The sequence below is a fragment of the Streptomyces sp. NPDC005266 genome, from assembly GCF_040607655.1.
GTDB lineage: Bacteria > Actinomycetota > Actinomycetes > Streptomycetales > Streptomycetaceae > Streptomyces.
Genome location: NZ_JBEXHC010000009.1, coordinates 1 through 57,671, shown reverse-complemented (window position 1 = coordinate 57,671; position 57,671 = coordinate 1). Strand labels below are relative to the sequence as shown.

The following is a 57,671-nucleotide window of genomic DNA, read 5'->3' as shown; positions in this document are numbered from 1 at the left end:
GGAAGGGGGCGGGCGATCCGGCGCGGATGACCCGCCCCCTTCGCGTATGCGTCGCTCAGCCGAAGATCACGCAGGACGCCGCCGGCGCCTCGATCGAGCCGCCCCGGGTGGGCACCCCGGTCGAGAGGTCGAGGTCGAACCAGGTGACGTCCCCCGAGCGCTGATTGGACGCGTAGAGGCGGCGGCCCGAGGGGTCGAGGGTCAGATCGCGCGGCCAGTGGCCACCGCACGCGGTGGTGGTGACGAGCTCCATGCGGTCGCCCGGCGTATCCAGGGCGAGCGTCGTGATGCTGTCGTGGCCGCGGTTGGCGGTCCATACGAAGCGGCCGTCAGACGAGACCACCACCTCGGAGGGGAAGGTCTCCACGTCCGTGCCACGCGGCAGGACCGGTGTCTCGCCGATCGGTTCGAGGACGCCGGACGCCGCATCCCAGCGGCACACCGCGAGCGTCGGTTCCAGCTCATTGATGATGTACGCGCGGTCGCCGCGCGGATGGAAGGCGAGATGGCGCGGGCCCGTGCCCGCACGCAGCGGGACCTCGCGGTGCGGACAGGGCCCGGTGGGCTCGTACACCCGGACCGCGTCCGCGCCCAGATCGACGGCCAGGACCCAGCTGCCCGACGGATCGGGCACCACGGCGTGCGCGTGCGGCCCCTCCTGCCGCTCGGTGTGCGGCCCGCTGCCCGCATGCCGTAGTACGGCCGTCGGCTCCCCGAGCCGGCCGTCGGCCGACACCGGGAGCACCGTGACGCTGCCGGAGCCGTAGTTGGCGGTGAACAGCTGCCCGTCGACGAGCGCGAGATGAGTGGGGTCGGCGCCGCGGACGGGCACGGGTTCGCCGAGCAGTGCGGGCGGGGCGTCCGGGTCGGCCACGCGGAGAGCGGCGGCCGAGCCGTCGCCGGTCTCGCTGACGGCGTAGAGGATCTCGCCGCCGGGCGCGAGCGTGAGATACGAGGGGTTGGCGACCGCGTCCGTGGAGTGGCGGACGCGCAACGCGCCCGTGTGGGCGTCGACGTCGGCGACGGTGATTCCGGCACCGCCCTCCGAGGTGAACGACCCGATGTACGCCCGTTGTCCCGTGCCTGTCGTACCCACCGCACTGCCCTTCCGCCGATACCGGTTGCGCGGCGACGGTAGCAGCGGTCTAGACCAAGACGCCGTGGCGACACCCCCTCACCTATGGGTGCCGCCCGGAGGGGCGGGGGTCAGGCGACGCCGGACCGGCGGCGATCAAGTGTCCGCCTCGGTGCGGGAACACCGCGGCCGCGCCGGGGTGGAGGATGTGCAGTGGGAGAGTGGTGACGCTGGTTGCACGCCGCGGGTTTCACACATGGCGGGTCGCTGTCGTCCTCTCCGCACCGGCGGAGGTGAGCCGCCTCATGGCAAGCTCATGCCATACACGTGTTGCGTGCGCGATGATGACCGGGTGCCGCGGCAGCGCTCGACCGTGATCACCATCGCCGAGAGACACCGGTCTCAAGGCCCTACGCGGCCTCGCCCGCGGCCTGGCAACTCCGGGGCTGGACACAGGATAAGAGGATATTTTACCAAAGGGCAGCGAAGTCTTAATCGGAGCTTGCTTCACTCTGGGCTGGGGAGGGCAGGCTTGTGCTTGCGGTCGTCGCGCCGGCGCCCGCACCTTGGACGGGGGACTCCAAGCGGTGTCCGTGCGTACTCGCGTGCGGCCCCTCACGACTACCGTGGTGTTCCCCGGGCTCTCACAGAACGGGACACGCACCATGCGTACACAGGAGCGTAGCACCGCAATGCGAATCACGGGGGGCGTTGCATGGACATCGCGGTTTGCTTAACCCGTATCAACTATGTAGATGAAAGGGGGCTACTCGCCGCAGACAGCGCGGGGCAGGTGCATCTCCTGGATGACAACCTACTGCCGCAGTTATCCTCACCGGCCGTACACGGCGGAGCTCCCATCCGCGGCATGCTGGCGACCGGCAGATGGGTGGTGGGCAAGGACCGCCGGGGCAACCTCACGAAGTGGTCCCTGGACACCCTGCATCCGGTCGGACGACTCAACCTGCAAACGATGTGCGACGGCACATCCGAAACGGTTCCCGACACGGTGGGCGGCGCGGACCTGACCGCGTGGAACGGGCGGATCTATACCACCGACCACCGCGGACACCTGGTCGTGGTGGACATCGAGACGTTCTCCATCGAGACGGTGATTCCCTCGCTCGCCGGCGACAGCGCGAGCCTGCACTGCTGCACGGAGCACCCGAGTGTCCATACGATGGTGGACCGGCTCGGGCGGATCTTCCTGGGCTCTCTGGCCACCCCCGCGTTCCCCGTCGCCGCCACCGTCGAATGCGGACGCGTTCAGCAGATCCGCTACGACGCCCACCACGACCGGTTCTGGGCCGTGGAACGCGTTGGCGAGGAGCGGTCCGGGCTCCGCGGCGGGGTGGTCATCGTGACGCTCGACGGAGCCGTGGAGTGCGAGATCCCGTTCTCCCGCTACGAACTGAGCTTCCTCAAGTTCTCACCTGACTACGCCACGGCGTACGCGGGAGGCCCCGAAGGCGTCATCCACGTCGTCGACAACACCGATCCCACACCGCGACTGGTCAGGAATATCGGCGGGTTCCCGAACCAGCTGACCGATCTCGCCGTGGGGCGGGACGGCAGCCTCTTCCTCCTCACCCTCTCCAACGAGCTCGTCAAGATCGACTCTGCCCTCGACTGCGTCCAGGCACGCGCACCGATGTCGCGCCAGAGTGCCTGGGCCCTCGCCCCGGCCGTGGACGAGCCTCGAAGGCTCTACTGCGGCACCGACGACGGCGTCGCGGTCCTCGACGTCCGGCATGCCCTCGTGGGCGGTCCCACGTTGCTCCCATCGGCACACCACGCGAGCCGTTTCGGAGTCATCCGCCAGCTGGCCGGAACACCCGACGGATATCTCGGAATCGGGCAGAAGAATGTGGTCTTCTGCGCCGACGCCGGCGGCAAGCTGATCTGGCACGCGCCGCTCGACGACACCGGCTTCGAGCTCGCGGTCTCCGCCGACCACGAACGCGTGCTGGTCGCCACCGGCGTCGGTGCCGTGGAGCTGGACGCGGCGACGGGTGAACCACTCGCCTGTCTCTCGCTCGACGGGGTGCCGCTCTCCGCCGCGGCCTACGGACCGGCAGGAGAGCGGATCCTGGGCAACCGGGACGGGGTGGTGTGCGCCTTCGCGGCGAACGCCGCCGACGAACTGTGGTGGATCGATACCAAGGCTCCTCCGGAACGGATCTGGTCCCAGGACGGCGCCGTCTACGTCTCCTGCGCCGCAGGCTTGTTGGAGGTTGCCCCTGGCCAGGACACCGTCTCGCGGCGCTGGGGTGGGCAACCCTGCGCCACGATTGCCGCCGCCTGCGCCAACGGACTGGTCCACCTCGCCTGCGACGAGGGCGAGCTGCACACCTACGACTACGCAACCGGCGATCAGGTCGGCGCGGCAGTTGACCTGCCGGATGTGCCCCGGGCCATGACCGTGGAGCGCTCCCCGGCCAACATGGTGTGTCTGATCATCGGCGGGCGGGGCGGCTACCTGTCCACCTACCGCGTCTCCTCGACCGGCGTCCCGATACGGCTGCGGGAGACCTATCTCCCCCGCCGAGGCGGCAGCTGCTTCCGTCTCCAGCCTCACTAGCAGGGCTGGAAACCGGCGTTGCGCCATCGGCCGGAGGTGGACCGCGCCATCCTCCTCCGGCCGGGGCCGAGTGGTCACACGCCCTGATCACACCAACTGATCACAGCCGAGCAACCACACCGTCGGGCTCAGCGCCGCTTACCGCCGCGCCTCCGTATCCTCAGCGTCCGGGTGTAGCAGCCGCGCCAATAGCCGAGCGGAAAGCGGTCGGGCCTCGCCTCCCCTGCCACGATCCGGCCCAGCACGATGACGTGGTCACCGGCCTCGACAAGCCTGTGGACCGCGCATTCGGCGTGCGCGACGCTGCTGCCGAGCAGGGGCGTCCCCGTCAGCTCGCTCAGGCACCACTCAATCTCGGCGAACTTGTCGGGAACCCGGCCGGCGAACAGGTCGGAGGTGCCGTTGGCCTCGGCGTCCAGGAAGTTGACGGCGAAGCTGCCGCGGTCGGTGATGGCCTCCAGCGTGCTGCTCGGCGTCTGCACGCAGGCCAGCAGCAGAGGCGGTTCCGCGGAGACACTGCATACGGCCGAGCAGGTCATGCCTATCGGGGTGTTGTCCGCACGTGCCGTGGTGAGGATGCTCACGCCGCTCATCAGTGAGCCCATCAGCGTGCGGAACCGGGCGCCGTCGACCGAGGGGAGCGTGGTGGCATCCTGGCTGATGCGCGGCGGTGAGGCATGGGGGGTCACAGTTCGCTCCGTTCTATGGCTGCCACCATGGCGGGGCGGTCCTTCTTTCCGTTGCCGGTGAGCATCAGGGATTTCACGCGATGCACGGCGTCCACGATCATGTAGGTGGGCAGTCGCCCGGCACAGTGGCGCTTGAGGTCGAGCAGCGTCACCTCTGGGCCTCTGGCCGGTACGAGCACGGCGTGCAGCCGCGCCGACAGGCCCGAGCCGACCACGACCACCGCTACATCGGCCACACCGGGTAGGGCGCTGATGGCGGCCTCGATCTCGCCCAGCTCGATCCGGTTGCCGCGCACCTTCACCATGTGATCGCGTCGCCCGACGTAGAGCAGGTTGCCGTCGGTGTCGAGCCTCCCGATGTCACCGGTGCGGTAGGGGCCCCGCTGCGGTGGCCCGCCCCAATAGCCGAGCATCACGGTGGGGCCGCTCACCACGATCTCCCCCTCGCCTCCCGGAGGGTCCAGCCGCACCGTGTCGCCACAGGACGCCTTCCCGATGGGCAGCGAGCCCGTACGGCCGACGTCGGACTCGCCGACTTCGTAGGACGTGCAGACGTTGGTCTCGGTGGGTCCGTACCAGTTGAGCATGCGCACCCCCGGCCAGGCCTTGCGCACCTCCGTGACCTGGCCGGTGGGGAACGGCTCCCCGGCGAAGACGCAGGCACGCAGCGCCATGGGCGGCTCGCCTTCCAGCAGACCGCCCTCGCGCATCATCAGCGTCAGCGCCGAGGGCACCGAGTACCACACCGAGATGTCCCGCTCCCGCAGAAATCGCACCAGTTCCACGGGGGCGTAGGAGAGCTCGGGCGGGATGAGGTGCACCGAGGCTCCCGCCCGGAACGCGGCGTACAGGTCGAACACGGAGAGGTCGAAGTTGAACGGCGCATGGTTGGACAGCCGGTCGGCGGAGGTCATGTGCAGCGTCCGCACGGCCCAGTCCACGAACGCGAGCGCGTTGCGGTGGCTGAGGCAGACGCCCTTGGGGTCACCCGTGGAACCGGAGGTGTAGAGAATGTACGCCAAGTCGTCCGGGCGGTTCTCGTACGGGCCGGCCCGGGGCGACTCCTCACCCTCGTCGAGCAGGTCAAGAAGGCCGAGGGCGGGCACGCCCGGGGTCCGCCGCAGCGTGTCCACCCGGGCCGCGAGCCCCGGGTCGACGGTGGTGAGCGAGGCCGAGCAGTCAGCCGCGATACGGGCCACCCTGGCGGCCGGGCTGGATGCGGCGACCGGCACGTAGACGGCACCAGCGCGCAGTGCGCCCTGCATCGCGGCGACGGCGTGCACGCTCTTGCCGGTCCATATGACGACCCGGTCCCCCGCGCCCACGCCGTTCGCCCGCAGTGCGGAGGCGTACCGGCCGGCCAGCCGGTTGAGCTGGTCGTAGCTGAGCGTTCCGTCGGGTCCGGCCACGGCGAGCGCCCGCGGGGCGATGCGGGCCGAGTCGATCACGAGTTGGTGAAGTCTCACAGACCGAGCTCCTTTGCGATGACGAGCCGCTGGATGTCCGAGGTTCCGGAGAAGATCGTGGTGGGTACCGAGTCGCGCAGCACCGACTCGACACCGCATTCGCGCAGATAGCCGCGCCCGCCGAAGACGGCGACCGCGTCCAGCGCGTTGGCGACCGCGGCCTGCGATACGGCCAGCTTGGACAGGGCGGTGCCGATCGGGGAGGGTCTGCCCTGGTCCATCTGCCAACAGGCGCTGTACATCAGCAGCCGGGCGCCCTCCAGCCGCAGTTTCATGTCCGCGACGCGGTTGGACACCGACTGGTAGGTGCCGATCGGCGCCCCGAACTGCTTCCTGGAGCGGGCGTGTTCCACGGACTGTTCCAGCACCCGGTCGAGCAGGCCGACGTACCCGGCGAACAGGCAGGCGCGCTCCCAGCTCATCGAGTGCTGGAAGATCGCCCCGCCCTGGCCCGGCACCCCGAGCACCTGCTCCTCGGGCACGAAGCAGTCCTCGAACGTCACCGGTCCCGCCGGGACAGACCGCAGGCCCATTTTCGCGTGCGGTCCGCCGACGTACAGGCCCTCGGTCTCCCGCGCCACCACGAACCCGGTGATCCCGAGGTGCCCGAGGCTGGGGTCCGTGGTCGCGTAGGTGATGAAGACGTCGGCCTCCGGCCCGTTGCTGACAAAGCTCTTGGTGCCGTTGAGGATGAAACCGCCGGGCACCTCGGTGGCGGTCGTGGCCAGCCGGGAGACGTCGGAACCCGCCTCCTCCTCCGTCATCGCGTTGCCCGCCACCAGCTCGCCCGAGGCCATGCCGGGCAGGAAGCGCTTCTTGGCGGCCGCGCCGGCGAACCCCACGAGCGGCATGGCGCAGGCGAACAAGTGGGCGCTCGCGGCGAAGACGATCCCGGTGTCCGGGCAGCCGCGGCCGAACGCCTCGACCCGGTGCGCGGTGTCGAGGGCGCCCAGGCCCCCGCCGCCGTACTCGGCCGGGACGCTCAGCCCGAGCAGACCGAGTCCGCCGAGCACCAGCCAGTCCTTGCGGCTGAAGGGGCCATCGCGCACCGGCCCGGGGAACTCCTCGCGCACCGCCGCGAGCATGGCCTCGTACGCCGCCTGCTGCTCGGCGCTCCAGTCGAAGTGCATAAACCCCTCCGTTGATGTCGCGCTGGTGTCGGGCTAGGTGACGTGGGTGCCGCGTGGGTGTCGCGTGGGTGCCATGGGGCTACAGGGAGTCCTTGCGGCCGGCTTCCAGACCTTGCAGCGCCAGCACCTTGTGCTCGCGAAGCTCCTCATCGGCCGTGCGCTCGATCCGTTTCATGGCCGTACGCAGCAGGGGCGGGGCCATGACGGAGGTAAGCACCGCTACCAGGACGACGATGCTGTACATCTCCGTGCTGAGCAGGCCGAGTCTGACCCCGACCATCGCGATGATCACCTCGATCACGCCACGGGCGTTCATCCCCGCGCCGACCGCCAGCGCCTCCCACCGGTTCATCCGACCGGTGAGTGCGCCGGCGAAAGCGCCCACGAACTTGCCGACGACCGCGACCACCACGACCGCGAGCGCCCACGCGGAGATCTGCGGATCGGCGAGCGCGCTGAGGTCCATCCGCAGCCCGGCCGTGGCGAAGAACAGCGGCGCCAAGACCCACAGCACCGTGGTGTTCAACGGCTCCAGCCGCGCCGCCTCGACGTCCTTGCACGTGCCGATGACGATGCCGCAGACGAACGCGCCGAAGACCGCCTCCAGGCCCATCGCATGGGTGCCCGCCGACGACAGGATGATCAGGACGACGGCGGCGGCGAGGGGGCGGCCGCGCTCCCCGGACCGGTGCGCCGCGCGCAGCACCGCGCGTACCACGACCCGGCCGATCGTGGCCGCGAAGAGGATGAGCAGCGCCAGGTACCCCACGGAGAGCAACACCCGGCCGGCCTCCACCCCCGTGGTGGCCATCGCGGCCACCACCGAGACCATGATCCAGCCGAAGGCATCATCGATGCTCCCGGCCACCAGGATCATCTGGCCGACGTTCCGGTGGATGAGCTTCATGTCGATCAGCGTCCGGGCGATCACCGGGATCGCGCTCACGCACATCGCCACGCCGACGAAGAGCGCGAAGACGGTGGAGTCGGCGCCTGGTGCACGCAGCTCGGCGGGCAGCATGAAGCCCAGCCAGATACCGAGCCCGAGCGGCACGAGCAGGCCGGCGGCGCTGACGGTGGCCGCTCTCCTGCCATGCCTGCTGACCAGTTGCAGATCCAGATGCATCCCGGTGAACCCGACCAGGAGCAGTACGCCGATCTGCCCGACGGCATCCAGCAGGTGCATCTGGGCGGCGTCGCGAGGAAAGAGCCAGCCCGACACGCCAGGGGCGACGATGGTGAGCAGCGAGGGGCCGACAAGCACGCCTGCGGACAGCTCCCCCACTATGGCCGGCATGCCCACGCGCTGGGCGAGCCGCCCCAGCGACATCGCCAGCACGAGCAGCAGCCCCACTTGGAGGAGAAAGATCAAAAGGGCGTGCCCTGGGATGGGTTGCACCGGGGTGCCGGCCAGGTTCATCCGGCCACTCCCCCTGTCACAGGCGTCACGGCTTGATCGGCGGGGCTCATGACCGGCCACTCCTTCCCCTGGTCGCGGAACGCACGGGGTGCCGGGGAGGGCGGGTGGTCACCGGGCCGGCCGGCACGGCGGCGGGTGAGGAGGGTGCCGCTTGCCTGCGGCCGGTGACGTTGTCGCGCGTCAGCAACCGCTTGAACTCCGCGGGCGCGAGCGTCTTGACCCACAACAGCATCTGGATCCGGCGCCAGAAGGTGAACGTGTACACCCGGGCCCTCGGGTCGCCGAAGCGGTAGAGCGGGGGGACGAACCGCTCCTTCCTGAGCCAGCCGAAGATGTCGCGCGCCGCGTCGATCGCCGCGGCCTCGTCGGCGCGGACGGCGCCGAGTTTCGTGAAGAGGTACCGCAGCGCACGCCTCAGGCCCTTCGGTGTGCGAAACCACAGCTCGGAGTCAGTCTCTTCCACCGCCGCCCAGGACCCGCCGGGGCCGTCGCCGCACTCCATCCGCGCCCGCTTCAGCGACATGTCGGCGAGGATTTGCCACAGCAGCCAGACCCGCAGAAAGGCGTTGAACAGCTGGAAGTGGCGGCTCGCCGTGCGCAGGGCCAGCTGGAGGTCGTCGTTGTAGTCGATCAGGCGCGCCTGGAACGCGGCGATCCGGGAGAACTCCTCGGCCTCGCGGGCCGGGTCGGCAAGGACACGCAGCAATCCGGCGGCGGTGGCGTGCACGATCTCCATGCCGACGGTCACGTCCCTGGCCAGCACCTCTTCGGCGCGGACGGCCGCCCGGTCGATCGCGAGCCACCCAGGTCCCGAGGTCCGCCCGGTCCGCCGCTGCCAGACCGGTTCACTCACCCACGCGGTGGCGGTGACCGAGGTGGTGAACTGCGCGGCGATGCTCGGATAGCGGGAGATCAGTGCCCGGAAGGCCGCGTCCGGGTCGTCCGGCAGGTCCCTGAACCGCTCGGGACACATGCTGGCGGTGACGCTGCACAGCACGTTCCCGGAGGTGCGGTGGTTGCGGAAGTCGACAATCTGAATCCAGCCTCCGTCGAAGACGTGGTGGAGCGTGCCGTGCGACCACGGGGAGGCTCCCGGATGGCGGTCGGGTGGGACCACCTGCTCGAACGCCCGCACCCCGCTGAAGTGTGCCGAAAGCAGGCGGGAGCGGACCGGCATGGGGCCGGAGCCGTCATGAGCGGCAGCCGTGCGGGCGAGGAAGGGGGAGTCGGGACCGGACGCGTCCACCACGTATCGGGCGGTCACGGTCATGCCCCCGGCGAGCGTGAGGGTGGCGCCCTCCGCGTCCATCGTGGCCCCGGTGAGCACCCGCCGGGACTCGTCGGTGTGCGCACCGTACCGCTCGGCGATCTTCCGGGCGTACTCGTCCACCTGAGGACGGTACAGATGCCACTCGGTGTGCTCTCCGGGGACATTGAACTGGACGGCCTTGCGCGGGTCGTGCTCGAGGCCCTCGTCGTGGTAGATGAAGCCCAAACTCCGCTTGATGCCGCTGGTCCTGCGCACCTCCTCGGGCAGGTCCGTGAAGTGTGCGAACGTCGCGATCTCGGGCACCTTGAACCGCTCCGCCAGCAGCGTGAACACCTCGGACGTGTACGGCACGGTGGTCTCGCCCGTGGGTCCGGCACGGTCGCCCGGCGCATCGACCAGCACCACCCGGGCGCCGTGCCGGGCGAGAATCGCGGCGAGGAGGTCGGCGGTGAGGTGGCTGCCCAGCACGGCCACGTCGTACTGGGGGAATGCCGCCTTCGACTCGCGCTCCTGCGCGCGGTCCCGCGGTTGCGGGGGCTTGTCCGTCATCGCTGTTCCTCCGTCATCACTGAGGTGTGCGCCACCGGTTCGGGCAGGTAGCCGGTGCGCGTCATCCAGCCGAGATACGTGTCGAGCAACCGCTCGTCCAGCGGCGGACAGACGATCCCCGTCCCCGCCAGGGCCGCCCTCGTGTTCTCGTCGTCGTAGTCGACCGCCTCCTCGCCGCCGACGACGAACGCCTCCACGACGTCCATCACGGGATGCAGTTCGTTCTCCCGTTCGCCGTAGGAGGCCCGCAGCGCCTCCCACCACTGGTCGACCGGTACGGTGTGGACCGGATACCTGTGGGACAGCACCTCGGCGAGCGTGGCGAAGGGCAGTGTGCGGCGGTTGACCAGGTGGTAGGTGACGCCGAGCGGCTTCGTGCCGGTGGCGATCGCGACCAGGGCCGAGGCGACGTAGTCGATGGGCGTCATCTCGATGTCGAAGTCCAGTTCCGGGACCAGGCCGAGCTGGACACAGCCCTTGATCACCCGGGTGGTGAAGTGCGTGGTGAGCGCGGCGCCGGTGCGTGAGTCGCCGAGTACCCGGCCCGGGCGGTAGACGTCGATGGGGATACCGCGCTCCCGCCCCAGCCCGACCAGCCGCTCGGCTGCCCACTTGGTCTGCACATAGCCGGTGACCAGCTTCCCGGCACCGGCGATGTCGTCGTCCTCGTGGATCACCCTCCGGCCTTCGGCCGGGACGCCCCAGATGCCGTAGGTGGAGATGTGGTGCACGGGGGTGGGCCGGCCGTGGCAGGACAGGCGCAGGATCTCCTCGGTACCGGCCAGGTTCGCCGCGCGGAGCCGGTCGTAGGTGTGACTGAAGTTGACCCACGCTCCGTTGTGGAAGATACCGTCGAGCAGGTCGCCCAACTCGTCGAAGGTCCGCTGGTCCAGGCCGAGCAGCGGCTCCTCCAGGTCGCCCGGTACGACGATGATTCGTGACGCCGCGCCCTTGGGCAAGGTCAGATACCGCTTGAGGTTCGCCCGGATCCGGTGCAGACCGTCCTTCGCGTCCGTGCAGCGCACCAGGCAGTGCACGGTCGCCCTGGTCCGGCGGAGCAGGGCGTCGAGCAGGTGCGCGCCGACGAAGCCGGTGGCGCCGGTGAGCAGCACATGACGGAGCTCGTCCGGCACCTCGGCGTACCCGTCGGCCGGCCGTATCGACGGGTCGAGCGTGACGTCCGTCCGGATCCAGGCGGGGTCGGTGGGGTCGGCCTCCGGTCCGGCGGTGCCCGACACGTCGGAAGTGCCGGGCTGCTCCTCGCAGATCCCGTGCGTTCGGGTGAACTCGGTGTCCACGAGATCGGTCCACTCGGCGAGGGTGGTGCGCTCGAACAGCTGACTCGCCCGGATGGTCAGCCGCAAGTGCTGCTTGCATCGGCGTACCACGTCCATCACCATCAGCGAGTCCAGGCCAAGGGCCAGGACGTCGGCATCGGTGTCGATGCCCTCCGCCTGGACACCGGCCACCTCCGCCACGGTGTCTCGCAGGAACCCGGTGAGCCGTTCCCGCCGCGGCGGCCGCGCGCCATCCGCGAGCAGCGACTCGACAAGCCCGCTCTCACCGCCCAGGGCGTCCTCGTCGTCCGGCAGTGCGATGGTGCGCAGCATCGGCCGCTCGATCCTGGCCTCCATCACCGGCTTGTACCTCGGCCACGAGACCGCGCAGACCACCTGGTGGGCGCGGTCGGAGCCGAGCAGCCCGCCGAGGAGGCTCAGACACTGCGGACCGGAGAGCGGGAAGAGGCCGGTGGAGGCGAGGAAGGCCGCCACCTCGTCGTCGAAGAGGCCGGAAGCCAGCTCCCACGGTCCCCAGGCCACGGTCAGCGCGGGCAGGCCCAGAGCCCTGCGGTGGTGGGCGAGACCGTCGAGGAACGCGTTGCCGGCCGAGTAGGCGGCCAGATGCTGCGAGCCCCAGGTGGCCGCGATGGAGGAAAAGGCGAGGAAGAAGTCCAGCTCGGCGCTACGGGACAGCTGGTGGACCAGCCATCCGCCCAGCACCTTCGGCCGCCATACCTTGCGGTAGCTCTCGGCGTCCGCGTCCCTGACGTACTGGGGCAGTGAGACACCGGCGGCGTGCACGACACCGCGCAACGGCAACGGACCGTTCTCCAGCTCCTGAAAGACCTTGATCATCGCGCCCTCGTCGGCGACGTCCGCCGTGACGACCGAGACCTGCGCGCCCAGTCGCTCCAGCTCGCGCACCGCCTCCACGCGCGTGCGCGCGGACGGGGGCAGCTCCCCCGACCAGGCAGCCCGGTCCGGGAGGCGAGTGCGGCCGAGCAGCACCAGGCGGCCGGCCCCGGCCCCGGCCAGCCAGCGCGCGAGCGCCAGGCCGATGGCGCCGAAGGCACCGGTGATCAGATAGGTGCCGTCCGGCCGGACCTGCGGGGTGCGCCGCAACTCGCCCGGGTCGGGCTGCCGGGCGACGAGGCGCCCGACATACACGTCGCCGTCGCGCAGCGCCTGCTCGTCCTCCTTGTCCGTGCGGGCCAGCGCCGCGATCAGCCGGTCGGCGTCCTGGTCGCTTCGCCGCGGGTCCAGGTCGATCGAACCGCCCCACCGGTCCGGGTGTTCGAGCGCGATGACCCGGCCCAGGCCCCACAGGGTGTGCGCGGCGGCAGCCCGCACCTCGTCGCCCGCGCGGGCCGCCATCGCCCCCCGGGTGACCAGGGTGACCCGGGTCCGGTCGCAGTCGGTCCGCGAGAGGAGCTCCTGCACGACCGAGACGGTGAGCAGATCGGCCCGTGCGGCGTACTCTTCCAGATCCCAGGCGTCGGTCTGGTCGAGCCGAGGCGCGTCCAGCCCCGTCAGCACCAGGATCCGGCCCGGTCGCTCCGCCTGGGCACGCCAGGCGGAGACCAGCTTCCTCAGCGCCCCCGGGTCGGGAGCGGAGCCGTCGTCGCCCTCCCGCAGCGGCGGGGGCTTCACCACGGCGCGGGCGCCGCGCTCACGCAGCTCGGCGGCGAGCCGGTCGGCGAAGCCGGGCCGGGCGAGCAGCAGAAAGTCCTCGCCCGCCACCGGTTCCGGCGCGCCGCCACGCGGCGCCGACCGCATATCGAGGGGGTCGGCCAGGCGCTGCCAGGTGGCGTCGTACAGCAGCTCACCCGGATCGCGCCACCGCGCGGGGGCGGGCGGAACGTGCCGGACGCCGAGGATGTGGACCTCGTCGGCTCCGCCGATGCGTGAGCCGTCCTCGGCGTAGAAGTCGACGACGGCGACCGCCTCGCCGGTTCCGGTGGCCGCCTCGCCGGCTCCGGGGACCGGGCCGGCTCCGGGGGCCGCCTCGCCGGCTCCGGGGGCCGCCTCGCCGGCTCCGGGGACCGCCTCGCCGGCTCCGGGGACCGCCTCGCCGGCTCCGGGGACCGCCTCGCCGGCTCCGGGGACCGGGCCAGCTCCGGGGACCGGGCCAGCTCCGGGGACCGGGCCGGCTCCGGGGACGCGCCGGGCCCGCACATACCGGACCGCCTCGGGCGCGGCACAGGCCAGACCGGCCACCCGCCGCGCGACTCCCGGCTGCGCCGTGCCGTCCCGGCGCCCCTGGTCCGCGGCCAACGAGGCCGCCGTCACGGCGGCGTCCACCACCTCGGCCCGGCCGCCCTTCCCGTCCAGGGCGAGCAACACCCCGTCGTCACCGTCGAGGACCTGGTCGAGCGCGGCGGCCAGGCTCCCGGACAGTGTGTCCCGCGCGATCCGGAGCGTGCGGCCGTAGCGGGTGGCGTCGAGGCTGCCGGGGGGCTCGGATGGTCCCTCCGCGGCCCGGACGGAGGCCCGGCGCCCGAGGACGCAGTGGGCGTGCAGCCGCCAGGGCGCGCCGGCGGCCTCCTCCGTCGCGGAGATGCTGCGGTACTCGCAGCGCACCCGGCCGTCGTTCGCCGGGACGACCACGATCTGCACCGCGCGGTCCGCGTCGAGCGGCACCGGCTCGATGGCGACCAGCTCCTCCACTCGGTGGAACCGGCCACCCAGGTGGTCCTCGGCCACGGCGAGCGCGGCACCCGCCAGCGCTCCGGACGCCAAGAGCGGCCTGCCGTCCCTGTCCTTGTGGACGAGCGCCGCCCAGTGCTCGGCGTCCAGGTCGAGTTCGTACGCCGGCACGGCACCGCGCACCCGGCCGCGCACCCCCGGTATTCCGGGGACGGCGACCACGTCAGCGGGCCCAGCCGTCCCGGCTGCGACCACGGCGGGCCCCACCTCCGTGAACCAGTACGAGTCGCCCCGCCAAGGCGTGGTCGGCAGCGGCACCCGGCGTACGGACTCGCCCCGGTGGAACGCCTCCCAGTCGAGGCGCGCGCCGTGCAGCCGCAGCGTTCCCACCGCGTGCAGCACCTGCTGCCGGTCGTTCGCTCCCCGGCGCAGGGTCGGCACGAAGGTGCCCTCGTCCCCCAGGCAGCGCGCGCCCAGCGCGGACAGGACCGGTGCCGGGCCGATCTCGCAGAACGTACGGAAACCGTCGTCGTGCAGGGTGGCGAGCGCGTCCGCGAAGCGGACGGTGCCGAGCGCGTGGCGCACCCAGTATTCCGGGCCGACCTCGGCGTCCGTCCAGTGCCTGCCGGTGACGTCGGAGATGATCGGGATGGTGGGAGGGGCGTACGAGAGCTCCGCCAGGGCCTCGCGGAAGCGTTCGGCCACGGGCTCCATCAGCGGGGAGTGGAAGGCGTGCGAGACGGTGAGCGCACGGGCGGTGATTCCCCGTCTCCCCAGCGCCGCCCGCACCGCCGCCACCTCGGACTGCGCGCCGGAGATCACCACCTCCTCCGGGCCGTTGACCGCGGCGATCGCCACCCTCTCGGCGTGCGGCTCGATCGCCGCGGCCACCGTGGCCTCGTCGCAGCGCAGCGCGACCATCACTCCGCCCTTGGGCAGCTCCGCCATCAGCCGGGCCCGTGCGGTGACGAGCTTCGCGGCGTCGGCGAGGCCGAACACACCTCCCAGGCATGCCGCAGTGATCTCCCCGACGCTGTGCCCGGCGAGCGCGGCCGGGCGCAGGCCCCAGGACATGAGCAGCTTCCCCAGCGCGTACTCCAGGGCGAACAGCGCGGGTTGGGTGCAGCCGGTGTCGTCGATCGGGCTGTCCTGCCCTTCGGCGGGCCAGATCATCTCACCAAGCGGCCGGTCGAGGCCCGGGTCGAGCGCCGCGGCCGCCTCCTCGAACGCCGCGGCGAACGCGGGCTCGGTGAGAAGTCCCCGGCCCATACCGGCGTACTGCGTGCCCTGTCCGCTGAACAGCCAGGCCGTCTTGCGGTACTTGTGCGGCGGGAGCGTGCCGGCGGCGAGCGCGGGGGTGGGACGGCCCGCGGCATACTCCTCGAGGGTGTCCGCCAGCTCGTCCACGGACGAGACGGCGGCGGTGATCCCGGTGGCCTGCTGGGCGCGGCCGACATGGGTCGTGTAGCACAGGTCGGCGAGGGACAGGTCCGGTTCGCGGCGCAGATGGCGTACGTAGTCCTCGGCGAGCTCGCGCAGTGCGGCCTCGGTGCGGGCCGAGGCGAGGAAGAGGCCGTGCGGGCGGCCGCCGCCGGACGGCTCGGTGGTGGCGGCGGATGGCAGGGGCGGCGCCGACACGACGACGGCGTGCGCGTTCGTACCGGTGACCCCGAAGCTGCTTACCCCGCCGATCCGGGCCCGTCCCCGCTCGGGCCAGGGCCGCCCGGTGCCGGTGACCTCGACGCGCAGCCGGTCCCAGTCCACGTTCGGGTTGGGCTTGTTGAAGTGGAGGCTCGGTGGGATCTCCCCGTGCTGGATGGCAAGCACGGTCTTGATGAGGCCCGCGAGACCGGCGACGGGCTCCAGATGGCCGATGTTGGTCTTCACCGAACCGACCAGCAGCGCTTCCTGCTTCGCCCTTCCCCTGCCGAGCACGGCATCGAGCGCGCGCAGCTCGATCGGGTCGCCGAGCGGGGTACCGGTGCCGTGCGCCTCGACGTAGTCCACCTCATGCGGCTCGACCCCGGCCTGCGCGAGCGCGGCGGTGAGCATGTCCTGCTGCGCGGCGGGATTCGGCACGGTCAGACCGCTGGAACGGCCGTCGTGGTTGACCGCGGTGCCGCGTACGACGGCGAGGATGTTGTCCCCGGAGGTCAGCGCGTCGGCGAGCCGCCGCAGCACGACGACCGCGGCGCCCTCGCCGCGCGCGTACCCGTCCGCGTCGGCGGAGAACGTCTTGCACCGGCCGTCGGGTGACAGCGCCTGGAACTTGCTCATCAGCACGAACCCGTACGGCGAAAGCAGCAGGTTCACCCCGCCCGCCAGCGCGGTGTCGCAGTGGCGCAGGCGCAGTGCCTGGCATGCCTGGTGCAGTGCGACGAGCGAGGACGAGCAGGCGGTGTCCAGGACCTGGCTCGGCCCGCGCAGACCGAGCGTGTAGGAGATCCGCCCGGCGAGGAAGCTCGGTTCGCCGACGAGCTGATAGGCGTCGACGTCCTCGATGGCGCCGATCTGCTGACGCATCCGTACGTAGTCGGTGGTGCTGATCCCGAAGAAGACACCGGTGCGGCTGCCGTCCAGGCTGTCCGGGGCGTATCCCGCGCGCTCCAGCGCTTCCCAGGTCACCTCCAGGGCGATCCGGTGCTGCGGGTCCATTCCGAGCGCTTCGCGCGGCGAGATGCCGAACACCTCGGGCTCGAACCGGTCCACGCGGTCCAGGAAGGCCCCCCGGGTGGTGTACGCCTTCCCGCACGCGGTGCGGTCCTCGTCGTGGAAGGGCCGGGCGTCGGCGCGTTCGAGGGGGAACTCCCCCGTGGCGTCCACGCCGTTGTGCAGCAGCTCCCAGAACGCCTCCGGGGAGTGGGCATTGCCAGGGAAGCGGCATCCCATGCCGACGAGGGCAACCGGCTCGTCGAGCCACGCGTCGCGGCTGGTGGAGAGCTTCTCCTCCAGCTGCTCGATCGTGCGCAGCGCGGTAACGAGGTGCCGGCGGAGATCAGGCTGTGTCGACTCAACGGTCATCGTCTTCGCCACCTACTTCAGCAGGGCCTGCGAGCTGGAGATCCGAGCCAACAGACGGTTCGTGAGGTCGTCGTCGGACAGGTCGGCGAGGTCGTCGTCGGGCTCGTGTCCGGCCGGTGCGCCGGGCTCCGCCGGTGGTGCGGAGGCATCCGGCGTGGCGGGTGCCGCTCCGACCGCCGTATCCAGCAGGTGCTGGGCGAGCGCACGCGATGTGGGGTGCTCGAAGGTGAGCGTGGGCTCAAGCTCGGTACCGAGCCGCGGCCCCAGCTGGTCGGTGAGGGCCACGGCCATGACCGAATCGAGGCCGAGCTCGAAGAACCCGAGGTCGGGGTCCACATCGGCCCCCGAGGACTCACCGAGCGCGTCGGCGACGGCCGCGAGCACCGCGGTGAGCATCCGGTCGGCGCGCAGCCCGGGCTCCAGCGCTCGGAGCTTGGCGACGAACGGCACTTCGTGCGGTACGGCGACCGGTGCGGCAGCCGCGGGTGCCGTGCGGCCGGTGTCGACCGGTGTGGCCGGCGCCGAGGATCCAGAAGGTCCGGAAGGCTCGGACCGGTCCAGAAGCCCGGAAGGGTCGGAACCTTCACCGTGGTCGGGGCGTGGCGCCCGGTCGGCGATCGTCCCGGCGTCGATCCAGTGCCGGCGCCGCTGCCATGGATACGTCGGCAGGGACACCACCGGCCGCGGCCCGCCGAGGAGTGCGGTCCAGTCCACGGCGCCTCCGCGCACATGGAGTTCGGCGGCCGCGTGCGCCAGAGCGTCCTGGGCGTCGTACGGGCCGTCGGTGGAGGCGGGAACCAGCCGCAGGGGACCGGGCGCGACATCGGCGGAGCGGGCGAGTTCGGCGAGTTCGGCGAGTTCGGCGGCCGGAGTGTCGAGCCCGATGCCGAGCACGAGCCCGGCCCCGTCCGCGGCCACCGCGTCTACGAGTGCGGCACTCCACCGGGTGCGCGACACGGCGGACGGCGGGGCCCAGTCGGCGAGGCCGCCGCCGGCCACGGAGTCCAAATGGACCGCCGTGGACGGCATACCGCGCAGTCGTACACCGCTCAGGCCGCCGACCGCCCGCACGGCGTCACGCAGGTCGAGCAGCCCCGCCGCGCAGGCGGCACCGATCTCGCCGGTCCCGCGCCCGGCCACGGCGACCGGGCGCACCCCGTACGCCCGCCACATCGCGGTGAGCGCGCATTGCGCCGCGAGCACGGCGACCGGGTCGCCGTGCCGGGCGGCACCGTCATGGAGAGCCTGCCGGGCGGAGCGGCCGAGCAGTCGATCCGTCTCGGCGTCCAGCGCGTCCAGCGCTGCGGCGACCGCCGGCTCGGCAGCGTCCCACCGCCGCCACGGCAGGTCCGCCGTCTCCTCGCCGTAGACGGCCACGAGGCGGCACGCCTCCCGCGGTGGCGCGCTCCCCACGTGCAGGCCCGCCGCAGCGCCGCCCGAGGCGTACGCGGCGAGCGCCCCGCGCAGGTCTGCGGCGCTGGCGCCGGTCACCACGAGCCGGTGTCCCAGGTGGGTGCGGCGGGCTCCCGCGGTGTGACAGATGTCCGCCAGCTCGGCGGGGCCCGCGCCGGTGAGCCGGGCGCGCATCCGGTCGGCAGCCGCCCTCAGCGCCGACTCGCTGCCGCCGGAGACCGCGAGCAGGTACGGGCGGGGTCCCGGCCCGGTGCCCACCTCGACGGGCACCGGTTCGGCCTCGCCGACGACGACGTGTGCGTTGGTGCCGGTGAAGCCGAACGCGCTGACGCCCGCGACCCGGGCCCGGCCCGGCTCCTTCGGCCAGGGGTGCGGGCGCTCGGTGACCCGGACCGGGAGCCGGTCCCAGTCCACCTCCCGACTCGCCTCGCGCAGGTGCAGATGTGCGGGGATCTCGCCCCGGTCGAGGATGAGTACGGTCTTGATGAGGCCCGCGATCCCGGCAGCGGCCTCCAGATGGCCGATGTTCGTCTTCACCGAGCCGACCAGCAGGGGAGCGTCGGCCTGCCGCCCGGCGCCCAGGGCCCGGCCGAGCGCGGCGAGCTCGACTCCGTCGCCGAGTCGGGTGCCGGTGCCGTGGGCCTCGACGTAACTCATGTCAGCGCCGGTGAGACCGGCCCGCTCCAGGGCATCGGCGATCACCTCTTGCTGCGCCTGGGCGCTGGGCACGGTGAGCCCGCCGCTGGCCCCGTTGTGGTTGACGGCACTTCCGCGAAGGAGCGCGTAGACCCGGTCCCCGTCGGCCCGGGCGCGCGAGAGCGTTTTGAGCACCACCGCGCCCGCGCCCTCGCCACGCCCGTAGCCGTCGGCGTCCGAGGAGAACGTCTTGCACCGCCCGTCGGGCGACAGCGCCCCGGCCGCGGACATCGACAGGTAGACCGTGGGGGTGGTGATCACGTTGGAGCCGCCCGCGATGGCCAGCTGGGCCTCACCGAGCCGTAACGCCTGGCAGGCCTGGTGGACGGCGGTGAGCGAGGAGGAGCATGCCGTGTCGACCGCCATGCTGGGGCCGCGTACGCCCAGGAAGTACGACAGCCGCCCCGCCGTTCCGGAGAACGAGTTCCCGGTGCCGTAGTACAGGTCGATGTCGGCGGCGTTGCGGGTGACCGTCTGCATGTAGTCGGTGGTGTTCAGCCCGACGTAGAGACCGACCCGGGAGCCGGGCAGTTCGGCGGTGCGGACACCGGCGTCCTCCAATGCCTCCCACGCCACTTCCACGAACAGCCGCTGCTGCGGGTCCATACTGCGCGCCTCGCGGGCGGAGATCCGGAAGAAGGCGTTGTCGAAGCCGTCGACCTGGTCGAGGAACGAGCCCCGGCCGGTGACGATCGTGCCCGGGGCGACCGTGCCGCGGGCGAGCAGCGCTCCGGCGTCGAAGCGGTCGGCGGGGATGTCCGACGAGGCGTCAACCCCGTGGCTCAGCAGCCGCCAGAACTCCTCGAGACCGTCGGCACCCGGCATCCGGCACGCCATCCCCACGACCGCGATCGGCTCGGCGGCCGGCACCGGCCGCAGCTCGGCGACGGGCGGTGCGGGGCGGGCCGCCCGCGCGGTGGGGGCCGACGCCACCGGCACGACCGGAGGGGCCGAGGGGAGCGGCTCGGACGGTGCGGGCGATTTCCCGGCGCCTGTCTTCTCCTGGTCGGCCAGGTCCGCGACGAGGAGAGCGATGTGGTCGGTGATCTGGTCGATGGTGGGGTGGTGGATACCGGCGCTGTCCCCCAGCTCGATGCCGAAGTGCCGCTCCAGGGCTTTCACGAAGTCGCTGAGCGAGAACGAGTCCATGCCCAGCTCGAAGAAGCCCCTGATCCTGGGGACGCGCCGACCCGGGTCGTGCCCGAGCACCTGGGCGCAGATCCGGCTCACCACGGCGGCGATCCGCTCCCGCCCGCCGGGCGCCCCGGTACCGCCCCCGCCGGCGCCGGACGCCTGCGCCGCGGCGGCGGGGGCCGGAGCGGCAGCGCCGGCCCCGGAGCGCTCGGGCTCGCCGACCGCGGCGGGAGCCGACGGGGGGACGGCCGCGGCGGTGCCCGCGGAAGAGGTGAGCGTGGTGACGACCCGTCCGTCCGCGTCGAGGAGGCGCACCTCGGCGCGGAGCCCTTCGGTCCCCGTGCGCACTCCGCCCTGCCGACCGCGCTCGACGCCGGGCAGCCAGTACGAGTCCCCGCCGAGCGGCAGCGGCGGCAGCGGGACGTAGCGGTGTCGGCCTGCGTTGACCCCTGCCCAGTCCGGCTCCACGCCGCGGACGTGAAGACCGCCGAGCGCCCGTCCCAGCGTGACGTCGGCGGGCTCGCCCCGGGAGAGCGAGGACACCACGGGCCCGGTCCGCCCTCGGTGGACCAGTGCCGAGCGCAGCGGCCGGTGGAGGACCGGGTGCACGCCGATCTCGAGGAAGGCAGCGTCGTGCTGTTCCAGGAGGCGGTCGACCGCGGGCCAGAAGCGGACGGTGTCCCGGACGTTGCGCCCCCAGTAGGCGGCGTCGGTGACGGGTACGTCCAGCAGCGGGTCGACGCTGGAGAGCATGGTGATCTCCGGCGGACGCACGGTCAGGCCGCCCAGCAGCCGCTCCAACTCGTCGCCCTGAGGACGCACGGCCCGTGAGTGGAACGCGTAGTCCACGGGCAGTGGCACGCAGCGGGCCTCCCTCTCCTTCAGCTCAGCGGTGGCCCGCTTCACCGCCTCGGTGGCTCCGGCGATGACGACGGAGGCAGGGCCGTTCACGACCGCGACGCAGACCTCGTCGCCGTAGGGTTCGAGCATCGAGGCGACCTCGTCGGCAGGCAGCTCGACGGCGACCATCCGGCCGGAGCCGCCGGTCTCCCGCATGAGACGGCCACGGTGCACGATCAGGCCGGCCGCGTCGGCAAGGGTCAGCGTTCCGGCGACGACGGCGGCCGCGACCTCACCCATGCTGTGGCCCACGACCACGTCGGGCCCGAGCCCCCATGACGCCCACAGCCGGGACAGCGCCAACTGGACCGCGAAGAGGGCGGGTTGGGCGATCTCCGTGTGCTCAAGGCGGCTGCCCTCGGTGCGGCGCAGCTCGTCCAGCAGGGACCAGCCCGCGTACCGCGCGAAGTGCGCCTCGCATGCGTCCAGCGTCTCGGTGAACACCGGCTGCGTGCCGTAGAGGTCCATTCCCATACCGGGCCATTGCGAGCCCTGCCCGGAGAACACGTGGACGGTCGGACGTGCGGCCCCGTCCATGACGTCGCCGGTGATGACGGAGGGGGAGGCACGGTCCGCGAGGTACTCCTCCAGCCGGTCGGCCAGCTCCTGTCCGGTACGGCCCACCACCGCGAGCCGGTGCTCGTGGTGGGTGCGACGGGCCGCGGCCGTGTGCACCAGGTCGGACAGCGGCGCACCGTCGTCCTGCCGGATCCGGTCCCGGTAGGCGGCGGCCTGGGCACGCAGGGCGGTGACGGTGTGGCCGGACACGGTCAGCACCGGCCGGTGCCCGGCGGCTCCGGCCGGCTGCCCCTCTCCGCTCGTGCGCTCATCGCCGGGCTCCCCGGCGGGCACGTCGAACGGCTCGGGCGGCGGGCCGAGCAGGACATGGGCGTTGGTCCCCGAGAGCCCGAACGCGTTCACCCCGACGAGCGGCCGCTCGCCGCTGGGGCGAAGCACGGTGGCCCGCGTGGGCACGGCGAGGCCGCAGGACTGCCAGTCGATCTGCGGGGTGGGCCGCTCCAGGTTGATCTGAGGTGGGGTGGTGCCCATGCGGGCCACCAGAATCGCCTTCAGCAGTCCGGCGATTCCGGCGGCGGAGTCCATATGCCCGAAGTTCGCCTTGTGCGAGCCTACATACAGCGGGCGGTCAGCGGGGCGTCCAGCGCCGAGGACCGCGGACAGCGCGGATAACTCGAGCGGGTCGCCGAGCGGGGTGCCGGTGCCGTGGGCCTCGACGAAATCCACGTCCGAAGGTGAACGGCCGGCGTCGTGCAGGGCCGTTCGGAGCAGGTCCTGCTGCGCCACCGCGTTGGGCGCGGTGAGCCCCGCGCTGCGTCCGTCGTGGTTGGCGGCGCTGCCGTGCACGACCGCCCAGATCCGGTCACCGTCGGCAGTCGCGTCCTTGTAGCGCTTGAGCACGACGACGCCGCAGCCCTCGCTGCGGACCACACCGTCGGCCGCGGCGTCGAAGGGGCGGCAGACCCCGCTCGGGGAGAGCGCCCACACCTTGCTCATGAAGATGCTCAGTTCCGGTGTGAGCATCAGGTTGACCCCGCCGGCGAGCGCGGCGTCGCACTCCCCCGCACGCAGCGCCTTCACGGCGAGATGCACCGCGATCAGCGAGGAGGAGCAGGCGGTGTTCAGCATCAGGCAGGGGCCGTGCAGGCCGAACGTGTAGGCGATCCGCCCGGCGCCGAAGCTGAACTCCTTGCCGCTCGCGTAGTACGGGTTGATCCGCTCGGCACCGGCGGTCTTGGCGTGCAGGACCATGTAGTCCGCGGCGAGGATGCCCATGTAGACGCCGGTGCGGCTGCCCGTCCACCGGCCCCGGGGGACGCCGGAGTCCTCCATTGCGGCCCACGATGCCTCGAGCAGCAGCCGCTGCTGGGGGTCGACCTCGTGGGCCTCGCGTGGCGAGATCCCGAAGAAGTCGGCGTCGAAGCGGTCGATGTCCTCCAGGAAGGAGCCGCGGGGGCAGTAGCTGGTGCCCGGGTGCTCCGGGCTCGGGTCGTGGAAGCGGTCGTCCCAACGGTCCGCCGGGACACCCGTCACCGTGGACCGGCCCGAGGCCAGCAGGTCCCAGTAGGCGTCGAGGTCCCTCACTGCTCCTGGAAGACGGCACCCCACTCCGACGATGGCGATATCGGTCTCGGTATCCCCCTGCACCCGTGACCACCTTCCCGAAAGTCCAGCTCAACAGCGTCTTCAGCCCCGCATAATTAATTCATCGATGAATGAAGTCTATGTATGATGAGTTTCCTGTCAAGGGAGGGAGGGCCCCATGTCACGACCCACCGCACAGGTGTGGCTGGTGGATCTGGACGACGGGGAGGCGACCACACGGGCCCGGGCCCTGCTGCCCGCGGCCGAGGTCAACCGGCTGTCCACCGTGCCGCCTCGGCACCGGGGGCAGCGCATGGGAGCCCAGGCCGCGCTGCGCGCGCTGGTCGCCGAGGCGATCGGCTCGACGCCGCTGCTGGTCCGCCTTGAGCGGGGGCCAGGCGGCAAACCGCGGGTCGCGGGCGGCTCGGGCCCGCATGTCAGCCTCGCGCACTCCGGGAGGTTCGCGGCCGTGGCCCTGACCGCCGCGGGACCGGTCGGCGTGGACGTGGAGCAGCCGCACAGGGTCTCGTCCGACCTCGCGGGTCTGGCCCGCACGGCACTGTCCGACCGCGAATACGGCCGGTGGCGCAGACTCTCGGGGCCGGCGGCGCTGGAGGCGCTGTTCCGGAGCTGGACCCACAAGGAGGCGGTGCTCAAGGCGCTTGGCGTGGGCCTGTCCGGCGATCTGCGCGCTGTCTCCACCCGGCCGGGGAAGAACGGCGAAACAGTGCTCGAGACGGTACCCGAGGGCGGGCGCCCGCCCGGGCAGTGGACGCTGCACGACCTGTTCGACGGCTGGCGCCTTCCCGCCGCGGTGGCGGTCGCCGCCCCGCAGGTGGAGGTCTCGGTGCACCGCACGCTCCTCGCCGACCTGCTGCCGGCCCGGCGCCCGCACGCGTACCCGGCCCGGCACCCGTCGGCGCACCAGCCCGCACGCGAATCCGCGCACGGGACCGCACGGCAGCCCGGCCCCGTACGCCACCCGGCCGGCACCTCCGCCACACACCGGCCCCCTCACAGCCGGAAAGGAAGAACTGGGTGAACAGTCCTGACATCGGCGCGCCCTACGCCAGGCAGGAGCCGTCGGCCGAATCACCGCGGCAGGCCGCGGTCCGGCTCTTCGTCCTCCCCCACGCGGGAGGCAGCGCGGGTTACTACCGCGGCTGGTCGCGGTGGCTCCCGAAGACCGTCGAGCTGGTCCCACTGGAGCTGCCGGGGCACTTCACCAGGATGCGCGAGCCGCTGCTCACCGAGTGGCCGCGGCTGGCCGACGACCTCGCGGACCAGGTGGGGGCCCGGGCGACCGGCCCGTACGTCCTCGCCGGGCACAGCCTCGGAGCACTGCTGGCGTACGAGGTCACCCGGATCCAGGAGGCCCGGGGCGTCCCACCCCGTCTCCTCGCCGTCTCCGGCCGCAACGGGCCGGCGGCCGGGCTCTCCCACCGGCCCATCCACCAACTACCCGACTCCCGCTTCCTGGAGGCGCTGGCACGCCTGGGCGGCACGCCGGGCCCGGTACTGAAAGAGCGGGACCTGATGCGGTTGTATCTCCCGCTGCTGCGAGCGGACCTGCGTTTGGCCGAGACGTACACCAGGACGCCGGGGCCACCGCTGGCCACCCCGGTCGCGGCGTTCGGGGGGCGGTGCGACCGGCTCACGGACACCGCCGGGCTGGTCGCCTGGAGCCGCGAGACGACGGACACCTTCGACCTCACCGTTGTGGAGGGCGGCCATTTCTTCCACGAGGAGCCGTCCTTCACCGCGGCGGTGCGCGCCCGGCTGCACCGGCTCGGCCTGCGCGACGAGCGGCAGGGCGCGGCGGCGTACGGCACCCCGGCGCAGACGGGTCGCCGGTCAGGTCTTGCGCGCGATTATTCATCGCCTGTAGAGTTCATCACCAAATGAATTAGTTGATGGCTCCGGGCGCCGCCTGCGCATCGCGGGCCCGATGGAGGGGAACCGCACCTCATTCCCCGGCACCGGAGCGCAAGTTCGACGAGCGCCTGGCGGACACACACGTCGACCGGACCGCCAATCCGGCCCCGACAGCGCGGCGGCACGACGAGGAATTCCGGCATTCCGGCATCTCGATGCACCGGAAACCGCCCGCTCGAGCACGCACTGGTCGCCGTACGCCACCACACCCCGGAAACCCTGCGAAGACGGAGGAGCATCAATGGTTGACAAGGGCAACGGAGACCACCTCCACGATGTCGCGATCGTCGGTTCCGGGGTGGCCGGCTCCATCCTCGCCGCATGCCTGGCGCGCAACGACGCGGACGTCGTGCTGATCGACGCGGACACTCACCCGAAGTTCACGATCGGCGAGTCCACGATTCCGTTCACCTCGATGATGATGCGCCTTGTCGCCGAGCGCTACGGAGTGCCCGAGATCAAACATCTCGCCACCTTCGAAGGCGTCTACGCCAATATCACGACGCAATGCGGGGTCAAGCGCAACTTCGGGTTCCTCTACCACCGCGAAGGCGAAAGACAGCTCCCCGGCGAACGCACGCACTTCCAGATCCCCAAGATCCTCAATACCGAGAACCACTACTTCCGCCAGGACATCGATTCCTGGATGCTGACCGTCGCGGTCAAGTACGGCACGCACGTCAGGCAGCAGCAGCCGGTGGTGGACGTGGACCTCGGCAGCGACGAGGTGACATTGAAACTGGCGAGCGGGGCCTCCGTGCGCGCGAAGTTCATCGTGGACGCGAGCGGCCACCGGTCGGTGCTGGCCAAGAAGCTCGGCCTCCGGGAGGAGCCGACCCGGTTCAAGCACCACTCGCGGACCCTGTTCAACCACTTCACCGGGGTGCGCCCGTTCGACGAGGTCGGGCTCCCGGACGGCGGCTTCCCGACCAAATGGCACGAGGGGACCCTCCACCACCTCTTCCGCGGCGGCTGGATGTGGATCATTCCCTTCGACAACCACCCGCGGGCGACCAACCCGCTGTGCAGCGTGGGCATCCAGCTGGACCCCCGCCTCCACCCGGAGCCGGACTGCTCCGCCGAGGAGGAGTTCCACCGCTTTCTCGCCCGGTTCCCCGACGTCGCCGCCCAGTTCAAGGACGCAAGGCCGGTCCGCAGCTGGGTGCGCACCGGACGGCTCCAGTACTCGCCCCGCCAGACCGTCGGCCACCGCTGGTGCCTGACCTCGCACGCCGCCGGCTTCATCGACCCGCTCTTCTCCCGCGGAATGTCCAACACCATGGAGACGGTCCACGCACTGACCCACCGCCTCCTGGACGCCATCCGCGACGACGACTTCTCGATCGAGCGCTTCGCGCACATGCAGGAGCTGGAGCAGGGCCTGCTGGACTTCAACGACGACCTGTGCGCCAACGCCTACACCTCCTTCGGCGACTGGCGCCTGTGGAACGCCTGGTTCAGGATCTGGGCGCTCGGCCAGATCATGGCCACCTTTGAGGTCAACCGGACTTACGCGCGGTTCCTCGCCACCCGTGACACGGCTGCGCTCGAACCGCTGGAGCACGCCTGGTGGCGAGGCAAGGCCATCCCCGAGGAGTCGCCGTACGCGCCGGTGCTCGAACTGCTCCGCGAGGTGAGCGAGGCCTGCCAGGCCGTCCAGCGTGAGGAGATGGACGCGGGCGCGGCGGCCAACGCCATCCAGGAACGCCTCCGGAAGGCCGACTTCATTCCCCCCGCGTTCGGCCTCGCGGACCCGGACCAGCAGTGCATCGACGCGAGTTTTATCGGCATTCTCAACACCCTCCGGTGGGCGAAGAGGAAGGCACCGCCGGAGATCGGAAGGCTCACCCACGAAGGTCTCACGCTCTTCTTGAAAAAGCGCGTCGGCAAGGGCGAGTTCGAGATCTCGGAAGAGTTCAAACACCTCGTAGCCGGATGGTCGATGGTCGGCCGTTCCCTGCGGGTTCCCGAACCGACCAAGTACTAGGCCGACTACCGCACTCCGGGAGCCAGAGCGTGGACACAGACAGGCTGGGCACGGGCAAGGCAGAGAAGACAATCCATGACGTAGCGATATTAGGATCAGGGTTCGCCGGCTCCATGCTCGGAGCCATTCTGGCGCGGGGCGGGGCCAAGGTGCTCCTGCTGGACAGCAAGTCCCATCCGAAGTTCGCCATCGGCGAGTCCACCATTCCCAACATGCTGGTGACGCTGCGCACCATGGCACTGAGATACGACGTGCCGGAGCTGATGACGCTGTCGACGTTCACCGGATGCCAGAAGATCATCTCCGCCGCTCACGGCCAGAAGATCCACTTCGGCTTCATGAACCACCAGGACGGTCGGCCGCAGGATCCCCGGCAGCAAACGATGTTCAACTTTCCCAAGCTGCTGCTGCACCCGGCCGCGCACATGCTGCGCCAGGACACCGACGCGTACCTCTACAACGTCGCCGTCAAGTACGGCTGCACCACGCGCACCGGGTTCCATGCGGTCGACATCGACTTCGACGACTCGGGGGTGACCATCAGCTCCGAGCGGGGCGAGCAGTTCCGGGCCCGCTACGTGGTCGACGCCAGCGGCTACCGCTCCCCGCTCGCCGCGAAGTTCGGGCTGCGGGAGGACCCGTGCCGCTTCAAGCACCACTCACGGGCGATCTGGAACCATATGCTGGGCGTCCCCAGGACCGATGACGCGATCCGGCACGCCAAGGCGGACACTCCCCCGGTGCCCTGGTACGACGGCACGGTCCACCATCTGTTCGATCGCGGCTGGTTCTGGGTCATCGCGTTCGACAACCACTCCTCCTCGCGGAACCCGCTGTGCAGCGTCGGCCTCACCCTCGATCACCGGCGGTATCCGAAGACGCCCGGTGTCACGCCCGAGGAGGACTTCTGGCGGCATGTGTACCGCTTCCCCGACGTGGCCAGGCAGTTCGAAGGTGCCAGGCCCGTGCGGGAGTGGGTGGCCACCGACCGTCTGCAGTACTCCTCCTCGCGCACCGTGGGCGACCGCTGGGTGCTGCTCGCGCACGCGGCGGCGTTCATCGATCCGCTGTTCTCCCGTGGGCTGCACAACACGTGCGAGGCGGTGAACGTCCTCGCCTGGCGCATCCTGCGGGCAGTCAGGGACGGCGACTTCTCGGCGGAGCGCTTCGCCGATGTCGACAGCCGGCAGCAGGCGCTGTTCGACGGAAACGACAAGCTCGTGAACGCGGCCTATCAATCGTTCTCCAGCCATGAGCTGTGGTCGGCGGTGTTCCGCATCTGGGCCTGGGGCTCCAACGCCGGAACATTCCGCGCTCTGGAGGCCTTCCGGCGTTGGCGCAAGGAGGGCGACGACGCCCATCTGCTGGACCTGGAGAACGTCGAGAACCCGGGCCTGCACTGGTCCGACCACGAGGGCTACTCCGAGCTGTTCAACCACATGGTGGAGCAGTGCGACGCGTACGAGGCGGGCAAGGTGACCGGGCAGGAGGCGGCCGACGCTCTCTACGACCACCTCGAACGTGCCCCGTTCGTGCCCCGGCACTGGGGCTGGACCGAGCGCGACCTGCGGTTCATCAACCCCACCCTCGGCAGGGTCTCCAAGACCATGTGGTGGGCCGCCACCAAGGCACCCGACGACGTGCGCAGGCTGATGCTCGGATTCCTGCGGGAGAGCAGCAGGGAGCTCGTGAGGGGACGCCGCGTCCTGTGAACCGGCCGCCATCCTTCGTCACCGAGACCCCGGCGCCGCTCAGCCTGACGGTCGTGTGCGGCCAGAGAGGTGATCACCCGTGCTGACACGAAACTCGCTACGCGTCACGGACCGGGTCTTCCGGGAGCTCAGGAGAGACATCAGGACGATGGTGCTCTTCACCATCTCGCCCGCCTTCGTCATGGTGCTGACCGCGGGAATCCTGGACAACCACCCCGCGTCGTTCAATCGGGTGGGACTTATCGTCGTCGGCCTCTTCCCGACGGCTCCCACCTTCCTCTTCGCCGCCTTCGCGGTGCAGCGGGAGCGGTACCGGGGCACGCTGGAATACCTGCTCACGGCCCCGGTCAGCAGACTTGACGTGCTCGTGGGCTACGCGACCGCGTTCACCCTGCCGGCCGTGGTCCAGATCGGGATGACGCTGTCCGTCACCTACGGCCTGCTCGGCCTGGAGACGGCCGGGGCGTGGTGGGTGATCGGTCTGATGGCCCTGCTCAGCTCCGTCCTCGGGGTGGCGATCGGCCTGTTCTCGGCGAACCTCGCCCGCAATGAGATGCAGCTCACCAAGGTCCTGGCGGCGACGGCCGCGCCCCATCTGATGCTGTCCGGGCTGTTCCGGCCCTTCGAGGACATGGACCGGTGGATGCAGGTACTCGCCAGTGTCGCTCCGTGGCGGTACGCCGTGGCGGCTGTCGCCGAGTTCCAGAGGCACGCGTCGCTCACCGCGACGGCCGCGCTCAATCTCGGCGCCACCGTCCTGATCATTCTCCTGCTGTTCTCGGTGAGCGCCCTCACCGTCCTGCGACGCCGGAGCGCCTAGCTCGTCGGTCGTCACGAGCCGAGTCTGCGGAATACCACGGAGGTTCCTGAGGTGATGTCCCCCCAGAAGACACGGGCGATAACGCGTCGAGTGCTCAAAGAGCTGTTCCGGGACCCGCGGTCCAGGGTGGTGCTGATCATCACTCCCGGACTGCTCATGGTCATCGTGCGCCATCTCTTCGAGACAGCGGCGGACTTCAGCGCCACCGGCGTCATCATGGTCGGCGTGTTCCCGGTGTTCTCCATGTTCCTGGTCGGCAGCACGGCCATCGTGCGGGAACGGACCAGGGGAACACTGGAGGTGGTGCTCTCGACCCCCGCGAGCAGGCTCGACCTCGTCGCGGGCTATATTGGCGCCGCCGTGCTCGCCTCGCTGGCGCAGGCAGTGTGCACCGTGACGGTGGCGTACTGGCTGAGCGACCTGTCAACGGCCAGCCCGCCCTGGATCCTTGGAATCCTGGCCATGTTCAGCGGTGTCTTCGGTATGAGCCTCGGGCTTCTGGTGAGCGCCGTCTGCCAGAACGAGGGTCAGGCATTCCAGTTCCTGCCTGGGGTGATGATTCCGCAGATGCTCGTCAGCGGAATCGTCTGGCCGGTCGCCGACATGGCCGAATGGGTCCAGCGACTCGAACGTGTGCTGCCGCTCTCGGCGGTCTCCCGTGCCCTGACGGCGGCCCGTGAGCATTCCTATGGCGGCGCCTCCATGTGGGTGAGCGTGGCGGTCATGGTGGGCATGACCGCGGCTGCCCTGGCCTCCACCGCGGCCACACTGCGCCGGCGCACGGCGTGAGGACGTCTTCCGCGTTTCCCACCCTAGGACGGAGAACGAAGTGCCCGCAGCAGCTATTCACGTAAGGAACCTCGTGGTTCACCGGGGCGGACGGCCGGTACTGAACGGTGTCAATTTCAGCGCCATGGTGGGCACGGTCACCGGACTCCTGGGGCCGAGCGGCAGTGGCAAGACCACGCTCATCCGATCGGTCGTCGGGGTGCAGAAGATGAAGAGGGGTGAGGTGACGGTACTCGGCCAAGCCGCGGGCTCGGCCGTGCTGCGCCGCCAGATCGGATATTTGCCCCAGTCCCCCAGTGTCTACGGGGATCTGACGGTCGAGGAGAACGTCAGGCATTTCGCGGCACTGCACGGCAAGGGCGGGAAGGAAGCCGCACGGGCGATCGACCGTGTCGCCCTGACAAGCGCCAGGGACCAGTTCGTCCGCGCACTCTCGGGCGGCCAGCGCACCCGCGCCTCCCTGGCCTGTGCGCTGGTCCCCGATCCGCGGGTCCTCGTGCTCGATGAGCCCACTGTGGGACAGGACCCGGTGCTGCGGCGCGAGCTGTGGCAGCACTTCCGGGATCTGGCCGCGTCCGGCGTCACGATCCTCGTCTCCAGCCACGTCATGGACGAGGCCGCGCGCTGCGACCGGATCCTTCTCATGCGCGAAGGCGGGATCATCGCCGACGACACGCCCGCGGCGATCCGCGCCAGCGCGGCGACGGACGACCTCGACGAGGCGTTCCTCCGCCTGGTCGAGACCCCGAGGGCCTACCGGACACCCACGCACTCCCGGACGATGTAGCAGCTCGCCCCGGATTGGACCCGCCACCGCACCGGCCGCTCGCCGAGCGGCCGGTAAGCACTTCGACGCGGCACTCGCCACTCACCGACGCCGCAGGTCACCGCCCCAGGAGGAATCCGTGACGCGCGACGCAGTCCACGACCAGCTCGCCGAGTACATCCGAAAGACCTTCCTCGACGACAGCAGAACCTCCCTGAATTCGGACACCCCCCTTCTGGAATGGGGGATCTTGAATTCGATGAACACCGCGAGGCTCCTGACCTATATCCGCGAGGAGCTCGGAACCACCGTCCCCCCGACCCACATCACCGGAAAGCACTTCAAGGACCTCAACGCCATCACGGACATGGTCCAGTCGCTGCGTGCCGAGACACGCGAGATCGAGACCCTCAAGGACTGACGGCAAGTCAGTCGGCAACACCCAAGCGAAGCACAGGCAATCAGGGGAGAGCGGATGGAACCCGAGTTCGAGATAGGAATCATCGGTGGCGGCCCGGCCGGCTCCACCGCCGCGTCATACCTCGCCAGGGCCGGTCTGAAGGTGGCCGTGTTCGAATCGGAGAACTTCCCCCGTGACCACGTGGGAGAATCACTGGTCCCCGCGACCACACCCGTCCTGGTGGACATTGGCGCTTTCGACAAGGTCGAGGCCGCCGGCTTCCCCAAGAAGTACGGCGCCGCATGGACCTCCGCCGAGAGTGGCCCGATCGACAAGCTGGGCTTCACCGGGCTCGACCACGACTTCCGCGCCGCGGAGATCCTGTTCAACGAACGTGCCCAGCGGGGCGTGCAGAAGGACTACACATTCCATGTGGACCGATCCCAGTTCGACCTGCTCCTGCTCAAGCACGCGGAGGAGCAGGGGGCGAAGGTGTTCCAGGGGGTCCGCATCAACCGGGTCGACTTCGCCGCCGAGCACCCGGTCCTCCAGTGCAACCTGGCCGGCCGGAGGGTGGACGTCCCCGTGCGGATGGTGGTCGACGCCAGCGGCCGCAGGACGATGCTGGGCAGCCAGCTCAAGGTGAAGCAGCCGGACCCGGTGTTCAACCAGTACGCCATTCACACCTGGTTCGACAACTTCGACCGCAAGGCACTGGCCGTCAACAAAGAGCAGTCCGACTTCATCTTCATCCACTTCCTGCCCCTGGTCGACACCTGGGTGTGGCAGATTCCGATCACGGACACGGTCACCTCGATCGGCGTCGTCACGCAGAAGCGCAGGCTCAAGGCATCCAAGGACGACCTGGAGAAGTTCTTCTGGGACACGATCGCGAGCCGCCCGGAGCTGCTGGCCGCGCTCAAGAGCAGTACCCAGATGCGGCCGTTGAAGACCGAGGGCGACTACAGCTACGCCCTCAGTCAGATCTGCGGCGACAACTTCCTCATGATCGGTGACGCCGCGCGTTTCGTGGACCCGATCTTCTCCAGCGGTGTCTCCGTCGCGCTCAACAGCGCCCGGATCGCCTGCCAGGACATCATCGCCGCCGCCCGCGCGGGAGACTACTCCAAGAAGCGGTTCTCCAGCTATGAGACCCAGCTGCGGCGCGGGGTGAGCAACTGGTACGAGTTCATCTCGATCTACTATCGCCTCAACATCCTGTTCACAGCGTTCGTGCAGGATCCGCGGTACCGGATCGACGTGCTCAAGATGCTCCAGGGCGATGTCTACGACGATGACGAACCGAAGGCACTGGCGGCGATGAGAGAGATCGTCAAGGCCGTGGAAGAGGATCCCGAACACCTGTGGCACCCCTACCTCGGTGAGCTCAAAGCCCCGTCGGCCAAGGCCATGTTCTAGGCGCTCCCCAGGGCCCATCCGCCGGGTCGGCCCCTGCCGACGGACTCACCCTCCGCCCGTTGACCGTATCGCCGGCCGATGCCCACGCTCGGCTCCTGCCGCTGCGCCGGAACATGGTCCATCCCCTCCCCCCGGCACCACCCGCACCACCCGATCCGCCGCACCGGCGCAGCTCCGGGGCGGCGTCTAGGGCTTGGCGATCAGCGCCTGGATGGACGGCGCCGTTCGCCGTACGACCCTGTCCATGCTGGCCGCGGAGAGCGGGTCGAGTTTGAGCACATAGCGCTGCACCGCCACCCCGAGCAACTGTGAGGCGATCAGGGACGCCCGTAGCCTGGCGTCCCTGCCGCCGATCACCGCGGCAAGCTTGGCCACCAGCCCCTCGGGGGTCACACTGTCCATCAGCGGTTCGGCACTGTCCTTGCCGAGGGTGGTCCGGAAGACCGCGGTCAGCGCGTCCCCGCTCTCCCCCTCCCACAGCTTCAGATAAGCCGGGAGCAACCGCTCGGCGAGGTCGTCCAGGCCGCCGTCCAGGACCGGATTCAGCCCCTCCAGCATCTGGGTGGCGTCGTGCACGACGGCTTCGAAGACACGTTCCTTGTTGACGAAGAAGTAGTGAACAAGGGCGGGATCCACACCGGCTCGGCGAGCGATGGCCCGGATCGTGGTTCCCTCGTAGCCCAGCTCGGAGAAGAGCTCTCGGGCCGCCACGAGAATCGCGCTGCGGCTGGCGCTCTCACCAGGACGCCGCCCCGTGCGCCGACTGGCCGATGCCCCGGGCGTCACATCCCGCTGTCGCGGGGGGCCGTCCGCTTGTGTCGATGATTTGCGCACCCGCCACCTCCGTATGTACCGGCAAGTATAGTCCTGGACTCATGAGGTGACTTCATGGCCGCGTGCGCACCAATTTCACCCACCCTTGGACTGATTCGGTGCTTGACCGATGGATGATCGGTCGGGTGGCTCGGGTTGTGTGGATGGCACAGAGGCAGGGCGAGGCCGAAGCGGGGGACGCGGTCGCCGGGCACCGGCCACCGCGCCGGCATGCCGCGGGCACGGGGAGACCATATCCGTGCCAGGGTGACGGTGGGACGACCGGTGTGGAGTCCACCCCGCCGGGCGGGTGCTGACCGCTCACGGCGGGGAGGCGGGGACCGAGTTACGCAGCCGGGTCAGGTCGTACGGCGGCGCAGGGTCGCGGACCCCAGGCCGAGGACCAGCAGGGCGCACCCGGCGATGACGATCACGTCGCGGACCACGTTGCCGGTGATGTCCGGGTGGCGCAGCACCTCGTTCATCCCGTCCACCGCGTACGACATGGGCAGCACATTGGAGATGGCTTCGAGTACGGGCTGCATCGAGTCGCGCGGGGCGAACAGGCCGCACAGCAGGAGTTGTGGGAAGAGCACTGCCGGCAGGAACTGCACCGCCTGGAACTCCGAGGCCGCGAAGGCCGAGACGAACAGGCCGAGAGCGGTGCCGAGCACGGCGCAGAGCAGGGCCATGAGCAACAGGAGCCACGCCGAGCCCTCGATGTCGATGTCCAGGGCCCATACGGCGAGCCCGGTGGCGAGTGATGCCTGGACGATGGCGATCAGGCTGAAGGCGACGGCATAGCCGATGATCAGGTCCGTCTTGGCCATGGGCATGGACAGCAGCCGCTCCAGCGTGCCCGACGTGCGTTCGCGCAGCGTCGCGATGGAGGTGACCAGGAACATCGTCACCAGCGGGAAGATGCCGAGCAGGGAGGCGCCGATGGAGTCGAACGATTTGGGGTCGGCGTCGAACACCCAGTACAGCAGGAGCAGCAGCAGGCACGGCACGAGCAGCAGCATCGCGATGGTGCGCTTGTCGTGGGCGAGCTGCCACAGGACCCGGCGCGAGGTGGCGAGGGTGCGGGAGTTGTTCATCGGGCTGCTTCCTTTTCCTTGGCGGCGTCGACGAGACGCAGGAACGCCTCCTCGACGGTGTCGGCGCGCAAACGCTCGCGGAGCGCGTCCGGGGTGTCGTCGGCCAGGATGAGGCCCGACCTCATCAGGAGCAGCCGCTGGCAGCGCTCGGCCTCGTCCATGACGTGGGAGGAGACGAGCAGTGTGATGCCCTTCTCGAACGCGAGCCGGTGGAAGAGGTTCCACAGATCGCGGCGGAGCACGGGGTCGAGGCCGACGGTGGGCTCATCGAGAACCATCAGCTCGGGGGTGCCGAGCAGGGCCACAGCGAGGGAGACACGGGAGCGCTGGCCTCCTGAGAGGTTGGCGGCCAGGGAGCCGCCGTGGTCGGTCAGGTCGACCTCCGCCAAGGCCCGCTCGACCTGGTCGTGCCGGGTGCGTCGGCTGATGCGGGGCGCGAGCACGGCGGCGTAGTAGTCGAGATTCTGACGTACTGTTAGGTCCGCGTAGACAGACGGCGACTGGGTGACGTAGGCGACCGCTGAACGCAGCGGGGCGGAGCCCGCCGGGCGGCCGAGCACTTCGAGCGAACCGGTGACCTTTGCCTGCGTGCCGACAATGGCGCGCATCAGCGTCGACTTGCCGCAGCCGCTGGGGCCGAGGAGGCCGATGACCTGGCCGCGGGGGACCTCGAAGTCCAGCGACCGGAGGACCGTGCGGGTGCCACGGACGACGGTGAGGCCCTGAGCGCGAATGGCCGGGGAGCCTTCGCGCGGGGCGACTCTGGGAGTATTCATCATGTGATGATTAAAGGGCGTCGGGGACGGCGGGTCAAGCGGGCGCGGTGGCGTGGCGACGGCGCATCGGCGCATCCCGGCCAGGTCTCCTCGATCCGACGCAACCGTGCGCCGGCTTCGCCGCTGAGGGCAGCGCGGGACCGGAGTACCGGAGGTGGGAAACGCGGGCGAAATCGCAGACAGCGCGCCCGGTCAGCCCTCGGTGAGGTGCCGCTGGACCACCGGCACCACCCTGAGGATGATGCGCTCGGCATCCTCCGAGGCGAGCGGCTCAACCTTGATCACATAGCGCAGCATCGCGATACCGACCAGCTGTGCGGCGGCGAGTTCCACGCGCAGTCCGGGGTCCGGAACATCGAGCTCACCAGCGATGCGCCGCATCAACTGGGAAACGACCATCCTGCGGAAGATCCCGGCGGCTGTCTCGTTTCCGACGGCGGAACGGACAATGGCCAGCAGCGGCTGCCGAGAGGCCGGGTTCTCCCACATCCCGAAGAAGAAGCGGGTCAGCCGCTCCCCCGCGGTGCCCGGACCGTCGGCCGCGTTGCCTTCCGGAGGCGACAGAGCGGCCAGGGCGGGCGCGACGGACACCTCGATCGCCGCCGCGAAGACCTGCTCCTTCGTACCGAAGTAGTGGTGCACCAGCGCGGAATCCACACCCGCGGCCTTCGCGATGGCGCGGATGGAGGTCTTGTCATAGCCACGCTCAGAGAACTCTGCCCTCGCCGTGGCCAGAATCCGGTCGCGCGTGCCGGGATCGCCGGCTCGGGCCCCGGTTGGCCTACCACGTCCGCGGTGCGTCCGCGGACGGCTCTCGCGCTCGTTCCCCACGCTGGTCATGGTCTGCCATTCACGCCCTGCCCCAGCGGGACCGCGTGCAGACGGGCGGAGGCGGAAGCCTCCCGAACCCCTTGCGTCTCGGCGACCACGCCGGCCCGGTAACGCATGGCAGCTGCGCGGTCCACGAGCAGAGCGCTACTGGTCGCCTGGGTACGTACCGCCGTAGTAGCCACGCAACACAGCATACGGCGCGCCTCCTTCGAGTGGCTCGGGCCTCGGAGGCGAGGCGCCGCCGAGCTCCGCGAGATTGGCCGAGCCTGGTACGGCCCATTGACGCAATGGTCTAGTTCTGTCTTCCCGAGCCTCCCGCGTGTTCCCCTGAAAGCTGGCCGCCGAGGGCGCCGCGGGCTCCGGGGAGGTCGGCCTGGCGCGGGTGGACTGGGACCGGTTCCTCGCCGTGGGCCGCCGCCCGCTCCCGTGCGGCCTCCGGTCCAGCCACCGCGGCAGCCACCGGGCGGCGCGTCCGAAGAGCGCCATCACTGCGGGCACGATGGTCACGCGCAGGCATCATGATGAACATCTCGTAGCGAGCCGGCCGGACAGCGAGCAGGCCCTACACCGGCTCCGCGACGGCTCGGCGGCGCGGCCGGGCGTCGCGCGAGACGGCCGGGTCGGCGGCGACCTCGGCGGCGAGGCCGCGGGCCTGCCGGGCGCAGTCGTCGAGCGCCGCCAGGACCTGGCGCGCCCGGGCCCGCCGGGCCCGCAGGGGGCTGAGCGGGTGCAGCAGGGGGGCGACCGACATCCGCAGCCGGGCCAGCGCCCACTCCAGCTCGGCGACGTGCGGCGCCGGGTCGGCCCCCGCGTCGCCCGCGAGCCGTCGCGACGCCTCGGCCGCGCAGTGCCGTAGGCACTCCAGGGCGCGCCGCACCCAGGCGTCGGTCGCGGCGTGCGTGGTGATGGGCAGGACGATCACGACGGCGAGGGCGGCGCCGAGCGCGCCCACCGCGGTCTGCTCCATGCGCAGCCCCAGCAGCCCGGCGTTCAGGACGCCGAGCAGCCCGTAGAGCAGCCCGGCCATCAGCGTCACGAAGAACATCATCCAGCTGTACGACAGGGGCGCGGTGTAGAAGATCCCGAAGACGCAGACGGCGACGATGGCGGCGGTGGGCGCGACCGCGCCGTGCAGCGGTACGGCGACGACCAGCGCGGCGGCGATGCCGCACCCGGTGCCCAGGACCCGGCGGAAGCCCCGTACCAGCGTCTCACCGCGCGAGGCGGTGTTGACGAAGATCCACCAGGCGGTGCCGACAGCCCAGTACCAGCGTTCGCCGGAGACGGCCTGGCCGACGGCGAGCGCGAAGCCGCACGCGGCCAGCGCCTGGAACGCCTGCCGGGTGGCGGGCCGGGCCAGCCCCCGTCCGCCCGGCGGCGCGGGGGCCTCGGGCGGCGGTTCGCGCCGCTCCACACACCAGAGCCCGAACCGTACGACGGCCGCCATGGCCACGCCGATCAGCACCGCCCCGGCCAGCTCGGCCAGCTGCTCCGGCCTGGCCTGCAGGAACTGCGCGGCGAAGAACATCATGAACGCGAAGATGCCGAGCGCGTTGCCGCGCGGCCCCCAGCGCCGGGCGGCGACGCCGCAGAAGACGACGGCGAGGAAGGCCGCGTCCCGCGCGAGGGGCCGCCCGTGCAGCGCGGTGGCCAGCGCGAGCACCGGAAGGCCGACCACCGGGAGCAGCGCGGTGGTGACGGCCTGCCGCCGCACCGTCGGATCGGCGACGTTGAACAGCGCGAGCAGTGCTCCGAGCCCGGCGGCGATCGAGGCGGCCAGCGGGAGGCCGGCCAGCACGGCCACGGCGGTGCCCAGGCCCACGCCGAGCACGCCCCGCGTCGAGACGCGCAGCCGCAGCCGCCCCGGGTCCGGGGCGGTGAACATCCTCTTCAGCACTGCTTCCCGCTCCCCCAATACGTCTCCGAGCACCGGCCCGCGCCCGCGATGGCGCGGTATGAAGCCGCATAGAAAAGGCGCTGCGGTATCCACAGCGCCATCGACACACCCATGACAGCATCATGGAGCCCCCTGGCTCAAGCGAGTGCCGTATTGCCGGGCCATTGGTACAGTCGTTTCCCAGATAAACGGACCACGAGGGAGCCGATGGCCCATGGCCGCACCAGTCGACGCGCTCGACGCGAAGATCCTGCGGCTCCTGCTGGAGCAGCCGCGTACCAGCGTGCGCGAGTACGCCCGGACACTCGGCGTCGCCCGGGGCACCGTGCAGGCGCGGCTGGACCGGCTGGAGCGTGACGGCGTCATCACGGCGTACGGCCCGTCGCTCTCCCCCACCGCGCTGGGCCATCCCGTCCTGGCGTTCGTCCATATCGAGGTGACCCAGGGTCATCTGGACGAGGTCGGCGATGCCCTGGCCGAGGTCCCGGAGATCATGGAGGCGTTCTCGATCACAGGCGCGGGGGATCTGATGACCCGGGTCGTCGCCCGGGACAACGAACATCTGGAGGATGTCGTCCAGCGGCTCATCCAAATGCCGGGCGTCGTCCGCACCCGTACCGAGGTGGCGCTGCGCGAGCGCGTCCACCACCGGATGCTGCCGCTGGTGGACGCGGTGGGGCGAGCGGCCCCGGCCGGCCGCTCCGCCCAGGAGCCCCGGCCGCGGTCCTGATCATCGCCTTGGCATGCTGGTGCCCATGAGCTCCAGCCGCACACCGCGTCCCTCCTCCCCCCGCCTCCCCGCCGTGATCTTCGATCTGGACGGCACGCTCGTGGACAGCGAGCCGAACTACTACGAGGCGGGGCGGCTGACCCTTAAGCGGTACGGCGTCACCGACTACACCTGGGAGGAGCACTCCCGGTTCATCGGGATCGGCACCCGCGAGACGCTGGAGACCCTGCGCGACCAGTACGGCATCGACGCGCCCGTCGACGAACTGCTCGCCGTCAAGAACCGGCACTATCTGGAGCTGGTCGCCAGCGCCACCGAGGTCTTCCCCGCGATGCGCGCCTTCGTCGAGCGGCTGCGCTCGGCCGGCCACCCGCTCGCCGTCGCCTCCGGCTCCTCCCGCACCGTGATCGAGGCCACCCTCGCCGCCGCGGGTCTGGAGGCGCTGCTGCCCGTGTATCTCTCCGCGGAGGACGTCGGCCGGGGCAAGCCGGAGCCGGATGTCTTCCTGGCGGCCGCCCGGTTGCTGTCCACCGATCCGGCCGACTGTGTGGTGGTCGAGGACGCCGCGCCCGGGGTGGAGGCGGCGCGGCGGGCCGGGATGCGCTGTATCGCCGTCCCGTACGCCATGGACGACGACCGGGACGGCGCGGTCTACGGCTCCGCCGGGCTGGTCTTCGGCGGCGGTCAGCGCGAGTTCGACGCCCGGAGGGCCTACGACTGGGCGACGGCCGGTAGTTGACACCCCGGCGGGTCCTCCCCGGTCCCGCGGTGAGACCATGCGCATGCCCGGACATGTCAGCACAGAAGACGGAGGGGCATATGCAACACGGTGGGAGAAGAACGATCCGCCGCTGGGGGGCGGCCGTCATCGCGTCGACGGCGGCACTCTCGATCGCCGTACCGACGGCCACGGCACAGGCCGCGGGCGGCCCGTCGGGGATCCGCGCCAAGAGCGCGTATCTGCTGGACAGCGGCGCCAACAGGCAGCTGTGGACCAAGGACGCGGACACCAAGCGCCCGATGGCCAGCATCACCAAGCTCATGACGGCGGTCGTGGTGCTCGACACCCGTGGGGTGAACCTCGACAAGAAGGTCACGGTCAAGCAGGCCTACCTGGACTACATCAGGACCAGCGGCGGCAGCGCGGCGGACCTGAAAAAGGGCGACAAGCTCACGGTCAAGCAGCTGCTGTACGGGATGCTGCTGCCGTCCGGATGTGATGCGGCGATGGCGCTCGCCGACACCTTCGGCACGGGGAACACCACCGCCAAGCGCACCAAGTCGTTCATCTCCAAGATGAACAAGGAGGCCGACACGCTGGGGATGACCAGGACCAGGTACGACTCCTTCGACGGCATCAGTGACCGGGGCGGCAACTACACGACGGCCCGTGACCTGGCCAAGCTGGCGCGCCACGCGCTGGGTAACGCCACCCTCCGCACGGTCGTCAAGTCCGTCGACACCCAGCAGAAGGCCCCGGCCGCCAACGGGCGGACCAGGACCTACTTCTGGTCGAACACGAACAAGCTGCTGGGCTCGTACCGCGGCGCGATCGGCGTCAAGACCGGCACCGGCAGCACGGCCGGCAAGTGCATCGTCTTCGCCGCCAAGCGGGACGGCCGCACCGTCGTGGGCGTCGTCCTCAACGACGCCAACCGGTACCCGGACGCCAAGAAGATGCTGGACTGGGCGTACCACACCCGCACCCAGGTGACCTGGCGTCAGCTGCCCGGGGGCGCGCCGCGGGACTGACCCCGGCCTGCCCGCACGCACCGGTGCCCCGGACGGATTCGGCCGGGGCACCGGTTCCGTGTGACGTCAACCGCACTTACGGCCCGTGTTGACGCAGTTCACCGCCTTCTTCATCAGCGAGGAGGACATCACGTTGATGAAGTCGCCATGGTCGGTGACCGGCTTGTGCAGCTGCTCGGGGAAGCTGTCGACGGCGAAGACCGAACCCGGCGCGATCTTGTAGGTGATCCGCTGGGTCAGCTGGGGAATGGCCTTGAAGCCCTTGGGGCACGCGCCCTTGGCGTCGGCGAAGGCCACATGGGTGCGGTGGTTCGCGCTGTCGGCGTTCTTGCCGTCCCAGCAGCTCTGGAACTTGAACGTACGGACCACGTTGCTGCCCTTCGGGCAGAGCGGGTACTTGTCCTTCAGCTGACGGTTCTCAAAGCCGGTGCAGCTCCAGGACGCGTTGGCGTTGGCCGTTCCGTTGGTGAACGACTTGGCGTCGCCGGTGATGATCCGCAGGAACTTCGGCATCGCCACGACCTTGGAGACCGGGCTGCCGCCGAAGGTGATCTGCGCCGAGGCGGGCTGGAGAATGCGCCCGATGTTGCCCTCGGTGCCTCCGCCGGGGAGGTCGGCGTCGCGCTCCTTCGTTCCGTCCTGCAGCCGCACGACCGGCCAGTAGTGGGTGGAGCGGTCGCCGTTGGTGCAGGTGGTCTTGGCGGCGGCGAGGCTGTCGTTGGTGGAGAAGGCGCTGGTGTCCTTGTTGCCGACGTAGTCGTGCATGTGGTGGGCGCCGTTGCTCACACCGGGGGCGACAATCACGTTGTCGGAGTTGAAGTGCTTGTTCTCGTTGCGGCCACAGCGCGACGAGAAGGTGCCCTTGGAGGCGTTGGCCTGGTTGCGGGGTTTGGCGACGTTGGGCTGCACCTTGCGGATGTCCACGAAGTCCGACTTCTGGGGCCCGGCCTGCGCCTGACCGCCCGCGGCCGGCGTGGCCGTCGCACCGGCCGCCGGAGTGGCCGTACCCGCGGCCGGAGTGGCGGCGCCCGGGCTGGAGGTGCTCGCCGGCGCGGCAGCGGGGGCCGCGTCGGTGCGCTTGACCGTACAGGATGCCATCGCGTCCAGCCCCTGGGCCTGCCGCGAAGCCCCACCCATGGCCTTGGTGATGCTGTCCAGCGTGGCGCGGCGCTTGGACGTCAGCGGGTCCAGTACGCGCGTCCGCACCCAGTCCTGGTCGGCTTGCGCACCGCGGTTGGCGAGCTTCCCGTAGGCATCGGCGACCTGAGTGTCCATCTGCGCCAGCTGCTTGTCCACCGCCGGCCGCGCCTGCTGCGGCACGCTCGACAACTTCGTCGCCACGTCGGGACAGGTGATCGTCATCGTCCCCCGCGCCCACGTCTGCCCGCCGGACTGCCTGGCAGCGGAGGCATCGTTGTCGGTCATCAGGAGCGCCCCGCCCCCCACGGCCAGGGCGGTCACGCCGACCACGGCAATCCCGATGACCCGGCCTCGCTTGTGTCTCTTCTTCGTCCTCACCATGTACCCCTCAGGTGACAGTGGTCATGTGCCGGGGCGCACGCCCTCGGTCTTCATCGGACCGCGCCTCCCTCGCCCGGCGCGGGCGGAAGGCACAGCACGACAGTGAGGGATACGGAATCCGGAGTGATTCTTCTCAGCTGCTGCCGACCGAATCTCTCCGAGGCCGAACAGCGTGCCGACGAGGCTCAGCGGTTCGGGGCGCCGGTGCGGAGGCACCGACCCCGGGTGCCGGCTGGCCCCGTAGCGCTGATCGCCCGTGGCGTCCCCGGCAGCATGACCGGGGACGCTGCTCGGTCACGAAGCGCGACGGACCCGTGCGGCCTTGCGGGCCTCGGCCATCTGCCGGGCCTCGGCGGACCGGCGGGACTCACCACCGGAGCGGCCGGGCTGCCCCCTGCGGGTGCCCCGGCCGCGGAACGGGGCGCTCTCGCGCCTGGGGCGCTCCGCGACCGGCGCGCTGACGCTGATGGGGACGCCGGAGGGGGCCTTGGCGCCGGTGATACGGCTCAGTTCGGCCTCGCCGGAGCGGACCTGGGTGATCTGCGGGGCGATGCCGGCGTCTGCCATGAGGCGCGCCATCTCGCGGCGCTGACCCGGCAGAACCAGGGTGACGACGCTGCCGGACTCGCCGGCGCGGGCGGTGCGGCCGCCCCGGTGGAGATAGTCCTTGTGGTCGCTGGGCGGGTCGACGTTGACCACCAGGTCGAGATTGTCGACATGAATGCCGCGGGCCGCGACGTTGGTGGCCACCAGCACCGTGACATCACCGGTCTTGAACTGGGCCAGGGTGCGGGTGCGCTGGGGCTGGGACTTGCCGCCGTGCAGCGCGGCGGCGCGTACGCCGCTGTTCAGCAGGTGCTTGGTGAGCTGGTTCACGGCGTGCTTGGTGTCCAGGAACATGATCACCCGGCCGTCGCGGGCGGCGATCTCGGTGGTGGTGGCGTACTTATCAGCGGCATGTACGTGCAGTATGTGGTGCTCCATCGTGGTGACCGCGCCCGCCGAGGGGTCGACCGAGTGGACCACCGGGTCGTGGAGGTAGCGACGGACCAGGAGATCGACGTTGCGGTCCAGGGTGGCCGAGAACAGCATCCGCTGGCCGTCGGGGCGTACCTGGTCGAGCAGTTCGGTGACCTGGGGCATGAAACCCATGTCGGCCATCTGGTCAGCCTCGTCCAAGACGATGATGTTCACCCGGTCCAGGCGGCAGTCCTTGCGCTCGATGAGGTCCTTGAGGCGGCCCGGAGTCGCGACGAGCACCTCGGCCCCGGCGCGGAGCGCACCGGCTTGCCTGCCGATCGACATGCCGCCGACCACGGTGGCCAGCCGCAGCTTCAGCGACCGGGCGTACGGGGTGAGCGCGTCGGTGACCTGCTGGGCCAGCTCACGGGTGGGAACGAGGATCAGGGCCAGCGGCTGCCGGGGCTCGGCGCGCTGTCCAGCGGTGCGCGCCAGCAGCGCCAGGCCGAAGGCGAGCGTCTTTCCCGATCCGGTGCGACCGCGGCCCAGGACGTCCCGGCCGGCAAGGGCATTCGGCAGCGTGGCCGCCTGGATGGGGAACGGCTTGTTCATACCAAGGCTGGTGAGCACCTTCAGCAACTCGACCGGCATGTCGAGTTCGCCAAAGGTCGCAGCCGCAGGGAGGGCGGGCGTAATGGTGGCCGGCAGTGCGAACTCGCCCTGCGATCGGAAGCGGGTGCCCCGGCCGGAACCGGAAGAGCCACCCTTACGGGAGTGGGAGTAGCGGCCGTTCGTGCGAGCTGAGCGGCTCATGGAGAACCTTCCTCGATATGGCACGTATCGAGGAATTCTCGGCAGGAACGATCCGAATGAATTGCAAGAACGAGCCGGATAAAAATAAAAAATAGTCCTGTGGACAGCAACGAGCTGGGGCCCGCACCGGTGCGGGCCCCAGCTGCGTCGTACGTTTCGGCGTCAGGCGGGAACGACGTTCTCCGCCTGCGGGCCCTTCTGGCCCTGCGTGACGTCGAAGCTCACCTTCTGACCTTCCTGCAGCTCACGGAAGCCCTGAGTGGCGATGTTCGAGTAGTGGACGAAGACGTCGGGGCCGCCACCATCCTGCTCGATAAAGCCGAAGCCCTTTTCTGCGTTGAACCACTTAACGGTGCCAGTAGCCATGTCACATCTCCTTCGGGGCAGTGCCCCGGGGCCGCCCTGTGCGAACCCCCGCGTCGCCGGGGTGATTGCCCTGCCCGGAGAAACAGCACCGGAAATAGAAAAGCGCCCGACGACATAAAGCCGTCAAAGGCACTTGAAGTCTACGGGAACCACAACTGCGACTAATTCAATCGTAGCACGGCCCCCTGCTGCGGCGCGGGAACGAGTGTCCCGTGACCGAGGAGCCGACGGCCCGTACCAGCTGGGCGATGATACCGTACGGAAAGTTTTCGCGACATTCACACGGAACCCTCCCCAAACGCCTTCCAAGCGCTTGACCGCAGAGGCTCCTCTCATTTTCGCACACGCGGCTGCACCGGTCGACGGGACCCCAACGCGCCCGTTCACCTGCCGCGAAACGGCCCTCAGCTCCTTCAGGGCGGCCACCCCAGGACGATCTTGGTCAGCCCAGGAAGCTCAGCCGCACCTGGCGGTCGGGGTTGTCCTTGTTCGTGTCGCAGTTGCACGGTGGTCAGCCAGTCGTGTGCCGCCGCGTAGTCGCGCATCCCGGCCGCCCGGTGGGTGTTGAGGTTGTCCCGGATCAGCACGATGGGAGCCATCCGGCGACGGCACCCTGCTCAAGGCCGCCTGATCAGCATGAACCGACGGTCACTGTGCTGCCCGGTGGGGCGCGGGACCCCTGTTCATCGGCCGGCGGTGAGGGCAGGCCAGCCGTTTTCCAGGAGGTCGAAGGCGCGGGTGATGGCCTGGCGGGGGTCGTCGTGTCCGCGGGCCGCGCGGGGGGCTTCGAGGGCGAAATGGGCCAGCGCGGTGCAGACGGGGTCGTCCTCGGGCAGGCCGCTGTCCTCCGCGATGGCCTGAGCCAGCGCGTCGGTGTGCCGCAGCCACATGGCCTGGGCGTAGTCGCGTAGGGCCGGAGTGGTGTTCACCAGGTCGAAGAAGGCGGTGAAGCGGGCGTCGCTGTCGGCGGCGGCCATGCGGTGGCGCAGTGCGTGCTCGCACAGGGCCGCGGGGATCGACTGGCCCTCGGGGCGCTGCCGCACGGCGGAGAGCAGCCCGGCCTCGTGGTCGGTCTCCTCGTCGAAGACCAGGGCCTCCTTGACCGGGAAGTGCTTGAACAGAGTGGTGGTCGACACGTCGGCGGCATCGGCGATCTCGCGGATCCCCACGTCGTCGTACCCACGCTCCAGGAACAGGCGCAGCGCGGCGTCGGCGATGGCCTGACGGGTGGCGGCCTTCTTGCGCTCGCGGCGCCCCATCGGTGCCGCCGGGACGGGGGAGGTGTCTGTCTCGGCCATACCCAGAGCCTACCCTTCGGTTGCGCAACTTCAAAAGTGCAACAGTTGCACTTAATGAGCTGGCGTGCTCTTCTGGAGTAGCGGCCCGAGGGGCCACCGCCCCCGCCCCGCCCCTCTTCGTCTCATCCCCCCGCGTCCCTCATCCCCTCATGCATGCCCAAAAGGAGTGATCAGCCATGTCAACGACTGCATCAAGAAGGCCGGCCCGCCCGCACCCGCCGCCGTCACCGAGAAGTCCCCCGCCACCACGGCCGTCTGACACCGCCACCCACGCACGCCGGCACGACGCCGCGCGACATGAACGGAGCACCCACCATGAACACCACGCCCACGCCCCGCATCGCGATCATCGGCGCCGGCCCCGGCGGCCTGACCTGCGCCCGCATCCTGCAGCAGCACGGCATCTCCGCCACCGTCTACGACCACGAGAGCGGCCCCGAGGCCCGTGACCAGGGCGGCACCCTCGACCTGCACGAGGACAACGGCCAGATCGCCCTTCGCGAGGCCGGACTGCTGGAGGAGTTCTTCCAGCTGTCCCGCCCCGAGGGGCAGGAGATGCGTCAGCTGGACCCGGCCGCGAACATCGTCTTCCACCACACCCCCGAGGAGGGCGAACGCCTCAAGCCGGAGATCGACCGCGGCCGGCTGCGCGAGCTCCTCCTGGGCTCGCTCAAGCCCGGCACGATGCGCTGGGGCCACACCCTTCGGTCCGTCGAAGGCCCCGCGGAGGGACCCCGGCAGTTGTGCTTCGCCGACGGCAGCACGATCGAGGCCGACCTCGTCATCGGCGCCGACGGCGCCTGGTCCAAGGTGCGCTGCGCCCTCTCCCCGGCCACCCCTCAGTACAGCGGCGTCAGCTTCCTCGAAGCCTGGTTCCACGACGTCGCCAGCCAGCACCCCGACATCGCCGAGCTCGTCGGCCAGGGCGGCGCCGCCGCGGCCGACGGCGACCGCGGCCTGTTCGCCCAGCGCAACAGCGGCGACCACATCCGCGTCTACGTCATCCAGCGCGTCCCCGCCGACTGGATCACCGCGAGCGGCCTGACCATCGAGGACACCGACGGCATCCGCGCCCTCCTCCTGGACCGGTACCGCGACTGGTCACCCCGCCTGCGCCGACTGCTCACCGACAACGACGGCCACTACGTCGACCGCCCGATCCACGCCCTGCCCGTCCCCCACACCTGGGAGCACAACCCCACGGTGACCCTGCTGGGCGACGCGGCCCACCTCATGCCCCCGCTCGGCGTCGGCGTCAACCTCGCCATGCTGGACGCCTGCGAACTCGCCCTCGCCCTCGCGAACAGCGACACCGTCGACGACGCGATCCACGCGTACGAGAAGACCATGCTGCCCCGCTCCAACGAGATGCAGCAGCTCCTCGACAACGGCGCCGAAGAGCTGCTGTCCACCGAACTGCCCGACTTCGCCACCGAAGAAGAACACTGACCACCGCAACATCATTCGGCGCCAAGGACTCCGCCGTCAGCACGTCCTCCCGCTGCCCCTCCGGCGAAGTCGTCGCCGCCTTTACCCGGGACAGCCGGCGCACTCCGAGCAGGCACTTTCAGCAGCCGTCCTACGGCCGCTCGATCTCGTCCGTAGTGGTACCGCGCATCTTTCTCCCGTTTCGACGCCAGAGCGTAAGGAGAATCGGCGGCCGCACCCAGGACGATCTTGGTCGCCCTGGGTCAACCCAGGAAGCTCAGCCGCACCTGGCGGTCGGGGTTGTCCTTGTTGGTGTCGACGAGACAGACCGACTGCCACGTACCCAGGGCGAGCCTCCCGCCGATGACCGGGAGCGTGGCGTGCGGGGGGACGAGGGCCGGGAGGACGTGGTCGCGGCCGTGGCCGGGGCTGCCGTGGCGGTGGCGCCAGCGGTCGTCGGCGGGGAGGAGGTCGTGGAGGGCGGAGAGGAGGTCGGCGTCGCTGCCGGCGCCGGTCTCCAGGATCGCGATGCCGGCCGTCGCATGGGGGACGAACACATTGAGCAGGCCGTCGCCGCCGTCCGCCACCTCCCGCAGATACCCCTCGCAGTCGGCGGTGAGGTCCGCGACGGTCTCCGTGGAGCCGGTGGTGATGGTAAGGGTCTGGGTCCGGAAAGTCGTGGTCATGGATCCATCCTCGTACGCCACTGTGCAAAACTCCCGCAACAAAGGTCCGAGTGGCAAGACGGCCGTCGACCGTTTCCGGATTCCGTCGTTACGTCCAACATCTCCGACTACATGGACACCCGCTTCAACGGCCACCTGGCGTCCGGCTCAGGCGCATGGACCGCTCTGGACGCCGGAGGGCACGCGCTCGAAGCCCTCGGCCCACTCGTCGCTGTCCAGCGTGTACTTGTCGATGACGAAACACTCCGGCTCGTCGGCGAAGCCCGGCAGGAGCCGTGCTCGGCGCATACGGCCTTCGGCTTTCTCCCGGCAGGAGTAGACACCGAGCAGCTTGGCGTCGTCGCCGTCCCGCTCGGCGATGTGGACACTCTCGCCGTCGACGTGCAGAGCGGTGCGGCCCTCACCCGCCTCGTTGTGGTGTCCGATGTGCCACAGCAGATAGACCGTCACCGCCGCAGGCTACCCGAGCCACCGGTCGCCGACCGTGCGTTGGACATCATCGTGGCCAGGTCACGGCGTACGGCGTCGTACTCGGCCTTGTGGGCCGTGATGTCGGCTCGCTGCCGCTCGGCGAGGACGGCCGACCACACGCCGACGGTGTCGTGCTCGCGCTTGCACTCGATGTCGGCGACGGCCGTGCCCAGTTCGCGCTTCGTACGGGTGGTGTTGCCGTTCTGCCCGCGGCCCCACGCCTTGTCCCGGAAGGCTTCTTCGGGGGTCTGGTAACGCTTGAACCCCTTGTCCACCACACACTGCGCCCATGATTTCAGGGCCCGCCGCACCCGCGGGTCCTTCTTCGCCGCCTTCTCCAGGTGCTGTTCACGCCCGGAGGGGTACGTCCACATGTGGGTGGGGTTCTTGACGCCCTTCAGCAGCCGCCGATCCGCCTCCCCCGAGCAGCCGCCCTTCAGGCCCTCCCGTCTCTGCTGGCCGTACAGTACGGCGAACTCCTCATTCGTCATCGCCCGCCCGTCCGGCTCCCACTTGGCCTGCCTCTTCGGGTCCCAGCCGTACCCCCACCGGCGGGCGTGGTCGAGGTCGAGCTGGCCGTACGGGGTCGACATCGCCACCGCCACCAGGTTCAGCCGCCTCGCGCCACTGTCCGGGCTCTTCGGGTGGAGCGGGAAGTCATCGAAGCCTCGGCGCACCATGCACCGCTGAGCCAGCCGGTCCTTCGCCTCGCCGTACCGCTTGTAGTCGCTGTCGAACCGATACCGGTCCATCGGCAGCCGCGGTGCCTCCTTCGACGACACGCCGTCCGCGCCCCCGGACCCGCTCCCCTCCCCGCACCCTGTCATCGCCATGACCAGCAGCGGAACGGCCAACCATGGCCCGCGCTTCGACATCGTCAAGGCCCTCCCCGTGAATCCGTGCCAAGTCGTTGGACCCTACCGTTCGGGTCCGACACGACAGCGACGCGCCCACCCCCATGCGTCGCAGGCGCGAGCCGGTGCCCGCGCCTGGTCGCAGGTCATCAGACCGTCAGCCCCTGCGGACCTCGGTGATGAACTCGGCCCAGGCCACGGCCGGGACGACCAGGGCGGGCCCTGCCTTGTCCTTGGAGTCGCGGATGCCGACCTGGGCGGTGTCGGTGAGGTGGGCGATCTCGACGCACGCAGTGCCCTCATTCTGGCTGTACGACGACTTGAACCAGGCGCCCTCCGGGGCGACATCCGATGCTATGCGGTAGGTCATCTCACATCTCTCGTGCTAGTCGTTGCAGGAATGCCGGTGTCTCGCCGGGAGCGAGAGCACCTGCCCGCAAGGCCTCAAACCTGCGGGAGAAGGACCAGATGGTGGTGTCCCTGTCGCTGATGTCGGACCCGTCGGCCCTGTCGATCTGAACGACCGTCGGCAACGGGGAGCCGAACTCCATCAGGCCAAAGTTGGAGGCAGACCGGTAGGTGGCCGTGGCCATCGGGAGGATCTGGACCGTCACATTGTCGAGTTGGGAGAGGGTCAGGATCTCCTCGTACTGTTCGCGCATCACCTCAGGTCCGCCGACCACCCGCCTCAGAGCGGCCTCATCCTGAATGGCCCATAGCTCCAGCGGGCTATCCCTGCGACTCAGGGCTCTCTTGCGCTCCATACGGATCTGGGTGTGGCGCTCGACGAACTCGGTCGTCGTCTCGTGGACCGGTTTGGCGGTCAGGAACATCTCGCGCGCGTAGCGCTCGGTCTGCAACAGCCCCAGCACCACGTTCGGCTGCCACGCACGGACGCTTCGGGCACCACTTTCCAGGCCGATGAACATCCCCATTCCGGACGGCAGGACCCCGCGATAGACGGACCACCAGCCACGGTTGAGCGAATCCCGGTGGATCTCGATCAGGAAGTCCACGTCCTCCTCGTCCTCAACCCCGTAGCGATCCAGCAGCGTCCGCAGCTCTGCAGCGGACTTGAGACCGGTCAGCCCGTTCTCCACCCTGTGGAGCTTGGAGGGGGAGAACGTCAACCCGTCCACCGCCTCCGCGAGGGTGAATCCGGCCTTGTCCCGTAACCGCTTGAGCTCCCAGCCGAGTTGCATCCGTCGGACTGTGGGCCCCGTTGGTGCTGCCACGAGTATGCCTCCCTGTCATGTGAGCCTGCCATGCCGTCGTGCGAGTTCCGAGTCTGGTACCCAGACCCCTTCTTGTGACGACATCAGTGCACTCGGTCGCATTTGCCATCTCAAGCGAGATTTTCAATCGCTCTTGCACGTCAAGTCCCACACACCCAAAGCTGTTTCCGCCACTGCTTCGTCATGTGCGGTAGCCGAACCTTGGAACGCTTTGGAGCCCCCATGCCTTCACCACGCCCCCGCCTCCTGCCCTGGCCCGGAGAGAACGGGAAGCCGTGCTACCTCGTCACGGACGACACCGCCGACAGCTTCATTTCGAGGCTGGCCGACGAGATGGAGACCGTGCAGCTACGCACCGGCGCCGACATTCTCGGGAACGCGCGCCCCTTACTCGGCGATCACCAGGCGAACGCCCGCGAGCTGCGCTTCGTGGGCCACCGCCTCGCCGAGGCGCTGCATGACGCGCTACGGGTGGCCGAGAGCCGTGGCATGCGGCTGGCGGACCGGGAAGACCCCGCGCCGGAGCAGGGTTAGTAGAAGCATGAACAACGTAGACGTCGTGGTCGTGGGCGCCGGACAGGCGGGCCTGTCCAGCGCCTACCACCTGCGACGGGCCGGTTGCGAGCCCGGGACCGGCTTCGTGGTGCTCGACCACTCGCCCGCGCCCGGCGGCGCGTGGCAGTTCCGGTGGCCGTCGCTGACGTACGGCAAGGTGCACGGCATGTATGACCTGCCGGGGATGCCGCTCACTGAGGGCGAGGCCGCGCCCGAGCGGCCATCCTCGGAGGTCATCGGCGCGTACTTCGCACGCTACGAGCGCGCCTTCGACCTCCGGGTCATCCGCCCCGTCCACGTCACCGCCGTACGCGAGGACGACGGCGGGCGGCTGCTGGTCGAGACCTCGGCCGGGGTGTGGTCCACCCGGGCGCTGATCAACGCGACCGGGACCTGGGACCGCCCGTTCTGGCCGCGCTATCCCGGCCAGGAGACCTTCCGGGGCCATCAGCTGCACACCTCCCAGTACCCGGGGCCCGAGGCGTTCGCCGGTCGGCGGGTGGTCGTGGTCGGGGGCGGAACCTCCGGCGTACAGCATCTGCTGGAGATCGCCGAGGTGGCGGCGGAGACGACGTGGGTGACGCGGCGGCCCCCGGTCTTCCGGGAGGGGCCGTTCGGCGAGGACCAGGGGCGGGCGGCCGTCGCGCTGGTCGAGCAGCGGGTACGGCGGGGGCTGCCGCCGCAGAGCGTGGTGTCCGTGACCGGGCTGCCCATGACCGAGGCGATGAAGCGCGCCCGCGAGAGGGGGGTACTGGACCGGCTGCCGATGTTCGACCGGATCACCCCGACCAGGGTGACCTGGGCCGACGGCCGCACCGTGGAGGCGGACACCATCCTGTGGGCCACCGGTTTCCGCGCCGCGATCGACCATCTGGCACCGCTGCGGCTGCGCGAGCCGGGCGGCGGGATCGCCGTCAAGGGGACCCGGGCCGTCCGGGATTCCCGGATCCATCTGGTCGGCTACGGTCCATCGGCGTCCACGGTCGGCGCCAACCGCGCCGGGCGGGCCGCCGTACGGGAGATCACGGCGCTGCTCGGCCGACGCACGGACCCGGGGGCGGCACCGGCGGGGCTGCGCGCCGATGCCGTCCGCGCCTAGACCCAATGCCGGTGACTGTGCAGGCTTCCAAGGCATGCCGATCGGGGGCATCGCTTCAGGTCAGCGCCTCGCAAGCCCTATTAAGTCACCGGCATCGCGCCTGGACCGCATTCGGCTTCGCCACGAACGACGAGTCCCGTACGACCAGTTCCGGCCGGAAGACGATCCGGCGGTGCTGATGGCCCTCCGCCTCCTCGCCGGTCTCCTCGATCAGCAGCTCCGCCGCCGTACGCCCCATCCGGAACGCCGGCTGGCGCACCGACGTGAGAGGCACCGCCGCGGCCGCGGCGAACTCGATGTCGTCGTACCCCACCAGCGCCACGTCCCCCGGCACCGATACCCCCGCCGCGAAGAGCGCCTGGAGCACCCCCAGCGCCAGCAAGTCGTTCGCGCAGAACACCGCCGTCGGCCGCGGCGACATGCCCAGCAGCCGCGCCCCCGCGCCCCGGCCCGAGGCCACATCCAGCCGCTTGGCCTCGATGTGCAGCAGCGCCTCCGGCGGCAGGCCCTCCTCGGCGAGCGCGGCGAGCACCCCGGCGCGCCGGTCCTGGCACTGCGGGAGCTGCATCGGGCCACTGACGTAGACGAGGGAACGGTGGCCCTGGGCGAGCAGATGGCGGCCCGCGAGCGCCCCGCCCTCGACGTCGTCGACCGAGACCGAACACCCTTCCTCGCTGGGCACCTCGCGGTCGACGAAGACGAAGGGGATGTCATGGCGCCGGAAATTCCGCAGGTTGGCCCCGTCGGCGTCGGCCGGGGTCACCAGCACGCCGCGCACCCGGTGCTCGGCGAAGAGCGCGAGATAGGCGGCCTCTTCCTCCACGCTCTGGGCGCTGTTGCACACGATCACGCCGAGATCCACCTCGCGTGCCGCGCGCTCGGCACCGCTCGCCACATCGACGAAGAAGGGGTTCGCCATGTCGAGGACCAGCAGCGAGATGATCCGGCTGCGCCCCGCCCGCAGTTGACGCGCCGACTCGCTGCGTACATAGCCGAGGCGTTCGATGGCGGCCTGCACCCGGTCACGGGTCCCCTCGGCGACCATCTCCGGCCGGTTGATCACGTTCGAGACCGTGCCGACGGACACTCCGGCCTGCCGCGCGACGTCCTTGATCCCCACCATGCGTCCCACGACCCCGACCGCCCGCCTTCCCGCGACCTGCGGCGGTCGCGGGACCATGCTAGGTGTTACCCGGAGAAACCTCCCCTAGCCGGATTTGACCCGACCCGGTCCGGCCCGGGGCCGCGCTCAGCGCAACAGCAGTTGGAGTCCGCCGAGCACGGTCGCCGCGAGCACCAGCCGTTCGAAGAGCCGCTGGTTGATGCGGTCGACGCACAGCTTGCCGAGGAACGCGCCGGGTATCACGAGGAGGGCCAGGGTCGCGTCCAGCAGCAGGGAGTGCCAGTCGATCAGGCCGAGGCCGACGCTGAAGGGCACCTTGGAGACGTTCACGATCAGGAAGAACCACGCCGAGGTGCCCAGGAAGCCGAGCTTCCGGAACCCCGCGGAGAGCAGATACAGCGACATCACCGGACCGCCCGCGTTGGCGACCATGGTGGTGAACCCGCCGAGCACGCCGTACGAACCGGCCTTGGCCCGGCCGACGCCGGTGCCGGTGTTACTGCCGACGTTCGGCGCCGCATCCGCCCCCGCGCGCCGCCGCCACATCGTGACCGCGGCCATGAACAGCAGGATGCCCCCGATCGACCTGCGCACCGCGGCGTCGTCGGCCCACAGCATGAACACCGTCCCCGCGACCACCCCCACGGCGACCGCGGGAAACAGGCGCCACAGGGTTGCCCAATGGGCGTGCCGCCGGTAGGTGAGCACGGCGAGTACGTCACCGACGATGAGGAGCGGCAGCAGCACCCCTGTCGACTCACGGGCGGGCAGTACGGCCGCGAAGACGGCGAGGCTGATGGTATTGGCCCCGCTGACGGCGGTCTTCGAGAACCCGACGAGCAGGGAGGCCACCGCGAGCGCGGCCAGGCCCCAGAAGGTGATGGTGTCCATGGCGGGACACGATGCTATGTACATCTGCTGCGGCGGGATCGGGCGGGCCCCCGCACGACGGGGCCGGGCGGGTACGACCGGTGCGGTCACCGTAGGCTCTCCGAGCTGCGGACGCTCCTTCACAGCACCCACCCGCTGAGGCAGTATGAGCCCACAGGTGATCATTCAGCCTGGGACCGGGCAGCCGCCCGTCTGGAGGAGAGACCGTTGGAGGCCAAGGCGGACGAGGAGAAACCGTGCGGGTAGCGCTGTTCATCACCTGTGTCAACGACGCCCTCTACCCACGCACCGGCCAAGCCGTGGTCACGCTCCTCGAACGGCTGGGCGTCGAGGTCGGCTTCCCGGCCGAGCAGAGCTGCTGCGGCCAGCCGCAGTACAACACCGGCTACCGCCACCAGACCGAACCGCTCCTCCGCCGCTACGCCGCCGCCTTCCGCGACTACGACCACGTGGTGACCCCCTCGGGCTCGTGCGCCGCGATGGTGCGGGACAGCTACCCCCGCATCGGCGCGAAGGCGGCGGCCGAGGGCCGCGGCCAGGCGCTCGCCGAGGCTGCCGCCTCCGCCGTCCCCAAGACCTACGAACTCACGGAGTTCCTCACCGACGTCCTCAAGGTGACAGACGTCGGGGCGTACTACCCGCACACCGTGACGTATCACCCCACCTGCCATGGGCTGCGGATGCTGCGCCTGGGTGACCGCCCGCGCACGCTCCTGTCCGCCGTGCGGGGGCTGGACCTGGTGGAGTTGCCGGGGGCCGAGGAGTGCTGCGGCTTCGGCGGTACGTTCGCCGTCAAGAACGCGGCCGTATCGGCGGCGATGGGCGCGGACAAGGCGCGCAACATCACCGGGACCGGCGCCGAGGCCGTCTGTGCGATCGACAACTCCTGCCAGATGCAGATCGGCGGCATGCTCGCCCGCCGGGGCTCGACGGTCCGTCCCGTGCATATCGCCGAGATCCTGGCCAGCACGGAGGGGCACATCTGGTGACCGGAGCCAAGCAGGACAGGACGCAGCCCAACCCTCACCCCACTTACCTCGGCATGCCCGCCTTCCCCGAGGCGGCCAACGCCTCCACCCGGAACACCCAGCTCCGCGCCAACCTCCGCCACGCCACCCACACCATCCGCGCCAAGCGCGCCGCCGCCGTGGCCGAACTGGACGACTGGGCACGGCTGCGCGCTGCGGGTGCTGCGATCAAGGACCGTACGCTGCGCCATCTCGACCACTATCTGGAGCGGCTGGAGACCGCGGTCACGGCGGCCGGCGGCCGGGTGCACTGGGCGGCGGACGCGGCGGAGGCGAACCGCATCGTCACCGAGTTGGTACGGGCGACGGGCGAACGCGAGGTCGTCAAGGTCAAGTCGATGGCGACGCAGGAGATCGGCCTGAACGACGCGCTCGCCACGGCGGGCATCACGGCATACGAGACCGACCTCGCCGAGCTGATCGTGCAGCTCGGTGACGATCTCCCCTCCCACATACTGGTCCCGGCGATCCACCGCAACCGCGGCGAGATCCGGGACATCTTCATCGAGAAGATGGCCCAGTGGGGCCGCCCGGCCCCGGACGGGCTCACCGACGCCCCCGCCGATCTGGCGGAGGCCGCCCGTCTCCACCTCCGTGAGAAGTTCCTGAACGCCAAGGTGGGGATCTCGGGGGCGAACTTCATGGTGGCGGAGACGGGCACGCTGGTCGTGGTCGAGTCGGAGGGCAACGGCCGGATGTGTCTGACCCTCCCCGAGACGCTGATCTCGGTCGTCGGCATCGAGAAGGTGGTGCCCACGTTCCAGGACCTGGAGGTCTTCCTTCAGCTGCTCCCCCGCTCCTCGACCGCCGAGCGGATGAATCCGTACACCTCCACCTGGACCGGCATCACGGACGAGGACGGCCCCCGCACCTTCCACCTGGTCCTTCTCGACAACGGCCGCACGGACGCGCTCGCCGACACCGTGGGCCGGCAGGCGCTGCGCTGCATCCGCTGCTCGGCGTGTCTCAATGTCTGCCCGGTGTACGAGCGCGCGGGCGGGCATGCGTACGGCTCGGCGTATCCGGGGCCTATCGGCGCCATCCTCACCCCACAGCTGCGCGGCACGCAGAGCGAGCTCGACGCGTCTCTCCCGTACGCGTCGTCGCTCTGCGGCGCCTGCTACGAGGTGTGTCCGGTGGCCATCGACATCCCGGAGGTCCTGGTCCATCTGCGCGAACGCGTGGTCGAGGGCGGCCCCGTCTCCCTCCGTGGCACCCGCACCGTGATCAAACCCGCCAAGGGCCACGCCGCCGAGCGCGCGGCGATGCGGGCGGCCCGCTGGACGCTGGACCATCCACGGGTGCTGCGCATGGGGCAGCGGCTCGCCTCCCGCACCCGGCGCTTCCATCCGCGCCGGCTGCCCGGCCCGGGGCGGGCGTGGAGCGACACCCGGGAGCTGCCGAAGATGCCGGAGGAGTCGTTCCGCGACTGGTGGCAGCGCACCCGGGAGACAACGGAAACCACCGACCGCACCGAGGGAAGGAAGCACCCTTGACCTCCCCACCCCTCGGCTCCCGATCCGTCGTCATGGCCCGCGTCCGCCGCGCGCTGGCCGACGTCCCGCGCGCCGAAACCCCCGCCGAGGTCCCGGTCGAGCGCACGTACCACCGGGCCCACGGCGACCGCACCACCGCCGAAACCGTCGGCCTCCTCGCGGAGAACCTGGCCGACTACCGCGCGATCGTCCACCGCACCGACGCCTCGGCCATGCCCGCCCTGATCGCCCGGCTCCTCACCGACCGGGGCGCGACCAGCGCGGTCGTGCCGCCCGGCCTCCCCGCGGCCTGGCTCTCGGCCGCCGGATCCGTACGCCAGGTCCCGGACACGGCGGAGCTGACGCCTCATGACCTCGACGCGGTGTCCAGCGTGGTGACGGCCTGCGCCGTGGCCATCGCCGAGACCGGCACGGTTGTCCTGGACGCCTCCGCCGGCCAGGGCCGACGCCGTATCACCCTGGTGCCCGACCACCACATCTGCGTCATCCGGGTGCCGTCCCAGGTCGTCGACTCAGTGCCGCAGGCCCTTGAACGCCTCGATCCGACCCGCCCGCAGACCTGGATCTCCGGACCGTCGGCGACCAGCGATATCGAACTGGACCGGGTGGAGGGCGTGCACGGCCCCCGCACCCTGGAGGTCGTCCTCGTCGAGGACTAGTGCCGCGTCAGCCAAGGTTCACCCCGCTCGCCGCCCTGGCACGGCCATCTGCGGCGTTGCCGAATCGACCGAGTAGGCCCACTACGAGGCC

At 70.5% G+C, this 57,671-nt stretch carries 43 protein-coding genes and 1 pseudogene; 19 read left to right on the top strand and 25 right to left on the bottom strand.

Annotation, left to right across the window (positions count from 1 at the left end; translation table 11 throughout):
* Positions 1 to 55 precede the first annotated feature (55 nt).
* Positions 56 to 1,096: a lactonase family protein gene (locus ABZU99_RS18765; protein ID WP_355945818.1), complete on the bottom strand. Its 1,041-nt coding sequence runs from the start codon at positions 1,094 to 1,096 to the stop codon at positions 56 to 58.
* Between the two features lie 847 nt (positions 1,097 to 1,943).
* Between ABZU99_RS18765 and ABZU99_RS18760 the strand changes: the two genes are divergently transcribed.
* Positions 1,944 to 3,656: a PQQ-binding-like beta-propeller repeat protein gene (locus tag ABZU99_RS18760; protein WP_356049343.1), complete on the top strand. Its 1,713-nt coding sequence runs from the start codon at positions 1,944 to 1,946 to the stop codon at positions 3,654 to 3,656.
* 128 nt (positions 3,657 to 3,784) lie between these two features.
* On the opposite strand, the gene ABZU99_RS18755 is transcribed toward ABZU99_RS18760, so the two are convergent.
* From ABZU99_RS18755 to ABZU99_RS18725, 7 genes are all read right to left on the bottom strand, one after another.
* A complete protein-coding gene (locus ABZU99_RS18755; protein ID WP_356049341.1) occupies positions 3,785 to 4,345 on the bottom strand; it encodes a flavin reductase family protein in 561 nt (186 codons plus the stop codon).
* Positions 4,342 to 5,811 carry an amino acid adenylation domain-containing protein gene (locus ABZU99_RS18750; RefSeq protein ID WP_356049340.1) on the bottom strand — a complete coding sequence of 490 codons (1,470 nt, stop codon included), beginning with the start codon at positions 5,809 to 5,811 and terminating at the stop codon, positions 4,342 to 4,344. Before ABZU99_RS18750 ends, ABZU99_RS18755 begins: the two co-directional genes overlap by 4 nt.
* Positions 5,808 to 6,941 carry an acyl-CoA dehydrogenase family protein gene (locus ABZU99_RS18745; protein ID WP_356049338.1) on the bottom strand — a complete coding sequence of 378 codons (1,134 nt, stop codon included), beginning with the start codon at positions 6,939 to 6,941 and terminating at the stop codon, positions 5,808 to 5,810. The genes ABZU99_RS18750 and ABZU99_RS18745 overlap by 4 nt, the downstream gene beginning before the upstream one ends.
* A 79-nt stretch (positions 6,942 to 7,020) precedes the next feature.
* A complete protein-coding gene (locus ABZU99_RS18740) occupies positions 7,021 to 8,361 on the bottom strand; it encodes a cation:proton antiporter (RefSeq protein WP_355945806.1) in 1,341 nt (446 codons plus the stop codon).
* Between the two features lie 46 nt (positions 8,362 to 8,407).
* The gene (locus ABZU99_RS18735; protein WP_356049336.1) at positions 8,408 to 10,180 is read right to left on the bottom strand and encodes a tryptophan 7-halogenase; all 1,773 of its coding nucleotides are present in this window, start codon (positions 10,178 to 10,180) and stop codon (positions 8,408 to 8,410) included.
* Positions 10,177 to 17,127, bottom strand: coding sequence for a thioester reductase domain-containing protein (locus ABZU99_RS18730; RefSeq protein ID WP_356049334.1), 6,951 nt, complete (start codon positions 17,125 to 17,127; stop codon positions 10,177 to 10,179). Before ABZU99_RS18730 ends, ABZU99_RS18735 begins: the two co-directional genes overlap by 4 nt.
* A gap of 12 nt (positions 17,128 to 17,139) precedes the next feature.
* Positions 17,140 to 23,436: a beta-ketoacyl synthase N-terminal-like domain-containing protein gene (locus ABZU99_RS18725; protein WP_356049332.1), complete on the bottom strand. Its 6,297-nt coding sequence runs from the start codon at positions 23,434 to 23,436 to the stop codon at positions 17,140 to 17,142.
* Between the two features lie 115 nt (positions 23,437 to 23,551).
* On the opposite strand from ABZU99_RS18725, the gene ABZU99_RS18720 reads away from it, so the two are divergent.
* The 9 genes from ABZU99_RS18720 to ABZU99_RS18680 all read left to right on the top strand — a co-directional run bounded on the left by ABZU99_RS18720 (position 23,552) and on the right by ABZU99_RS18680 (position 33,201).
* Complete coding sequence (locus ABZU99_RS18720) at positions 23,552 to 24,415, top strand: 4'-phosphopantetheinyl transferase superfamily protein (RefSeq protein ID WP_356049330.1); 864 nt, start codon at positions 23,552 to 23,554, stop codon at positions 24,413 to 24,415.
* Positions 24,412 to 25,278 carry an alpha/beta fold hydrolase gene (locus tag ABZU99_RS18715; RefSeq protein WP_356049328.1) on the top strand — a complete coding sequence of 289 codons (867 nt, stop codon included), beginning with the start codon at positions 24,412 to 24,414 and terminating at the stop codon, positions 25,276 to 25,278. The genes ABZU99_RS18720 and ABZU99_RS18715 overlap by 4 nt, the downstream gene beginning before the upstream one ends.
* 271 nt (positions 25,279 to 25,549) lie before the next feature.
* Complete coding sequence (locus tag ABZU99_RS18710; RefSeq protein ID WP_355945791.1) at positions 25,550 to 27,295, top strand: tryptophan 7-halogenase; 1,746 nt, start codon at positions 25,550 to 25,552, stop codon at positions 27,293 to 27,295.
* A gap of 29 nt (positions 27,296 to 27,324) precedes the next feature.
* Positions 27,325 to 29,007, top strand: a complete 1,683-nt coding sequence (locus ABZU99_RS18705) for a tryptophan 7-halogenase (protein WP_356049326.1) — start codon at positions 27,325 to 27,327, stop codon at positions 29,005 to 29,007.
* A gap of 79 nt (positions 29,008 to 29,086) precedes the next feature.
* Positions 29,087 to 29,827: an ABC transporter permease gene (locus tag ABZU99_RS18700; RefSeq protein ID WP_355945786.1), complete on the top strand. Its 741-nt coding sequence runs from the start codon at positions 29,087 to 29,089 to the stop codon at positions 29,825 to 29,827.
* A 54-nt stretch (positions 29,828 to 29,881) separates the two neighbouring features.
* On the top strand, positions 29,882 to 30,616 hold the full coding sequence (locus tag ABZU99_RS18695) for an ABC transporter permease (RefSeq protein WP_355945783.1): 735 nt from the start codon (positions 29,882 to 29,884) through the stop codon (positions 30,614 to 30,616).
* A gap of 40 nt (positions 30,617 to 30,656) precedes the next feature.
* Complete coding sequence (locus ABZU99_RS18690; RefSeq protein WP_355945780.1) at positions 30,657 to 31,403, top strand: ABC transporter ATP-binding protein; 747 nt, start codon at positions 30,657 to 30,659, stop codon at positions 31,401 to 31,403.
* A gap of 118 nt (positions 31,404 to 31,521) precedes the next feature.
* Positions 31,522 to 31,803, top strand: a complete 282-nt coding sequence (locus ABZU99_RS18685; RefSeq protein ID WP_355945777.1) for a phosphopantetheine-binding protein — start codon at positions 31,522 to 31,524, stop codon at positions 31,801 to 31,803.
* 54 nt (positions 31,804 to 31,857) lie between these two features.
* Entirely contained in the window at positions 31,858 to 33,201 is a 1,344-nt protein-coding gene (locus ABZU99_RS18680; RefSeq protein WP_355945774.1) for an NAD(P)/FAD-dependent oxidoreductase, read from the top strand.
* 186 nt (positions 33,202 to 33,387) lie between these two features.
* On the opposite strand, the gene ABZU99_RS18675 is transcribed toward ABZU99_RS18680, so the two are convergent.
* The 5 genes from ABZU99_RS18675 to ABZU99_RS18655 all read right to left on the bottom strand — a co-directional run bounded on the left by ABZU99_RS18675 (position 33,388) and on the right by ABZU99_RS18655 (position 38,603).
* Positions 33,388 to 33,912: a TetR family transcriptional regulator gene (locus ABZU99_RS18675; protein ID WP_355945771.1), complete on the bottom strand. Its 525-nt coding sequence runs from the start codon at positions 33,910 to 33,912 to the stop codon at positions 33,388 to 33,390.
* 461 nt (positions 33,913 to 34,373) lie between these two features.
* Complete coding sequence (locus ABZU99_RS18670) at positions 34,374 to 35,111, bottom strand: ABC transporter permease (protein ID WP_356049322.1); 738 nt, start codon at positions 35,109 to 35,111, stop codon at positions 34,374 to 34,376.
* A complete protein-coding gene (locus ABZU99_RS18665) occupies positions 35,108 to 35,890 on the bottom strand; it encodes an ABC transporter ATP-binding protein (protein WP_355945764.1) in 783 nt (260 codons plus the stop codon). Before ABZU99_RS18665 ends, ABZU99_RS18670 begins: the two co-directional genes overlap by 4 nt.
* Before the next feature lie 189 nt (positions 35,891 to 36,079).
* A complete protein-coding gene (locus ABZU99_RS18660) occupies positions 36,080 to 36,727 on the bottom strand; it encodes a TetR family transcriptional regulator (protein WP_355945761.1) in 648 nt (215 codons plus the stop codon).
* 553 nt (positions 36,728 to 37,280) lie between these two features.
* A complete protein-coding gene (locus ABZU99_RS18655) occupies positions 37,281 to 38,603 on the bottom strand; it encodes an FUSC family protein (protein ID WP_356049376.1) in 1,323 nt (440 codons plus the stop codon).
* Positions 38,604 to 38,829: 226 nt separating this feature from the next.
* Here ABZU99_RS18655 and ABZU99_RS18650 point away from each other — a divergent pair, with 226 nt between their 5' ends.
* From ABZU99_RS18650 to ABZU99_RS18640, 3 genes are read left to right on the top strand one after another with little or no spacing between them, the layout of a single operon-like run.
* Entirely contained in the window at positions 38,830 to 39,345 is a 516-nt protein-coding gene (locus ABZU99_RS18650; RefSeq protein ID WP_356049320.1) for an Lrp/AsnC family transcriptional regulator, read from the top strand.
* 25 nt (positions 39,346 to 39,370) lie between these two features.
* Positions 39,371 to 40,084 carry an HAD family phosphatase gene (locus ABZU99_RS18645; protein WP_356049318.1) on the top strand — a complete coding sequence of 238 codons (714 nt, stop codon included), beginning with the start codon at positions 39,371 to 39,373 and terminating at the stop codon, positions 40,082 to 40,084.
* Between the two features lie 53 nt (positions 40,085 to 40,137).
* Complete coding sequence (locus tag ABZU99_RS18640; RefSeq protein WP_355945752.1) at positions 40,138 to 41,097, top strand: serine hydrolase; 960 nt, start codon at positions 40,138 to 40,140, stop codon at positions 41,095 to 41,097.
* 66 nt (positions 41,098 to 41,163) lie between these two features.
* Here the strand turns inward: ABZU99_RS18640 and ABZU99_RS18635 are convergent, their stop codons facing one another.
* The 5 genes and pseudogenes from ABZU99_RS18635 to ABZU99_RS18615 form a co-directional block, all read right to left on the bottom strand.
* Entirely contained in the window at positions 41,164 to 42,618 is a 1,455-nt protein-coding gene (locus ABZU99_RS18635; RefSeq protein ID WP_355945750.1) for a DUF1996 domain-containing protein, read from the bottom strand.
* A 294-nt stretch (positions 42,619 to 42,912) separates the two neighbouring features.
* Complete coding sequence (locus tag ABZU99_RS18630; protein WP_355945747.1) at positions 42,913 to 44,391, bottom strand: DEAD/DEAH box helicase; 1,479 nt, start codon at positions 44,389 to 44,391, stop codon at positions 42,913 to 42,915.
* A gap of 162 nt (positions 44,392 to 44,553) precedes the next feature.
* The gene (locus ABZU99_RS18625) at positions 44,554 to 44,757 is read right to left on the bottom strand and encodes a cold-shock protein (protein WP_355945744.1); all 204 of its coding nucleotides are present in this window, start codon (positions 44,755 to 44,757) and stop codon (positions 44,554 to 44,556) included.
* A 497-nt stretch (positions 44,758 to 45,254) separates the two neighbouring features.
* A pseudogene (locus ABZU99_RS18620) lies at positions 45,255 to 45,350 on the bottom strand (IS630 family transposase); the annotation flags it as partial.
* 90 nt (positions 45,351 to 45,440) lie between these two features.
* Positions 45,441 to 46,055 carry a TetR family transcriptional regulator gene (locus ABZU99_RS18615; protein ID WP_355945742.1) on the bottom strand — a complete coding sequence of 205 codons (615 nt, stop codon included), beginning with the start codon at positions 46,053 to 46,055 and terminating at the stop codon, positions 45,441 to 45,443.
* Positions 46,056 to 46,370: 315 nt separating this feature from the next.
* Between ABZU99_RS18615 and ABZU99_RS18610 the strand changes: the two genes are divergently transcribed.
* On the top strand, positions 46,371 to 47,504 hold the full coding sequence (locus tag ABZU99_RS18610) for an NAD(P)/FAD-dependent oxidoreductase (RefSeq protein ID WP_356049314.1): 1,134 nt from the start codon (positions 46,371 to 46,373) through the stop codon (positions 47,502 to 47,504).
* Between the two features lie 242 nt (positions 47,505 to 47,746).
* Here ABZU99_RS18610 and ABZU99_RS18605 read toward each other — a convergent pair whose 3' ends face one another.
* The 5 genes from ABZU99_RS18605 to ABZU99_RS18585 all read right to left on the bottom strand — a co-directional run bounded on the left by ABZU99_RS18605 (position 47,747) and on the right by ABZU99_RS18585 (position 50,696).
* Positions 47,747 to 48,169 carry a YjbQ family protein gene (locus ABZU99_RS18605; protein ID WP_355945738.1) on the bottom strand — a complete coding sequence of 141 codons (423 nt, stop codon included), beginning with the start codon at positions 48,167 to 48,169 and terminating at the stop codon, positions 47,747 to 47,749.
* Positions 48,170 to 48,316: 147 nt separating this feature from the next.
* A complete protein-coding gene (locus ABZU99_RS18600; RefSeq protein ID WP_356049312.1) occupies positions 48,317 to 48,619 on the bottom strand; it encodes a hypothetical protein in 303 nt (100 codons plus the stop codon).
* Positions 48,616 to 49,473 carry a hypothetical protein gene (locus tag ABZU99_RS18595; RefSeq protein ID WP_356049310.1) on the bottom strand — a complete coding sequence of 286 codons (858 nt, stop codon included), beginning with the start codon at positions 49,471 to 49,473 and terminating at the stop codon, positions 48,616 to 48,618. The genes ABZU99_RS18600 and ABZU99_RS18595 overlap by 4 nt, the downstream gene beginning before the upstream one ends.
* Positions 49,474 to 49,651: 178 nt before the next feature.
* A complete protein-coding gene (locus ABZU99_RS18590; protein WP_356049308.1) occupies positions 49,652 to 49,864 on the bottom strand; it encodes a DUF397 domain-containing protein in 213 nt (70 codons plus the stop codon).
* Position 49,865: 1 nt separating this feature from the next.
* The gene (locus ABZU99_RS18585; RefSeq protein WP_356049306.1) at positions 49,866 to 50,696 is read right to left on the bottom strand and encodes a helix-turn-helix transcriptional regulator; all 831 of its coding nucleotides are present in this window, start codon (positions 50,694 to 50,696) and stop codon (positions 49,866 to 49,868) included.
* Positions 50,697 to 50,951: 255 nt separating this feature from the next.
* On the opposite strand from ABZU99_RS18585, the gene ABZU99_RS18580 reads away from it, so the two are divergent.
* Together ABZU99_RS18580 and ABZU99_RS18575 are read left to right on the top strand one after the other, a co-directional pair.
* Positions 50,952 to 51,263 (top strand): hypothetical protein, encoded by a 312-nt coding sequence (locus ABZU99_RS18580; RefSeq protein WP_355945724.1) that lies wholly within the window; start codon positions 50,952 to 50,954, stop codon positions 51,261 to 51,263.
* 7 nt (positions 51,264 to 51,270) lie between these two features.
* On the top strand, positions 51,271 to 52,383 hold the full coding sequence (locus tag ABZU99_RS18575) for an NAD(P)-binding domain-containing protein (protein WP_356049304.1): 1,113 nt from the start codon (positions 51,271 to 51,273) through the stop codon (positions 52,381 to 52,383).
* Between the two features lie 85 nt (positions 52,384 to 52,468).
* Here the strand turns inward: ABZU99_RS18575 and ABZU99_RS18570 are convergent, their stop codons facing one another.
* Positions 52,469 to 53,506 carry a LacI family DNA-binding transcriptional regulator gene (locus tag ABZU99_RS18570; protein WP_356049374.1) on the bottom strand — a complete coding sequence of 346 codons (1,038 nt, stop codon included), beginning with the start codon at positions 53,504 to 53,506 and terminating at the stop codon, positions 52,469 to 52,471.
* 126 nt (positions 53,507 to 53,632) lie between these two features.
* On the bottom strand, positions 53,633 to 54,397 hold the full coding sequence (locus tag ABZU99_RS18565; RefSeq protein WP_356049302.1) for a sulfite exporter TauE/SafE family protein: 765 nt from the start codon (positions 54,395 to 54,397) through the stop codon (positions 53,633 to 53,635).
* A gap of 236 nt (positions 54,398 to 54,633) precedes the next feature.
* On the opposite strand from ABZU99_RS18565, the gene ABZU99_RS18560 reads away from it, so the two are divergent.
* From ABZU99_RS18560 to ABZU99_RS18550, 3 genes are read left to right on the top strand one after another with little or no spacing between them, the layout of a single operon-like run.
* Positions 54,634 to 55,386, top strand: a complete 753-nt coding sequence (locus ABZU99_RS18560) for a (Fe-S)-binding protein (RefSeq protein ID WP_356049300.1) — start codon at positions 54,634 to 54,636, stop codon at positions 55,384 to 55,386.
* A gap of 53 nt (positions 55,387 to 55,439) precedes the next feature.
* A complete protein-coding gene (locus ABZU99_RS18555; protein ID WP_356049372.1) occupies positions 55,440 to 56,921 on the top strand; it encodes a lactate utilization protein B in 1,482 nt (493 codons plus the stop codon).
* A 32-nt stretch (positions 56,922 to 56,953) separates the two neighbouring features.
* The gene (locus ABZU99_RS18550; protein WP_356049370.1) at positions 56,954 to 57,580 is read left to right on the top strand and encodes an LUD domain-containing protein; all 627 of its coding nucleotides are present in this window, start codon (positions 56,954 to 56,956) and stop codon (positions 57,578 to 57,580) included.
* The last annotated feature ends 91 nt before the right edge of the window (positions 57,581 to 57,671 follow it).

Coding starts and splice junctions, on each gene's coding strand:
- ABZU99_RS18680 (WP_355945774.1), top strand. CDS start 31,858: ATGGAACCCGAGTTCGAGATAGGAATCATCGGTGGCGGCCCGGCCGGC.
- ABZU99_RS18595 (WP_356049310.1), bottom strand. CDS start 49,473: ATGGCGATGACAGGGTGCGGGGAGGGGAGCGGGTCCGGGGGCGCGGAC.
- ABZU99_RS18665 (WP_355945764.1), bottom strand. CDS start 35,890: ATGATGAATACTCCCAGAGTCGCCCCGCGCGAAGGCTCCCCGGCCATT.
- ABZU99_RS18670 (WP_356049322.1), bottom strand. CDS start 35,111: ATGAACAACTCCCGCACCCTCGCCACCTCGCGCCGGGTCCTGTGGCAG.
- ABZU99_RS18745 (WP_356049338.1), bottom strand. CDS start 6,941: ATGCACTTCGACTGGAGCGCCGAGCAGCAGGCGGCGTACGAGGCCATG.
- ABZU99_RS18580 (WP_355945724.1), top strand. CDS start 50,952: ATGCCTTCACCACGCCCCCGCCTCCTGCCCTGGCCCGGAGAGAACGGG.
- ABZU99_RS18605 (WP_355945738.1), bottom strand. CDS start 48,169: ATGACCACGACTTTCCGGACCCAGACCCTTACCATCACCACCGGCTCC.
- ABZU99_RS18640 (WP_355945752.1), top strand. CDS start 40,138: ATGTCAGCACAGAAGACGGAGGGGCATATGCAACACGGTGGGAGAAGA.
- ABZU99_RS18735 (WP_356049336.1), bottom strand. CDS start 10,180: ATGACGGACAAGCCCCCGCAACCGCGGGACCGCGCGCAGGAGCGCGAG.
- ABZU99_RS18615 (WP_355945742.1), bottom strand. CDS start 46,055: ATGGCCGAGACAGACACCTCCCCCGTCCCGGCGGCACCGATGGGGCGC.
- ABZU99_RS18575 (WP_356049304.1), top strand. CDS start 51,271: ATGAACAACGTAGACGTCGTGGTCGTGGGCGCCGGACAGGCGGGCCTG.
- ABZU99_RS18655 (WP_356049376.1), bottom strand. CDS start 38,603: ATGTTCACCGCCCCGGACCCGGGGCGGCTGCGGCTGCGCGTCTCGACG.
- ABZU99_RS18650 (WP_356049320.1), top strand. CDS start 38,830: ATGGCCGCACCAGTCGACGCGCTCGACGCGAAGATCCTGCGGCTCCTG.
- ABZU99_RS18550 (WP_356049370.1), top strand. CDS start 56,954: ATGGCCCGCGTCCGCCGCGCGCTGGCCGACGTCCCGCGCGCCGAAACC.
- ABZU99_RS18565 (WP_356049302.1), bottom strand. CDS start 54,397: ATGGACACCATCACCTTCTGGGGCCTGGCCGCGCTCGCGGTGGCCTCC.
- ABZU99_RS18610 (WP_356049314.1), top strand. CDS start 46,371: ATGAACACCACGCCCACGCCCCGCATCGCGATCATCGGCGCCGGCCCC.
- ABZU99_RS18710 (WP_355945791.1), top strand. CDS start 25,550: ATGGTTGACAAGGGCAACGGAGACCACCTCCACGATGTCGCGATCGTC.
- ABZU99_RS18660 (WP_355945761.1), bottom strand. CDS start 36,727: ATGACCAGCGTGGGGAACGAGCGCGAGAGCCGTCCGCGGACGCACCGC.
- ABZU99_RS18645 (WP_356049318.1), top strand. CDS start 39,371: ATGAGCTCCAGCCGCACACCGCGTCCCTCCTCCCCCCGCCTCCCCGCC.
- ABZU99_RS18570 (WP_356049374.1), bottom strand. CDS start 53,506: ATGGTGGGGATCAAGGACGTCGCGCGGCAGGCCGGAGTGTCCGTCGGC.
- ABZU99_RS18695 (WP_355945783.1), top strand. CDS start 29,882: ATGTCCCCCCAGAAGACACGGGCGATAACGCGTCGAGTGCTCAAAGAG.
- ABZU99_RS18625 (WP_355945744.1), bottom strand. CDS start 44,757: ATGGCTACTGGCACCGTTAAGTGGTTCAACGCAGAAAAGGGCTTCGGC.
- ABZU99_RS18760 (WP_356049343.1), top strand. CDS start 1,944: ATGCTGGCGACCGGCAGATGGGTGGTGGGCAAGGACCGCCGGGGCAAC.
- ABZU99_RS18720 (WP_356049330.1), top strand. CDS start 23,552: ATGTCACGACCCACCGCACAGGTGTGGCTGGTGGATCTGGACGACGGG.
- ABZU99_RS18740 (WP_355945806.1), bottom strand. CDS start 8,361: ATGAACCTGGCCGGCACCCCGGTGCAACCCATCCCAGGGCACGCCCTT.
- ABZU99_RS18635 (WP_355945750.1), bottom strand. CDS start 42,618: ATGGTGAGGACGAAGAAGAGACACAAGCGAGGCCGGGTCATCGGGATT.
- ABZU99_RS18630 (WP_355945747.1), bottom strand. CDS start 44,391: ATGAGCCGCTCAGCTCGCACGAACGGCCGCTACTCCCACTCCCGTAAG.
- ABZU99_RS18590 (WP_356049308.1), bottom strand. CDS start 49,864: ATGACCTACCGCATAGCATCGGATGTCGCCCCGGAGGGCGCCTGGTTC.
- ABZU99_RS18555 (WP_356049372.1), top strand. CDS start 55,440: ATGCCCGCCTTCCCCGAGGCGGCCAACGCCTCCACCCGGAACACCCAG.
- ABZU99_RS18730 (WP_356049334.1), bottom strand. CDS start 17,127: ATGACCGTTGAGTCGACACAGCCTGATCTCCGCCGGCACCTCGTTACC.
- ABZU99_RS18585 (WP_356049306.1), bottom strand. CDS start 50,696: ATGCAACTCGGCTGGGAGCTCAAGCGGTTACGGGACAAGGCCGGATTC.